This window comes from Nitrospirota bacterium (assembly GCA_016212215.1).
GTDB lineage: Bacteria > Nitrospirota > 9FT-COMBO-42-15 > HDB-SIOI813 > HDB-SIOI813 > JACRGV01.
This window is the reverse complement of record JACRGV010000080.1, coordinates 1-47,132: the sequence shown is the minus strand read 5'-3', so window position 1 is coordinate 47,132 and position 47,132 is coordinate 1. Positions and strand designations below refer to the sequence as shown.

38 protein-coding genes, 2 tRNA genes and 3 pseudogenes are annotated in these 47,132 nt (G+C 42.2%); 30 read left to right on the top strand and 13 right to left on the bottom strand.

Annotated features, from left to right (window positions below):
• Nucleotides 1-214: 214 nt before the first annotated feature.
• On the top strand, nt 215-391 hold the full coding sequence (locus tag HZA08_07300; protein ID MBI5193229.1) for a hypothetical protein: 177 nt from the start codon (nt 215-217) through the stop codon (nt 389-391).
• A 52-nt stretch (nt 392-443) separates the two neighbouring features.
• Here the strand turns inward: HZA08_07300 and HZA08_07295 are convergent, their stop codons facing one another.
• The 3 genes from HZA08_07295 to HZA08_07285 form a co-directional block, all read right to left on the bottom strand.
• Nucleotides 444-785 carry a hypothetical protein gene (locus HZA08_07295; GenBank protein ID MBI5193228.1) on the bottom strand — a complete coding sequence of 114 codons (342 nt, stop codon included), beginning with the start codon at nt 783-785 and terminating at the stop codon, nt 444-446.
• Complete coding sequence (locus tag HZA08_07290) at nt 772-1,047, bottom strand: hypothetical protein (protein ID MBI5193227.1); 276 nt, start codon at nt 1,045-1,047, stop codon at nt 772-774. Before HZA08_07290 ends, HZA08_07295 begins: the two co-directional genes overlap by 14 nt.
• Before the next feature lie 328 nt (nt 1,048-1,375).
• Nucleotides 1,376-1,753, bottom strand: a complete 378-nt coding sequence (locus HZA08_07285; protein MBI5193226.1) for a hypothetical protein — start codon at nt 1,751-1,753, stop codon at nt 1,376-1,378.
• Nucleotides 1,754-2,220: 467 nt separating this feature from the next.
• Here HZA08_07285 and HZA08_07280 point away from each other — a divergent pair, with 467 nt between their 5' ends.
• The 3 genes from HZA08_07280 to HZA08_07270 all read left to right on the top strand — a co-directional run bounded on the left by HZA08_07280 (nt 2,221) and on the right by HZA08_07270 (nt 5,594).
• Nucleotides 2,221-2,601 carry a clan AA aspartic protease gene (locus HZA08_07280; protein MBI5193225.1) on the top strand — a complete coding sequence of 127 codons (381 nt, stop codon included), beginning with the start codon at nt 2,221-2,223 and terminating at the stop codon, nt 2,599-2,601.
• A gap of 69 nt (nt 2,602-2,670) precedes the next feature.
• Nucleotides 2,671-4,143 carry a sodium:solute symporter gene (locus tag HZA08_07275; GenBank protein MBI5193224.1) on the top strand — a complete coding sequence of 491 codons (1,473 nt, stop codon included), beginning with the start codon at nt 2,671-2,673 and terminating at the stop codon, nt 4,141-4,143.
• A 212-nt stretch (nt 4,144-4,355) separates the two neighbouring features.
• Nucleotides 4,356-5,594 carry a U32 family peptidase gene (locus HZA08_07270; protein ID MBI5193223.1) on the top strand — a complete coding sequence of 413 codons (1,239 nt, stop codon included), beginning with the start codon at nt 4,356-4,358 and terminating at the stop codon, nt 5,592-5,594.
• Between the two features lie 44 nt (nt 5,595-5,638).
• Here HZA08_07270 and HZA08_07265 read toward each other — a convergent pair whose 3' ends face one another.
• Nucleotides 5,639-5,806, bottom strand: coding sequence for a hypothetical protein (locus tag HZA08_07265; GenBank protein MBI5193222.1), 168 nt, complete (start codon nt 5,804-5,806; stop codon nt 5,639-5,641).
• An 8-nt stretch (nt 5,807-5,814) separates the two neighbouring features.
• On the opposite strand from HZA08_07265, the gene HZA08_07260 reads away from it, so the two are divergent.
• From HZA08_07260 to HZA08_07250, 3 genes and pseudogenes are all read left to right on the top strand, one after another.
• A complete protein-coding gene (locus HZA08_07260) occupies nt 5,815-6,378 on the top strand; it encodes a YbhB/YbcL family Raf kinase inhibitor-like protein (GenBank protein MBI5193221.1) in 564 nt (187 codons plus the stop codon).
• Nucleotides 6,379-6,540: 162 nt separating this feature from the next.
• Nucleotides 6,541-7,515 carry a TIGR01212 family radical SAM protein gene (locus HZA08_07255; protein MBI5193220.1) on the top strand — a complete coding sequence of 325 codons (975 nt, stop codon included), beginning with the start codon at nt 6,541-6,543 and terminating at the stop codon, nt 7,513-7,515.
• An 805-nt stretch (nt 7,516-8,320) separates the two neighbouring features.
• A pseudogene (locus tag HZA08_07250) lies at nt 8,321-8,386 on the top strand (SEC-C domain-containing protein).
• 133 nt (nt 8,387-8,519) lie between these two features.
• Here HZA08_07250 and HZA08_07245 read toward each other — a convergent pair.
• A complete protein-coding gene (locus tag HZA08_07245) occupies nt 8,520-9,428 on the bottom strand; it encodes a hypothetical protein (GenBank protein MBI5193219.1) in 909 nt (302 codons plus the stop codon).
• A 342-nt stretch (nt 9,429-9,770) separates the two neighbouring features.
• Here HZA08_07245 and HZA08_07240 point away from each other — a divergent pair, with 342 nt between their 5' ends.
• The 14 genes and pseudogenes from HZA08_07240 to HZA08_07175 all read left to right on the top strand — a co-directional run bounded on the left by HZA08_07240 (nt 9,771) and on the right by HZA08_07175 (nt 29,200).
• Nucleotides 9,771-10,403 carry a DUF98 domain-containing protein gene (locus HZA08_07240; protein ID MBI5193218.1) on the top strand — a complete coding sequence of 211 codons (633 nt, stop codon included), beginning with the start codon at nt 9,771-9,773 and terminating at the stop codon, nt 10,401-10,403.
• A 2-nt stretch (nt 10,404-10,405) separates the two neighbouring features.
• Nucleotides 10,406-11,263, top strand: coding sequence for a 4-hydroxybenzoate octaprenyltransferase (gene ubiA / locus HZA08_07235; protein ID MBI5193217.1), 858 nt, complete (start codon nt 10,406-10,408; stop codon nt 11,261-11,263).
• A 10-nt stretch (nt 11,264-11,273) separates the two neighbouring features.
• A complete protein-coding gene (locus HZA08_07230; protein MBI5193216.1) occupies nt 11,274-12,728 on the top strand; it encodes a UbiD family decarboxylase in 1,455 nt (484 codons plus the stop codon).
• 686 nt (nt 12,729-13,414) lie between these two features.
• Nucleotides 13,415-15,484, top strand: a pseudogene (locus tag HZA08_07225) (glycine--tRNA ligase subunit beta).
• Nucleotides 15,485-15,811: 327 nt separating this feature from the next.
• On the top strand, nt 15,812-17,266 hold the full coding sequence (locus tag HZA08_07220) for a putative DNA binding domain-containing protein (protein MBI5193215.1): 1,455 nt from the start codon (nt 15,812-15,814) through the stop codon (nt 17,264-17,266).
• A 74-nt stretch (nt 17,267-17,340) separates the two neighbouring features.
• Nucleotides 17,341-20,886 (top strand): ATP-dependent helicase, encoded by a 3,546-nt coding sequence (locus HZA08_07215; protein MBI5193214.1) that lies wholly within the window; start codon nt 17,341-17,343, stop codon nt 20,884-20,886.
• Nucleotides 20,887-21,016: 130 nt separating this feature from the next.
• Nucleotides 21,017-24,742 (top strand): Eco57I restriction-modification methylase domain-containing protein, encoded by a 3,726-nt coding sequence (locus HZA08_07210; protein ID MBI5193213.1) that lies wholly within the window; start codon nt 21,017-21,019, stop codon nt 24,740-24,742.
• Entirely contained in the window at nt 24,742-25,152 is a 411-nt protein-coding gene (locus HZA08_07205; GenBank protein MBI5193212.1) for an EVE domain-containing protein, read from the top strand. Before HZA08_07210 ends, HZA08_07205 begins: the two co-directional genes overlap by 1 nt.
• A 128-nt stretch (nt 25,153-25,280) precedes the next feature.
• On the top strand, nt 25,281-25,583 hold the full coding sequence (locus HZA08_07200) for a hypothetical protein (protein MBI5193211.1): 303 nt from the start codon (nt 25,281-25,283) through the stop codon (nt 25,581-25,583).
• Nucleotides 25,584-25,806: 223 nt separating this feature from the next.
• On the top strand, nt 25,807-26,229 hold the full coding sequence (locus tag HZA08_07195) for a nucleotidyltransferase domain-containing protein (protein ID MBI5193210.1): 423 nt from the start codon (nt 25,807-25,809) through the stop codon (nt 26,227-26,229).
• Entirely contained in the window at nt 26,226-26,651 is a 426-nt protein-coding gene (locus HZA08_07190; GenBank protein MBI5193209.1) for a DUF86 domain-containing protein, read from the top strand. The genes HZA08_07195 and HZA08_07190 overlap by 4 nt, the downstream gene beginning before the upstream one ends.
• 670 nt (nt 26,652-27,321) lie before the next feature.
• Nucleotides 27,322-27,615, top strand: a complete 294-nt coding sequence (locus HZA08_07185) for a helix-turn-helix transcriptional regulator (GenBank protein MBI5193208.1) — start codon at nt 27,322-27,324, stop codon at nt 27,613-27,615.
• 121 nt (nt 27,616-27,736) lie between these two features.
• Complete coding sequence (locus tag HZA08_07180; protein ID MBI5193207.1) at nt 27,737-28,942, top strand: MFS transporter; 1,206 nt, start codon at nt 27,737-27,739, stop codon at nt 28,940-28,942.
• Between the two features lie 40 nt (nt 28,943-28,982).
• Nucleotides 28,983-29,200, top strand: a pseudogene (locus tag HZA08_07175) (hypothetical protein).
• A 12-nt stretch (nt 29,201-29,212) separates the two neighbouring features.
• Here the strand turns inward: HZA08_07175 and HZA08_07170 are convergent.
• Nucleotides 29,213-29,304 (bottom strand) — tRNA-Ser (locus tag HZA08_07170).
• Nucleotides 29,305-29,676: 372 nt separating this feature from the next.
• Here HZA08_07170 and HZA08_07165 point away from each other — a divergent pair.
• From HZA08_07165 to HZA08_07150, 4 genes are read left to right on the top strand one after another with little or no spacing between them, the layout of a single operon-like run.
• The gene (locus HZA08_07165) at nt 29,677-30,165 is read left to right on the top strand and encodes a prepilin-type N-terminal cleavage/methylation domain-containing protein (GenBank protein ID MBI5193206.1); all 489 of its coding nucleotides are present in this window, start codon (nt 29,677-29,679) and stop codon (nt 30,163-30,165) included.
• Complete coding sequence (locus tag HZA08_07160; protein MBI5193205.1) at nt 30,156-30,524, top strand: prepilin-type N-terminal cleavage/methylation domain-containing protein; 369 nt, start codon at nt 30,156-30,158, stop codon at nt 30,522-30,524. The genes HZA08_07165 and HZA08_07160 overlap by 10 nt, the downstream gene beginning before the upstream one ends.
• Before the next feature lie 4 nt (nt 30,525-30,528).
• On the top strand, nt 30,529-31,302 hold the full coding sequence (locus tag HZA08_07155) for a prepilin-type N-terminal cleavage/methylation domain-containing protein (GenBank protein MBI5193204.1): 774 nt from the start codon (nt 30,529-30,531) through the stop codon (nt 31,300-31,302).
• Complete coding sequence (locus HZA08_07150) at nt 31,238-31,777, top strand: hypothetical protein (protein ID MBI5193203.1); 540 nt, start codon at nt 31,238-31,240, stop codon at nt 31,775-31,777. Before HZA08_07155 ends, HZA08_07150 begins: the two co-directional genes overlap by 65 nt.
• Nucleotides 31,778-32,594: 817 nt before the next feature.
• On the opposite strand, the gene HZA08_07145 is transcribed toward HZA08_07150, so the two are convergent.
• Entirely contained in the window at nt 32,595-33,752 is a 1,158-nt protein-coding gene (locus HZA08_07145) for a putative DNA binding domain-containing protein (GenBank protein MBI5193202.1), read from the bottom strand.
• A 334-nt stretch (nt 33,753-34,086) separates the two neighbouring features.
• On the opposite strand from HZA08_07145, the gene HZA08_07140 reads away from it, so the two are divergent.
• Nucleotides 34,087-37,302, top strand: a complete 3,216-nt coding sequence (locus tag HZA08_07140) for a hypothetical protein (protein ID MBI5193201.1) — start codon at nt 34,087-34,089, stop codon at nt 37,300-37,302.
• A 41-nt stretch (nt 37,303-37,343) separates the two neighbouring features.
• Here the strand turns inward: HZA08_07140 and der are convergent, their stop codons facing one another.
• From der to HZA08_07125, 3 genes are all read right to left on the bottom strand, one after another.
• Nucleotides 37,344-38,666 carry a ribosome biogenesis GTPase Der gene (gene der, locus HZA08_07135; protein MBI5193200.1) on the bottom strand — a complete coding sequence of 441 codons (1,323 nt, stop codon included), beginning with the start codon at nt 38,664-38,666 and terminating at the stop codon, nt 37,344-37,346.
• Nucleotides 38,667-38,765: 99 nt separating this feature from the next.
• Nucleotides 38,766-39,968 carry a DUF401 family protein gene (locus tag HZA08_07130; protein MBI5193199.1) on the bottom strand — a complete coding sequence of 401 codons (1,203 nt, stop codon included), beginning with the start codon at nt 39,966-39,968 and terminating at the stop codon, nt 38,766-38,768.
• A 53-nt stretch (nt 39,969-40,021) separates the two neighbouring features.
• Nucleotides 40,022-40,096: transfer RNA gene (locus tag HZA08_07125), tRNA-Val, on the bottom strand.
• A 313-nt stretch (nt 40,097-40,409) separates the two neighbouring features.
• Between HZA08_07125 and HZA08_07120 the strand changes: the two genes are divergently transcribed.
• The 3 genes from HZA08_07120 to HZA08_07110 all read left to right on the top strand — a co-directional run bounded on the left by HZA08_07120 (nt 40,410) and on the right by HZA08_07110 (nt 41,688).
• A complete protein-coding gene (locus tag HZA08_07120; GenBank protein MBI5193198.1) occupies nt 40,410-40,670 on the top strand; it encodes a hypothetical protein in 261 nt (86 codons plus the stop codon).
• A 364-nt stretch (nt 40,671-41,034) separates the two neighbouring features.
• The gene (locus tag HZA08_07115) at nt 41,035-41,538 is read left to right on the top strand and encodes a winged helix-turn-helix domain-containing protein (protein MBI5193197.1); all 504 of its coding nucleotides are present in this window, start codon (nt 41,035-41,037) and stop codon (nt 41,536-41,538) included.
• Nucleotides 41,539-41,544: 6 nt separating this feature from the next.
• Nucleotides 41,545-41,688 carry a hypothetical protein gene (locus HZA08_07110; protein ID MBI5193196.1) on the top strand — a complete coding sequence of 48 codons (144 nt, stop codon included), beginning with the start codon at nt 41,545-41,547 and terminating at the stop codon, nt 41,686-41,688.
• A 219-nt stretch (nt 41,689-41,907) separates the two neighbouring features.
• On the opposite strand, the gene HZA08_07105 is transcribed toward HZA08_07110, so the two are convergent.
• Both HZA08_07105 and rlmN read right to left on the bottom strand, forming a co-directional pair.
• Nucleotides 41,908-42,777 carry a UDP-3-O-acyl-N-acetylglucosamine deacetylase gene (locus HZA08_07105; protein MBI5193195.1) on the bottom strand — a complete coding sequence of 290 codons (870 nt, stop codon included), beginning with the start codon at nt 42,775-42,777 and terminating at the stop codon, nt 41,908-41,910.
• Between the two features lie 166 nt (nt 42,778-42,943).
• Nucleotides 42,944-43,975, bottom strand: a complete 1,032-nt coding sequence (rlmN, locus tag HZA08_07100) for a 23S rRNA (adenine(2503)-C(2))-methyltransferase RlmN (protein MBI5193194.1) — start codon at nt 43,973-43,975, stop codon at nt 42,944-42,946.
• A 51-nt stretch (nt 43,976-44,026) separates the two neighbouring features.
• Here rlmN and HZA08_07095 point away from each other — a divergent pair, with 51 nt between their 5' ends.
• Nucleotides 44,027-46,393, top strand: coding sequence for a transglycosylase SLT domain-containing protein (locus HZA08_07095; protein ID MBI5193193.1), 2,367 nt, complete (start codon nt 44,027-44,029; stop codon nt 46,391-46,393).
• Between the two features lie 55 nt (nt 46,394-46,448).
• Here HZA08_07095 and HZA08_07090 read toward each other — a convergent pair whose 3' ends face one another.
• Complete coding sequence (locus HZA08_07090; GenBank protein ID MBI5193192.1) at nt 46,449-46,793, bottom strand: hypothetical protein; 345 nt, start codon at nt 46,791-46,793, stop codon at nt 46,449-46,451.
• Between the last annotated feature and the right edge of the window lie 339 nt (nt 46,794-47,132).

Here is a 47,132-nt window from a genome sequence, read left to right as displayed (position 1 = left end):
GAAGTACGCCCTGAAAATGCTTGGATTGCTTAAAAAGTGTAATTTAACGATCTAATTTGTACGATAGATGATTTTTAAATTGCAAAATCCAATTTTGTGCCGGTTTTACCAGATGTCACGGAGACTTTTGCAAGAGCCTCATATATATATATCAAATAAACAGGTCAACTGAATTTCAACTAAAAAAGGGATTGACTCGTTTAGCTCTATGGTTATGAGTCCCGATGAAGTTGCAAAGATAGGATATAGGGCTTTAATTAAAGGGAAAAATGTTGTAGTTGCCGGACTCTATAACAAATTACTGGTGTTTTCACTAAGATTTACACCAAGATGGCTGATATTAAAAATAGGCAAAATACTCATGATCCCAAAGTCAGGCGCTATCGGCTAAAGCTTAAGACCATATATTGCCCGACAGGACGGGGGGCATATTAAAATTTTATTTACCCTAATAGTCCCATCTTTTTAAGATGCTCAAGACACTTCTCTATAAAGTCTTCAATTTTTATCTCCTTTATATCAATATGAAGGACTGGATTTTCAAAGGGATGTTCATGATAAAAACCACCTTCCTTATCTATTCCATAAATTCTCTCTTCCTCAATAACGAGAGCCATATTTAACTTTTCTTTTTTGGTATTTGAATAAATCTGTATAAAAACTTCATGAGAAAATCCAATTCTTGAAATCAACGTAGTATCAGTAAAATCTAAATATAAAATCTTTAACCCATACCTGATAGCAACATCCTGCAGATTCTTGATTATATCTTTAATTTCCATCATCAGATTCTTTAATTTTATTTATTTTTTCCTGCAAATACCTGATGCCGTCAACTGCATGTTCCCAATCCATTGCATCCTTCTCTACTTCCCATGAAAAGCCTTTTTCCTTCACCATCTCTCTTTCTTCAAATTCTTTAAAACTCATGACATATTTCTTCTTTAACCGTTCATCAGTAAGTTTGTATAAGACAAGCCTTCTCTCATATTCACTTAATACCGCCTCCTTGATTTCATTTTCAGGGATTAAATCAAGCAATTTCATTTAAAATCACCTCCTGTTATGATTCTTTATGATTTCCTGCTAAGTATATAGCATTAAATTCTTGTTTTTCCTTCTCCAGTTTCCATTTAACAATGGCTTGTGCATCTTATATTATATAGGAAAATCAAAAAACTGAGCCTCATGCTACTCTACAAAATCTAAGTCGTCAAGGAGATTTTTAGGGTTTTCGGTGTCTTTCAATGGTTGTCAGCGGTGGGCATGTGTGAAATTTCCATATTTTGAACTGCCTAGTCGATTTTTCCACCGGGAACGGGGGTGAACACTCTGTTTTTGGGCACACCGGTCGGGCAGTACTTTTGAGGATTTTTCAATTGGCATACCCGGTATCGTGTGAGTAAGACTCCGCAGAGGGGGTGGAATCCCAAAAGACGGTGTCAGGGATATTGGCTGTTGGGATTTGCACCCTTAAAGGAGGAGGTCTGATGGTCTCCTCCTCAATATGCTTTAGTATGCTTTTTGTAGTCTGGTAGTCTGTAATAAACGCAATAGCCCGCATGTTACCACCACATTTAATACATTGGAGCGGGTTGACTTCCCGATTTATTTTAACGATGCGATGGATCACGCGGGCCCATGTTGAGCTTGCCCTGCCGGTACCTTTTGTCTCTTGTATCCCGATACCCTGATTACCCCTGTTTTCTTTTCTCTCTTTTCCCCGATGCGAGCTGCTATAGATAAAAGACAACTATACTTTAGCAAGGTTTACAAGACGAGATACTTGGCGAGGTACTGTTTTAAAGCAGGCAAATCAAAATTTCAATACTGCTCTAAACATTTTCATATTATCACATCTGAGCATTGACTATTCACCAAAATAATAGTAATTTAGGTTAGTTGATTCATCCAAAGTTATGATTATTAATCGAACTATCCAAAAGAGTGTAGAAAATTCCTTATTTAAAGGGAAAATTGTTGTTATTTACGGTGCCGGACAAGTTAGAGCAGGCGTTTATTATATTCCGGCTTAATCCTTTCAGCAGAAATCTTAGAAACGAAAGGTTGAATTAATTAATAAGGATAATTATCAAAAATTTGTGTTCTGATTTTTCAGTCATGTTGATAATTGGGGAGAGGCAGGTTATTTAGCATTAATGAAGGCTAACATCTCGGTAATAAATGGTATTAGTCCCCATTTTTAATAGGAGATAATTTATGGGATACGTTCATGCGGAGATAAAGTTGAAAAATCCCCGGTTACCGAAACTCAAAATAATTACAGTTACAGCAATGGTTGATACCGGAGCATTGACTTTATGTATACCGGATCATATTGCACTTCAACTCAAGTTAGAGACTAACAGCCGGCGTGAGGTAACAACTGCAGATGGTAGAAAACAAATGGTTCCTTATGTCGGTCCAATTGAAGTACTTTTTGAAAACAGAAATTGTTTTGTTGGGGCATTAGTTTCAGGTGATGAAGTTCTTCTCGGTGCTGTTCCGATGGAGGATATGGATTTAATTGTATCTCCATGCCATAGAAAATTAATAGTTAATCCGGATAGTCCAAATTTTCCACATGCATTAGTAAAATGAATTCAATGCAATAACGACTTCAATCTAACTCTAAGCCCGGCAAAATTATTGTCATAAGGATATTCATTATTGCATCGAATAGATATTGCTATACTTCTTATTTATAATGTGGGGATTGTCATATTCGGATGCTGGTTTGTACGGCGTAACAAGTCGAGTGAGCATTTCATGTCAGCGGGGCGGTCGCTTCCGGGCTGGGCAGTGGGTTTGTCCATTTTCGGTTCTTATGTCAGCAGTATCAGCTTCCTTGCAAACCCCGGAAAATCTTATTCAGACAACTGGAATCCCTTTGTCTTTGCCTTGTCGCTGCCGATTGCGGCATGGTTGTCGGTTAGATACTTTGTGCCTTTCTATCGTAAATCAGATGCAATCTCCGCATATCATCACCTTGAGACCCGCTTCGGAGGCTGGGCACGAACTTATGCAGTCATCTGTTTCCTGCTCATCCAGCTTACGAGGCTTGGAACGATTCTATATCTTCTCTCACTTGCTATTCAGCCTGTATTAGGCTGGGATTTAAAGACCCTTATAATTGTCATAGGCGGTCTTGTTATTATATATCCGATGCTTGGCGGTACAGAGGGTGTAATATGGACAGGGACATTGCAAAGTCTCATACTCGTAATAGGACCATTGGTTTGCATAGGGGTTCTCCTTGTTAATATGCCGCAAGGGCCGTCTCAGATTTTCAATATTGCCGCCGGATACAACAAGTTTAGTCTGGGAAGTTACAACCTGACGTCCAGTATATCTGAGTCAACATTCTGGGTTGTTCTGGCTTATGGGTTTATCACTAATCTGCAAAACTTCGGTATTGACCAGGCCTACGTGCAGCGCTATATCACAGCCAAATCCGACCGGGCAGCAAGGCAAAGCGTCTGGATGGGGGCGCTTCTATACATACCGATAGGGGCAATGTTTTTTTTCATAGGTACTGCCCTCTTCGCCTTTTATAAGACTCAACACGATATTCTCCCTGCCGGAATAAAACCGGATGCCGTGTTCCCGCATTTCATTATGACACAGTTGCCGGTAGGACTCACAGGCCTGGTGCTGGCGGCAATTTGTGCTGCAGCAATGGACTCCAACCTCAACTGTAGCGCAACACTTTTTCATTGTGATATTTACGAACGATATTTTAGGAAATCAAAAAGCGAACGTGAATCACTCTGGGTACTAAGGCTTTCTACTCTCTCATTCGGCATACTCAGTATCATCGCTGCACTGGCAATGATCAGCGTAAAGAATGCCCTTGATGTATGGTGGAAATACGCAGGCATATTCAGCGGCGGCATGGTGGGATTGTTCCTCCTCGGTTTGATTTCACGCAGGGCAAACAATACCGGCGCCAAAGCAGGTACAGCTATCGGCATCCTTTCGATACTTTGGATGACCTTTTCGCCTAAGTGGAACGGTCTACCGGCCTGGCTTCACAGCCCCTTCCACGACCTGCTAATTATAGTCATAGGAACGATACTTATCCTCGTTGTCGGCCTCGTCGTAAGCTCCTTTTGCAGTGCAGGCAAAAAGAGACACACATGAGCAGGAGTTCATAGGGCAATGAGAACCCCACCCTCACCCTAACCCTCTCCCTGAGGGAGAGGGGGCTACGTTTATTCCCTCCCCTTCAAGGGGAGGGGTAGGGTGGGGATGGGTTTTATTTTCGGATGAACCCACATGAACCAGGGTTCACAAAGGGCCATGAAAATCAGCGGGACAAGAAAGTCCCGCTGTTATGATACTTTGCCCACATTATGAATATAACAACTAAGAAACCGGAACTTCTTGCCCCTGCCGGCAATTTTGAAAAGCTGAAGACTGCTGTGCACTATGGCGCTGATGCTGTTTATCTGGGTGACGGCCGTTTCAGCCTTCGTGCTATGACCGGAAACTTCGACGCTGCCGGCATCCAAGACGCCGTTGCCTACTGCCGTGAACGCGGGGTTAAGGTTTATGTCACTGCCAATATATTTCCTCATAACAATGACATACAGGCCCTTCGCGGGCATATCGGGCTTCTGGGAGAAATCAAACCCGATGCTGTCGTGGTGTCGGACCACGGCCTTGTATCAATCATTAAAGAAAATGCACCCGGCATCCCTTTTCACATCAGCACTCAGGCAAACATTACAAATTATATGAGTGCCCGTTTCTGGCAGGATTTGGGGGCATCAGGCATTGTACTTGCAAGGGAGCTTTCCCTGAAAGAGGTGCGGGAGATAAGGGAAAAGGTATCGCTGGAGCTGGAGGCCTTTGTGCATGGCTCTTTATGTATATCCTATTCCGGTAGGTGTTACCTGAGCAGTTTCATGGCAGACCGTAGTGCGAATAGTGGAGAGTGTACCAACTCATGCCGCTGGAATTATTATCTTGTAGAGGAAAAGCGGCCCGGTGAGTATTTCCCTATTATGGAGGACGACAGGGGGACTTATGTTATGAGTTCCCGCGACCTGTGCACCATTGACCATGTGCCTGAATTGGTAGAGGCAGGCATTGACAGTTTCAAGATCGAGGGCCGCATGAAAGGGATCAATTACGTAGGCGGCGTAGTCAAGGCATACCGTGAGGCCATTGATGACTGTTTCAGCAACAGGGTCGGATTTGAATTACACCGCGCCCGCTGGGCAAGGGAGCTCGCCATGGTCAGCAGCCGTGGCTACACTAATGGGATGTATTTCAGCGAACCCGATGCAGCGGACTATAACATTGATAAATCCTCATATCGCATGAGCCACGACATTGTGGGAATCGTAAAAGAGATTCACAATGGTTATGCGACAATCCTGCTGAAAAGTAAGGTTTCAGTAGGTGATTCAATAGAATTTCTCAGCAGAGGCATTGATGACGGCCGTGCTATGGTTAGCGAGATGTTAGATGAAAATGGAGTCCCTAAATTAATCGGTAAAAATACGGAGATTATCCGTATGTCAGTCCCTTCTTACGTAAGCCCCAATGACATTATTCGCAGAGAGAAGGGCAGGAGCACTGAATGAATACCTATGTCAGCAATTCTCGGTGAAATATCGGGCAAATGCTCTTACAGCGGGGTTAGAAAACCCCGCCTATCGCGATAGGCGGGACATTCTTGTCCCGTATTAGCAATGGAGATATGATTCACAGAGAATTGCTGTACCCAGGCAACAGCGGTTGCATAATCATATTTTATAGGATTATAATAGAGAATCGGGCGGGTATTTTTTGGCAAGGATTTTTATGAATAAACGTTATATTATCTTATTATTATGTGTGACTCTTGGTGTACTCGCCATATTTACAAATTCCGGTTTACCGGCACAGAAAGGAGGGGGGCAAATGATTTTCACGTTGAAGAGTGATGCTTTCAAAGAGGGAGGCACGATACCCAAACCTTATACATGTGATGGGGCCGACAAATCGCCCGGGCTTACATGGGATGGAGTACCTGAAGGTATCGGAAGTTTTACGCTGATTATGGATGACCCGGATGCACCGGTTGGGACATTCAATCACTGGATATTATATGACATCCCTGCTGAGGCAAAGGAGTTATTAGAAGGACTCTCAAAAGAACCGGCACTTTCGAATGGCGCAAAACAGGGGATCACAAGCTTCAGACGTGCCGGTTACGGCGGGCCTTGCCCTCCTAAAGGACCGGTCCACAGGTATTTCTTTACACTATACGCCCTCGATATCCCAAACCTTGGAATCGGGCCAAAGGCATCGAAAGAAGATGTCGAGGGAAGGATGAAAGGACATGTTCTGGGAAAAGCGGTTATTATGGGGAAGTATGGGAGATAAGTTAGAAGCAAGAAGTAAGAAGTAAGAAGCAAGAAGTAAGAAGTAAGAAGCAAGAAGCAAGAAGCAAGAAGTAAGAAGTAAGAAGCAAGAAGTAAGAAGCAAGAAGTAAGAGGTAAGAAGTAAGAGGTAAGAAGTAAGAAACAAAAAAGGGAAGGTAACGAGTTGGGAAAATACTACTATTCATACAGTGAATATCTGAAAAAGATATTTCCTTTTAAAGTCTATAAGATAGCACTTGATGCCGGTTTTACTTGTCCTAACAGGGATGGTACTGCCGGAACTGGTGGATGTATATATTGTGAGAACAGGAGTTTCAGTCCTAACTCAAAGGGTGAGAGGAAGGCCGTACGGGATCAGATAGAGTACGGTATAGAATTCTACAGGAATAATTTCAATGCTGAAAGATTTATTGTCTACTTTCAGGCGTACACAAATACTTATGGCCCTGTAAGCCACTTAAAAGAGCTGTATGCCGAGGCGCTCTCATTTCCTGAGGTAGTCGGTCTGTCTATCGGGACAAGGCCCGATTGCCTGCCTGATGATGTACTGGATATGTTAGCTGAGTATTCACAAAAGACTCATCTATGGGTTGAGATAGGACTTCAAAGTATGCACAATGAAACACTTGTGAGGATGCACAGGGGACATTCTTATGAACAATTTGTTGATGCAGTTTACCGCACTAAACTCAGAGGGCTGAGGGTATGTTCTCATATTATCTTAGGATTCCCCGGCGAAACACGGGAAATGATGATGCAGACTGCTGATGCTATTGGAAATTTTAAAATAGATGAATTGAAGATACATCATCTTTATGTTGCAGAAAAGACGATCCTTGAAAAGATGTACAGGGCAGGGCAGGTGCCGGTTCTTGCAATGGATGAATATATAAAGCTTGTATGCGATTTCCTTGAAAGAATTCCGTCTGATATTGCCATACAGCGTCTCACCGGAGAATTAAAAGGAGAGTTTCTCGTAGCACCGAAATGGGAGACATCAAAAAGGGTACTCATATCTTTGATAGAGAAAGAGCTTGCTTCACGCGGTTCTTATCAGGGAAAGCTATATAATAAAATAAAAAATGAAAAATCAAAAATTAAAGATACATACCCAAAAGTATCTATACTCGTTCCATGAAGTCACCTAAGCAATTACACATAATAACTCTAATATGACAGATCCTTCATCAAACCAATCATCATTCTCTTCAATATGTATAGAATATTGCAAGGGGAAATGCTGTGACCCGTGGTGGGGTATCATAGCCTATCAGGTTAGTAAAGACTGGAGACTCAGTCGAAACAGTAATTTTCTCAGTAATTTTAAAGACGAGATTTTGAAGGGGATAAGAGAGAGAGAACAAAGAGTAGTCGGAAGGTATGTAACATCTGAAAGACCTCCGAGACCGCTGTTTAAATCACCTGAACGATATAATATAATAGCAGAAAACATATCTGTAAACGGGAGTACAATCCTAATAAATCTGCGGGCTATGTATGCCTTCAGATGTCTTTTTCTTTCCTCAGATAATGTATGTACTATCCATCCGGCTATACTTGGCGGCCATGATATAAGACCTGAACACTGCGGCTATCTTGGTTCATTGGATGCAAAACCGAATGAGAAGGGATACTGCCGTATTATTTATGCTGCCGCATCTTCTAAGGGAGAGGAAAATGAGCGGGACAAGAATGTCCCGCCTATCGTTAATATAAAACTGGATAGGCGGGGTTTTCTAACCCCGCCGAAAGGATCTTCGGATGCTCTATCTAAAATTACAACTGCGATAGAAATCGAAAAGTCAGTAAGTGAAAAATACTACAGAGAAGGTTACACATCAGCAGAAATGGCAGTAGACGCACTGATTGATAAGATTAAAGTATACGTAGAAATAAACGCCCCTGCTCTTTCATCCAAGACCCTTAATGAATCGGCAAAACCCCCGGGACGCAACGACCCCTGTTCCTGCGGCAGTGGAAAGAAATACAAGAAATGTCATGGAGCGTAATAACCGGTCTTGAGCCGTGGGCTGACAAAGGACAATGAAAATCAGCGGGACAGGAATGTCCCGCCTATCCTCAATTTAGACATGGATAGGCGGGGTTTTCTTACCCCGCCGGAGGGGATTTTCGAGTGAACAACTATAGCGATAGGGAAGCTACTGTATCCATAACCGTTCTGCCGTCAACCTCCCACCCGCCTATCAGGTAAATATCATTATCAACAACAGCAACACCCATTGCAGCGCGGGGTTTATCAATCGCGGGGAGCATCCGCCATTCCTTAATATCAGGACAGTAACCGGCAGCCCTTGTATGAATTCCTTCTGTACTGTAACCGCCGAAGATATACATACATTCCTTATGCACGCAAATACCGTGCGCCGCAGCAGGCCATGGAAGAGAAAGCCATTCTTTTTTTATCCATACATTATTATTTGGGTCATAGGTGTCAATAAGGTCATATTCAGTCAGACTTTTTGCGGCAAACGCAACCCCGCCGGTAACAATAACATTGCCTTCAAGGACAGCGCCCTTCAGAGCAAATCTTGGAACTGAAAGCGGTGCTATCTCTTTCCATTCTCCGATGCCAACATCAAGTACCTCACAGAATGTGAACCCAGGGTCTTTAGAAGGGCCGCCTTCTGTAGCATCAGGGTGATGACCGCCCATAATATAAATATTATTTCCTGATACTGCTGTACCTGGATAATCATGCGGCATAAGCATATCAGGGCCTTTTTCCCATTTGTCCTGTTCAGGATCATATATCTCAACAGTCGGAAGAAATTTGAATTTGCCGTCCGGCTTCTTATAACCGCCTCCGGTTACATAGACTTTGCCGTTTACAATTTCTGCCACAGCCCCTGAACGGTGAGTCGGCATAGAAGCACCCCATGTCCATGTATTGCTCTCAGGGTCATAAATCTCAACAGTGTCAAGACTAAGGAAATTCGGCCCGCCGCCCCCAAAAACATATATCCTGCCCTTGTAAGAAACAGTTGCAGGATGAGACCGCGGTGTCTGTAATGGCTGCATAATCTTCCACATGATTGCGTATTGTATGTGAAGTTATCAGGCGGGTCAATAGGAAAATTATTTTGGTGAGCGGGACAAGAATGTCCCGCCTATCCTCATGGAAATGGATAGGCGGGGTTTTCTTACCCCGCCGGAGAGATTTTCGGATGAACTCCCATGAACCGTAGGTTCACAAATGGCAATGAAAACCCCACCCTCACCCTAACCCTCTCCCTGAGGGAGAGGGGGCTATGTTGATTCCCTCCCCTTCAAGGGGAGGGTTAGGGTGGGGATGGGGTTGATTTTCAGATGAATCGGCCAAATATTCCATTTGCCAGTTGACTTGATAAATCCCTTTGTTCTATTCTATGTGGTATGTTTTTAGAAAATTATTATTTATCACGTCTGCCGTTCAAACGCATCTCTTTTAACAAGTGGATGAATATAGAAGGTTTTATCTCATCATGTAAAGACCGGTACGTTAATCCGCTGACAAGGCTTACACTTCTATCTGACGGATCGCTTGTAAGGATACTGCGTGCATTATATCTGTCTGAGATTACTGTTCAGGTTGAAGACCAGCGGCTTGGAAATATGCCTGCAAAGATGGCGAAGTACCTTGATTCTACAGAGGATGCAGAGGCTACTGCCCGTGATGCATGGCTGTGCTGTAACGGGCATAACATTGTATACGCCCATTCTGTTATTGATTCATCAAACATTGAGGGTGTGATACAGAAGGGGATTGACAGAAAGAATAAGCCGATGGGCATACTCCTTGGTGAATATAATATGCCGATTATAAAAGATCAGGTTTTCATAGTGCAGATGAAGAGTGATGACCTTGCTGAACAGTTTGCAGTACATGAGAATGTTTTCTGGTCGAGGTGTTATCGTCTGCGTGGAGGCGAAGGGTTTAATGCCGCAATATTTGAGGTGTTTTCACCGGAAGTTCTGAATGGCGGTTTAGGCGGCGGTTTAAATGAAGCCTTGCACTTCGGGAAGTAATTATGGGAAAGGTAAGGGCTGTCTTTGACCTGATTCGCCTTGATAAGCAGTACGGGACACTCCTTCTGATGATGCCCACCCTCTGGTCACTGTTTCTTGCATCGAATGGTAAACCATCTTTAAAACATCTCATTATATTTATCTTAGGTTCATTCATAACCCGCAGTGCCGGATGTGTAATAAACGACATTGCTGACAGGAACTTTGACCCTTATGTTGAAAGGACAAAGGGGAGACCTCTTGCATCAGGCAGGCTGAGCGTAAAGGAGGCATTCGTGGTTCTGTCTGTATTACTGCTGATAGCACTGGCCCTTGTGCTTATGCTGAACACACTTGCTTTTCTGCTTTCTTTTGTTGCAATCGCCTTAACTGCTATATATCCATTTACCAAACGATACATTCAACTTCCACAGCTTTTCCTTGGTGCAGCCTTTGGATGGGGGGCAGTAATGGCATGGGCGGCAGTGAGGAACGAGGTATCATTACCTTCATTGCTTTTCTTTCTTGCAACTGTATTCTGGGCTACAGGATATGATACAATCTATGCCCTTGTAGATATAGAGGATGATCTAAAGATCGGGGTAAAATCAACAGCCATACTTTTTGGTAATCATGTGGATATTGCCCTTGCAGTAATATTTCTGATGACCATTGTTACACTGTCGGCAGTAGGTTTAATATCGGGAATGGGACGAATATATCTGTTCTCTGTTTTCCTTGTTTTCTTAGGCTTTCTTTATCAGGTAATCCTGATTAGAAGGGGATTGGAACGGGAAGGATTATTCCGCCTCTTCAAGTCCCATATCTGGATAGGGATAATTATTCTGATAGGAATTATTTCTGATACATTAACAGGATGAGAGGGTGGACATGCCATATAACGATTTGAGAGATTTTATCAATACGATAGATAAGAAGGGTCAGCTTGTAAGGGTAAAGACAGAGGTAGACCCTAATCTTGAGATTACAGAGATACTGGACAGACTGCTCCATAAAAGCGGTACTGCTGTACTGTTCGAGAATGTTAAAGGTCACAGTGTCCCCATAGCGGCAAATCTGTATGGGACAGTGGAACGTGTCGCCCTCGGGCTTGAGACTGATGAGGTTGGATTAGATGAGATCGGGCAATTTCTCGCGTACCTTCAACAGCCGGAACCCCCTAAAGGGATATTTGAGGCGATAAAGAAGCTCCCTTTTTTTGCAAAGCTGATGAACCTCACGCCTAAGACGGTAAGCCGTGCGGTCTGTCAGGAGGTGGTTATCAAAGGAGCGGATGTAGACCTGTCAAAGTTTCCCATTATGACATGCTGGCCTGATGATGTTGCACCACTTATAACGTGGCCGCTTGTTATAACACAGTCTCCGGATGGCGGGCCATTTAATGTCGGTGTATACAGGATGCAAGTTGTGGGGAGAGACAGGACTATAATGAGATGGCTTCAGACACGGGGCGGTGCGCAGCATTACAGGGAATGGATGAAAAAGAAAGTGCCGATGCCTGTTTCTGTTGCAATAGGGTGCGAACCTGCAACAACCATTGCCGCTGTCACTCCTGTACCTGAGAGGATCGGGGAATTTCACTTTGCCGGCCTGCTTCGTAAAGAGGCCATTGAGCTTGTCCAGTGCAAGACCATTAATTTACTGGTGCCGGCATCAAGTGAGATAGTGCTTGAGGGCGAGGTATTGCCGGGTGAGGAATTGATTGAAGGGCCTTACGCAGACCATACCGGATACTACAATACAGAGGAGTCGTTTCCTGTGTTCAGGATAAAATGTATAACCCACAGGAACAATCCAATATATCTTTCAACGATTACAGGACGCCCTCCAAAAGAAGATGCAATAATCGCCCTCGCACTTACCAGAATATTCCTGCCGCTTCTGAGAAACCAGTTCCCTGAAATAGCAGACTTTCACCTACCGATGGAGGCTGTTTCATACAGGATTGCAGTAGTGTCAATAAGGAAGGAATTTCCTGGTCATGCAAAGAGGGTGATGATGGGATTATGGGGATTCCTGAAACAATTCCTCTACACAAAATATATTATCGTTGTGGATGATGATATTGATGTCAGAAACTGGGATGACGTTATATGGGCACTCTCAACCCGCGTTGACCCAGGCAGGGATACATTTGTCATTGAGAACACACCATTCGACTACCTAGATTTTTCAACCCCACTCCCCGAACTCGGCGCCAAAATGGGCATAGACGCCACCATGAAATCCCCGCCAGAGGTAAACCGGCCATGGGGAAACAAGATAGAGATGACCACTGAGATCAAAGAACTGGTAGATAAAAAGTGGAAGTCTCTTGGGATTTAAAGCAGAGAGTTTCGGATGAACCGTCATGAGCCATGGTTCACAAAGGGCCATGAAAATCAACGGGACAAGAATGTCCCGCCTATCCTCGTAGAAATGGATAGGCGGGGTTTTCTTACCCCGCCGGAAGGGATTTTTGGATGAACCGTTATGAGCGGGGTACTCACAAAGGGAAATGAAAATAGTAAACAGTAAGCAGTGAGCAGTAAACAGGAAAGGCAGTCTTTATCTGCTAACTGCTTACCGCTTACTGCTTACTTGGGGTCATTTTTGGATGAACTCCCATGAACCGAGGGTTCACAAAGGGCCATGAAAATCAGCGGGACAGGAATGTCCCGCCTATCCTCATGGAAATGGATAGGCGGGGTTTTCCAACCCCGCCGGAGAGAATTTTCGGTTGAACTGTAAACTCCCGTTAGATGACAGTTTATTCAATGAGTTTCCTGTTCAAATTCCTTGACAGTAATTACCTCATTTACTTATAATCTCATAGCGCTGAAGGGCAGTTATGCTAATACTGCTGACTTCTGCTTCTTATAGGTGAAACGTCCATGAGCAGGGCCCTCACAAAGGGCCATGAAAATCAGCGGGAGAAGAATGTCCCGCCTATCCTCATAGAAATGGATAGGCGGGGTTTTCTTACCCCGCCGGAGAGAATTTTCGAGTGATATAAAGGAGAGTTAAAAAAAGTGTCCAATGACTTGCTTTTAGAATTAGGTACTGAAGAGATTCCGGCTAGGTTTATTCCTCCTGCTATTGCTATGATGAGGGAGTCTGCTGAGAGGTTATTTATAGAGAACAGGATTCAGTTCATGGATACTGCTGTTTATGGTACACCGAGGCGGCTTGTCCTGATTGCAAGGGGGCTGGCAGAAGTTCAGCAGGATAATACCACAGAGGTCGTTGGTCCGCCTAAGAGTGCGGCGTATGATAAAGATGGGAATCCAACGAAGGCGGCGGCTGGTTTTGCGAAGGGACAAGGTGTAGATGTCTCTGACCTCAGGATAAAGAATACAGCCAAAGGTGAGTATATATTTATTGAGAAACATGAGACAGGGAAGAAGACAAAAGATATACTCCCGAATGTTCTTGAGGATATTCTCTCCGCGATAACATTCCCTAAGGCGATGAGATGGAATAACTCAGGTGCCAGATTTGCAAGGCCGGTCAGATGGGTTTTGTCCTTATTAAACGGGGAACTCCTTCAGGTTAAGTTTGCAGGGTTGGAGGGCGGCGATATTTCTTTTGGCCATCACTTTATGAAGCCTCAACCATTTAGTGTAAAGGGGATAGATGATTATACAGAATCGCTGGAGAAGAATTTTGTAATAGCGGAACCGGCAAAGAGGCGCAGTCTTATCGAAAAGCAGATTGCAGAGATTGAAGTGGAAAAGGTGGGCAGGGTAATTCATGATGAAGAATTGCTCAATGAAACAACCTTTCTTACGGAATATCCGCTTGCTATCTGCGGAAGATTTGATGATGTTTTTTTAACTTTACCTAAAGATGTTTTGATAACAGTTATGAGGGAGCATCAGCGCTGTTTTTCTATTGAAGGGGAAGATGGTAAGCTCCTTCCATATTTCATTGGCATAAGCAATACAGTTCCAAAGGATGTCAATATAATACGGAACGGTTATGAAAGGGTAATCAGGGCAAGGCTCTCTGATGCAAAGTTCTTCTTTGATTCAGACAGCAGGAAGAGGTTGGAAGAGTATGCAGATAGGTTGAAGCAGGTTGTGTTTATGAACAAGCTTGGTACGATGTCGGATAAGGTGCATAGGCTGACGGAATTAAGTGAACAGTTATGCGGCCTGATGGAGTGGGGTGATATTAGAGATACTGCTAAAAGGGCGGCCCAATTATCCAAGGCTGACCTGATGACAGATATGGTGGGCGAGTTCCCTGAACTTCAGGGGATTATGGGATTTGAGTATGCTGTAAGGCAGGGTGAGGATCGTGATGTTGCCTCTGCAATTGCTGAACACTATCTGCCTAAGTTTGCAGGCGATGTACTTCCTGCGACACGTGCAGGAAAGATACTTGCTATAGCTGATAAGGGCGATAATATTGTCGGGTGTTTCGGCATTGGTAATATTCCTACAGGCTCTAATGACCCTCTGGCTTTGAGGCGGCAGGCATTGGGGGTACTCAATATACTTGTAAACGGCAGACACTTTGTATCACTATCCAAGGTTGTCTGGAAGTGCATAACTGTTTATGGAGACAAGCTCAGCAGTGATAAACATAACAAGATTTTGAAGGATGTACTGGAGTTTTTTAGAGAGAGGCTGAATACACTGCTTGTGACAGAAGGTTTCAGGTACGACTGTGTCAGGGCGGTACTGCAGACCGGAATTGAAGACCCTTATGATTCATATTTAAGAGTCAGGTCACTCGACAGGTTCAGACAGAGAGGGGAGTTTGAGCCGCTGATGGTGTCGTTTAAAAGGGTTATGAATATAATCCCTCCTGATTTCAGGGGTGAGGTTATAGAAGAGTTATTGAGGGAAAATGAGGAGAAGAATCTTTTTACAGCGTATCTTGATATAAGAGAAAAGGTGCTTCAGGCAGAGGTTGACATTGAATATGAAAATGCCTTCATCTTCATGTCAGGACTGAAACAGTACGTGGACCTGTTCTTTGACAAGGTACTGGTGATGGATAAGGACGAGGCATTGAAGAACAACCGCCTCGGACTTCTGAATAACCTCAAATCACTGTTTCTTACGCTGGCGGATTTTACGCAGATAGTTGTGGAGGGAACGGCAGAGGGGAAGAAGTAAGAAGTTAGAAGCAAGAGGCAAGAAGCAAGAAGCAAGAGGCAAGAGGCAAGAAGCAAGAAGCAAGAGGCAAGAAGTAAGAAGTTAGAAGCAAGAAGCAAGAAGCAAGAAGTTAGAAGATACATACCTAAGATATTCCCTCCCCCTTGACGGGGGAGGGTCAGGGTGGGGGTGAGAAAAGCATACATGTGTTCACCTGCAGTTGAATATTGACACTTCTATAAAAGACTATTGACAGCAAAATTCCATCCTGCTACTTTAACCTCAGAAGAAAATCATATTGAGAATCTGAGGAAAACCCGATTGACAAAAGATTCAAAGAGAAGAAAGGTTATTCCCTCCGGTGAATCTGAAACTGTGGAGTTCAAAAGCAGCTTTGACCGGGAAGTGATTGAGACGCTTGCTGCATTTGCCAATGCCAAGGGTGGGAAGGTCTTTGTAGGGGTATCTGATAATGGAAAAGTTGCAGGAGTCCAGCTTAACAAAGAAACGATTCAGACCTGGATAAATCAGACGAAGCAGCTCACATCCAACGCGCTTATCCCTGATGCGGAAATAATCTCTCTGAAGGGAAAGCAGGTTGTTATATTCTCGGTGCCGGAATCCCCGATAAAACCTGTTGCATGTAAGGGGAGATACTATAAACGCATCAAAAACGCCAATCATCAGCTTTCAGTTTCTGAAGTAGTCAACATGCATCTCCGCACTTTTAACTCAAGCTGGGATTTTCATGTTGACGAATACCACTCTGAAAAAGATATTTCCTTTACCAAGGTTCAGAATTTTATTGAGCGGGCCAATGCAATCAAAGAAACTCAGATTATGGACGATCCCCTTACCGTATTACAGAAATTTGAATTGATGCGGGAAGGGAAGATTACCTACGGCTGTTTTCTCCTCTTTATGGCAGGAGAGTCATTTATCAGTACCATTGAACTCGGCAGGTTTCAGACGGACATCATTATCAAAGATGGCGCCACTTTGAAAGGCGACCTCTTATCAGAGGTAGATGGCGTCATGAACTTTATTAAAAAACATATCAACAAGGCATACATTATTACCGGCAGACCACAGCGGGAAGAACGCTGGGACTATCCGCTTGACGCAATCCGGGAAATAGTTATCAATGCAATTATCCACCGGGACTATACAAGTACAGCAGACTCCGTCATAAAGGTATTCGATGATAAGATAGAGATTTTTAATCCGGGGGGATTACCGGAAGGCACCACTATTGAACAGTTATTAAAGGGCACCTATATTTCAAATGTCCGAAACAAGAAAGTGGCGGAAGTATTCAGAGCAGCCGGGCTGATAGAGAAATACGGATCAGGTATCACAAGGATACTCAAGGCATTTAAGGCATACGGCCTTCCTGATCCTGAGTTTAAAGAATTTTGCGGCGGTTTCATGGTGACGGTTTATAAGGCTGTTACTATGGCCGCCTCCGAAGTTACCCCACAAGTCGCCGAACAAGTCGGCACCAGGTTGGCACTAAGTCGGCACCAGGTTGATATACTACGTAAGTGTTTGAATGAGACTGGAATAACAGAACTCATGACCATAGCAGGGCGAACTGACCGCACCAAGTTTAGGCACCAGGTACTTAACCCTCTTATAGAGGCACGATTGATGGAAATGACCATCCCCGATAAACCTACCAGCAGCAAACAGAAGTATCGCCTGACTGATGAAGGAGGAAAAATATTGGAGAACTTACTGGTATCCTTCCCCACAAGTAAAGTTCAGGATACCTGAATTTCTGATTGACAACCTACCCTCATCCTGCTAATTTACTCACAATAAAAAACAATATCCTGTCATTGATAAATATGACGACAAGCACAAACTCATCCTCTATAAAAGACAATCATAAACATGGTTCGGTCGGACAATTTCTCATTGACAACTTGAAGCCACAGGCTGATTTATCTGTTGTCTCGGCCTACTTTACTATTTATGCGTACAACCATCTCAAGACTCAACTTGACCAGATAAACCATCTCAGATTCCTTTTTGGCGAACCAACATTCATCAAATCACTTGACCCTGCCAAGACCAATAAACGGGATTTCAAGATTGAAGATGATAAGCTCGTAATTCCCATCCAAAGTCGTTTGACTCAAAAGGCCATTGCCAGAGATTGCTCCGAATGGATCAGGCAGAAGGTGGACATCAAATCTATGGTCAAGCCGAACTTTCTTCACGGCAAGCTATACCTGATTGAAAACACTAATGGTGTGAAAGAATCTGTAATGGGAAGTTCCAACTTTACAGTAAACGGTCTTGGCATGGGAGGCAGCCCGAACATTGAATTGAATATGGTCATTCAGGACAGGAGAGATCTGTATGACCTCAAAAACTGGTTCAATGAATTGTGGGATGATAATACCGGGCTGGTTGAAGATGTAAAGGATCAGGTCCTGCAATATTTAGAAGAGTTTTATGTTGAGAATGAACCTGAATTTATTTACTTCAAAACACTCTTCCATATATTCGAAGGCTATCTTGACGAGCAAAAGAAAGGCGGGCTGCTGACTGAAAAAACAGGTTTTTTTGATAGCGAAATCTGGGATATGCTTTATGACTTTCAGAAAGATGGTGTAAAAGGCGCAATCAACAAAATCCTGAAACATAACGGATGTATCATTGCCGACAGCGTGGGGCTGGGTAAGACCTTTGAGGCATTGGCAGTCATCAGATACTTTGAATTATTGAACTCCCGTGTCCTAGTACTCTGCCCGAAGAAACTTTCAGCCAACTGGACAATTTATCAGGCCAGCCAGAACAATTCACTGAACCCATTTACAAGGGACCGTTTTAACTACACGGTCTTATATCATACAGACCTCGGCAGGATTACCGGTAAATCGGATGCCAATGGAATTGACCTGGAGAATTACAACTGGGGGGCTTATGACTTGGTAGTGATTGATGAGAGCCACAATTTCCGCGGCAACCCTATGGAGAAGACCAGAGAAGACGGTACTATCAGGATGAATCGTGCCAAATGGCTGATGGAGAAAATCATCAAATCGGGAGTTAAGACCAAAGTGCTGATGCTCTCTGCAACGCCTGTCAACAATAACCTTCGTGATCTGAGAAATCAGATATCGCTCATTACTGAAGGCAGGAATGATGCACTCTTTGAAAGCACACAAATCAGAGACATCGCCCTTTCACTAAAGAATGCCCAGACACAATTCACCCTCTGGGCTGACCACAAAAAGAACCCTGACAGGACAGTCAAACAGTTACTTGAGCGTCTTGATTCATCCTTCTTCAAACTGCTGGATGAACTCACTATTGCACGGAGCAGAAAACACATAAAGGGCTTTTACAATATTAATACTATATGGCAATTCCCTGAACGGTTAAAACCGCACTCCATTTATCCGAACATTGACATCAAAGACCGCTTCTTTACTTACGATGCATTGAACAAGAGGATACTCCAATACAAACTTTCGGTGTTCAACCCTTCTGCATACGTGAAACCGGAAATGATAAAAAAATATGAAGCATTAGCAGCCACGACTGGTGTGTTAGGGTTCAAGCAGAGCGACCGTGAGCATTTTTTGATCGGGATGATGAAGGTAAATTTTCTCAAGCGTCTGGAAAGCTCTATAGAATCGTTTGAAATCTCAATGGACAGGACCATTCGGAAGATTGAAAACCTGGAAAATAAAATCACTGCATTTCAACAGGCAAAACTTAAATCGCAGGAAGAAGAATTAGAGACACTTTCGCCTGATGAAGATGAGTTAGAAGAAATCACTGATGAATCAGAGCAATGGCAGGTAGGTAAAAAATTAAAATTTGATCTGGCAGATCTGGATCTGGATGATTGGTTAGAGAATTTACGAAAAGACAAAGAAGCGCTTATTGACCTATACAACAATGCAGTAGCAGTAACCCCCGACAGAGATGCAAAACTCAAAGACCTCAAAAAACTAATTGCCGACAAAGTGCAGCAACCGTTAAACAACGGCAACAAAAAGGTAATCGTCTTTACAGCCTTTGCTGACACAGCCCAATACCTCTACAAACACCTTAAAGACTGGGTAAATGAAGGTCTATGTTTGAACATTGCACTAATTGAAGGGACAGCCACACAGACCACCTTTGGTAAAAACGATTTCGCAAGCATCCTTACCAATTTCTCTCCTATCTCCAAGAACAGAGATAAGATGAAAGGGGGAATACTATACCCCCCTTTAGAAAAGGGGGGCTGGGGGGATTTGAAACGGGGATTCTCAAATGAAACGTCTATGAGCGGGGCGCTCACAAAGGACAATGGAAATCCCCCCCTTAACAAGGGGGGGGATGGGGGGGTATTTTCAGATGAGATTGATATATTGATTGCTACAGACTGTATCAGCGAAGGACAGAACCTGCAGGACTGTGATTTCCTCATCAATTACGACATTCACTGGAATCCCGTTCGTATAATTCAGCGTTTTGGACGTATTGACCGTTTGGGTAGTAAGAATAATAAGATACAGTTAGTAAACTTCTGGCCCACCGAAGACCTTGACAATTACATCAATCTGAAAGAGCGTGTGGAGGCCAGAATGGCGTTGGTAGATGTGACAGCCACAGGCGAAGATAACATCCTGAATGCAGAGCAGATTGAAGAACTGATTGAAGAAGACCTGAAATACCGGGATCAGCAGTTGAAGAGACTCAGGAATGAGGTGCTTGACATGGAAGATGAAAGGAATGAAAGTATTTCTCTGACTGATTTCACATTGGACGATTTCAGGATTGAGTTGATGAACTTTATAGAAAACAACCGTGAAAAATTAGAAGATGCCCCATTCGGTCTGTATGCCGTAGTACCATCGCCATCTGGAAAACATTCAGATTTCTTAGATTCAACACGGGCAGCTAATATTCCCTCCCCCTTGACGGGGGAGGGTCAGGGTGGGGGTGAGCATCGGAGATTTTCGAGTGAAAAAGAAATCATCAAACCAGGTGTTGTATATTGCCTGAAACAGAAGGGTGACACAGAGGGCAACGAAGAGATCAATCCATTGCAACCATACTTTCTTGTGTATATCCGGGATGATGGAACCGTACGTTTCAATTACATCAATGCAAAGCAAATTTTGGAGATTTATCGCCTGATGTGTCAGGGCAGGAGAGAACCTTATGAAGAACTGTGCGAACTCTTTAACAGCGAAACAAGGCAGGGTGAAGATATGGGGCAATACACCAAATTGCTCAGCCGGGCCATTCATGAAATCAACACAATATTTAAAAAGAAAAGCAATCAAAAACTGACAACAGACCGTGGAGCATTACTCATCCCAAAATCAAAACAGGTGAGCGATATGAACAATTTTGAACTGGTCACTTGGTTAGTGATAAAGTAGGATAATATGAAGAAACATACAAGTCTAATTCCCCCGAATTCGAGGGAAAACTTCATGCGCATACCGCCTACAAAGGAGAATAAAAATCCCCCCCTTAGTTTAAGGGGGGGCATGGGGGGGTTATTTTCTTGTGAAAGATTTTAAAGCAGGCATCAAACAATCCATCGAAGCATTTGCCAGTGGCAGTCTTACTGCAAATGCCTTACACCTTTTTCAAACACTTGGCTACAATACTGAAAGGCAGGCCCCTCTTGATAAACCCACCTATAATACTTTCAAGGAATCATGGATTGATATTCAATCCAAATTTAATGATAGAAATGCGATTGTGGCAGATTGGGATTATGTTGACCTTCTATTCCAGCTTTCAAAAGAAGAGGTGCTGAAACAGACTTCATTATTCAACATAAAGCGGGTTGACAATGCCGTCATAGAGTCATATCTCTTCTTCGCTATTGAACTTATCAAACCTCATTACAGCCGAACTGGCCTTAGCCGTATCACCCGCGAGGTGAACCGTCTATTTCGCATGCCTGTTATTCTGCTTTTCAAACATGGAAATTCGCTGACCGTATCCATTATTGACCGCAGGCCAAACAAGCTGGATAGCACGAAAGACGTCCTCCTGAAAAAGGTATCGCTCATCAAAGATATCAACATCACGAATCCTCATCATGCTCATGTAGAAATACTTTTACAGTTTGCCTTCCCTCAGTTACTTGCCAAATACGGCGCTATTACCACGATGGACGGCCTCTACAAGGCCTTCGTCAAGGTGCTTGACACCAAGGAATTAAACAGAGAGTTTTATACAAAGATTTCCGCCTGGTACTATTACGCTACCAACACGATAAAACTCCCCATACGACCGGAATATTATAAGGATGACAAGGAAAATGTAAAGAATTTCACCGTTAGATTGATATGCCGGATGATATTCTGCTGGTTCCTGAAGGAAAGAGGACTTATCAATCCCAGATTAATAGAACTTCATGACCATCTTGACAAATTCCTGGTACTGGTAAGGAAGACAGATAATGATTTCATCAAGGAGAATAGCTACTATCGGGGCATACTCCAGAATATCTTCCTGAGCTGCCTTAACTCTCCCATGAATCCGGTAAAAAGAAAGGCCGAATATCTTGGGAAGAAGTATCTGCCGGATAATTTTGACTACAAGCTTTTCGACGCCATACCATTTCTCAACGGCGGCCTGTTTGACAGGCTTGAGGAGGATAATTACAACGAGACCATTGAAGACGGTCCTCTCTACATACCCAATGAGCTTTTTTATGCCAATAGCCTTCAGGTAGGCACAGGCAGAAATGCAAGAGAAACTCATGGTTTGAACAAGATTCTGTCACAGTTTGTCTTCACCGTGGATGAAAGTACCCCACTTGAGGAAGAGGTTGCCCTTGACCCGGAGTTGCTTGGCCTTGTCTTTGAAAACCTCCTTGCGGAAATTGACCCGGACGAGAAGGTGGCCAAGAACGCGAGGAAGGAATCGGGCTCTTACTATACACCCCGGAAGGTAATTGACTACATGGTCAACGAGTCCCTCCTTATCTATCTCTCCAACTACTTTAAGCAGCAGGGACAGGCCGGGTTTGTGAAGAAGCTGAACGATTTGATCTACTTCGATCGGATCGAAGACCAGGATACTAAATTCAAGGTTCTGACCGTTGATGCCCTTGATTCCGTCAAGGTGCTGGACCCTGCCTGCGGTTCCGGTGCATTTCCCATGGGGATGCTCCACAGGATTGTCAGCTTATTGAAGAAAGTTGATCCTGAAAACGATTTATGGCTCGAAAGGCAGTTATCCAAAATAGAAGATAGGTTCCAGAGGGAAAACTTTGCGAAGATCCTCAAGCAACATATGGAGGACTATCCCAGGAAGCTGGGTATCATCAAGAATGCCATTTACGGAATTGACAATCAGCCGCTTGCGACACTGATCACCAAGCTGCGCTTCTTCATCTCATTGCTGATTGAGCAGAAGATTGATAAAAGCCTGCCGCAGGAAAACTATCACATCACCCCTCTTCCCAATATCGAAACAAAAGTTATTTGCGCCGATTCACTGATGGAAGTGGATGTTGGTCTTTTCAACGAATCGGTTTTCACCCACCTGCGCAACGCAAAGGAGAGCTACTACAAACCCAATTTGACACGGGAGGACAAGACCGCCATAGCCACAAATGTTGCGGATACATTGGCGACCTATTTCCCTGACTTCGCCCAACGGATTACCGGTAAAAAAATGAATGACCAGAAATCAGAGAGCATACGGAACAGGGAACTCCTGAAGAAGTGGTTCCAGCACGGGAATCTATGCGCTCCGTTCTTCAACCTTGATCTATTTTTCCCTGAATTGATCCACAAGCCTTTTGATATCGTAATCGGCAATCCACCCTATGGCGGCACCGATATTCCTGATGCTATCAAACAAAAGCTGGACTTGAGCTCCAAAGACCCCTACGGCGCCTTCATTGCACGCTTTCTGGGGAACGGACAGAATGCGACACCGCTAAAACCAGGCGGCGTCCTCTCCTTCATCGTCTCCGACACCTTTATGACCATCAAGAGCCACAAGGAACTGCGTCAGCAGATGATGCACAATTATATCCACAAAATGATCCGAGTGCATCCCGATACATTCAAGGCAACGGTCAACACCGCCATCATTGTGTGCGAGCGAAACGTTTATCCAACTAAGATACCGCTGGACAAAATGTTTATAGACCCGGGCCATCACTGCCAGATGGTTGACATGACCAACATCAGTATACATGACGAGCATGAGCGCTTCATTGAAGTTCTCACCTCTACTGAAGGCTTCAGAGAGCGGGAGAATGTTTCTAACCCTGAATACGCCATCTACTATTACCCACAGTCACTAATAATGACCAATTCCAATATTCCCTTCTTTGTGGCTTCGCCGAAGTTATTTTGCATTATGAATAATGTGATTGCACCCACCAACTATTTATCAATTGGAGATGATAAAATCCAGTGCAGACTTGTTGAAATTAATAATAAGCTTTTACAGCTTGCTACTTTGAAATATCTGTTAGTTGAAATTTGTGGGGGAATCAAATCATATGACAATAAAAAGTACATACGATCTTTATCGGGGTCAGGTGGGTATGACAAAGTAAATGGTGACTTGATTGTAAAAAGGCAACTCTCGAGTGAAGAGAAAGCTAATGGAATTATTATAAAGAATGATAAGACACCATATTATTTAGAATTTGAAAAAGGCGGTGAAACCATTAAAGATAATAACCAATTTAATAATTATTTTTATCCGACAGATTTTTATTTTCCTTGGGACAGAGCAACAGTGAGTGAATTAAGACCCAAAAATGCACTAAGAAATCAGCATAGGTATTTTTCTGATGGGGTTGGTGTAACTGCCGCTGGCATTTACTCACCTCTCTTCAGATATACTAAGTTGCAATTGTTCCAAAATGGGTTTCAGGTTATTTTCCCAAAAGATAGCATAGATAAAATTGCCTTACTCGGTATTTTATGTAGCAAACTGGTTAGATATCTTTTCAATAGCATGATCAATCACACAGTCAACTCTAATGCACAAGATATTGAAGATATTCCGATGGTTATTCTTGGTGGTAATAAATTAAACTCGATTGTTTCTGAGGTAATTGAAAGTTTAAAAATTAACCCTGAGTATAATTACGAAAAACAGCAACATGAGATAGATAGATTAGTTTATGAATTGTACGGACTGAACGCAGATGACATCGGTGAGGTAGAAAACTGGTACATACGGCGCTATCCAAAGCTGGCCAAAGCACAGAATAACAATTCACAACCCAAACATGGAAACGACTGATGCAATACTGGTTGGTTAAATCACCTTTCCGTACCCGCTCATGGGGGGATGTCCTGATGAAAGGCACCTTCAAGCTCTACGGAATCCGCAACCACCAGGCAAAAAACAATATTGCCCGGATGGCACATGGAGATGAAGCCCTCTATTATCACGGCCCGTCAGGCAAACAGATATTCGGCATCATGCAAGTTGCTAAATCGCCATTTCCCGACCCGACTACCGCCGCCACAAACTGGCTTGCCGTTGATTTTGAACCGGTCCAAACCTTTGAGCACCCAGTAACTTTGGATCAGATTAAGTTAGAACCGGACTTGCAGCATATCCCCTTGGTCAAACAGCCGAGATTGTCTGTTATGCAGCTTGAAAGAGCGGTGTTTGAGTACATTGTCAGTCTTGGGGCAAGGCATTGAAGCGACATCCCACGCCTTGAAGAGGAAACAGCCCGGCTGGGTTAAGGGTTTTATGGGCTGACAAAGGAGGAGATTGGGTTAATTTGAGGAGAAAAATAATAGAAAGAATGATTAGAGGAGGGTCTACGATGGAAATACTATTTGATTCAAATGCCACTACTCAAACGAAAATAAAAGATTCTGTTTCCCATTTTTTGTCAATCATAATCCCAATAGAATCCAACTATAAAATGCCTATTGTTATATTTCAAGATGGGGTCAAAGGGTCATATTATGTGAAATGCTCATTGTCAGCTAATGATGCAGCGAACCTATGTGATCTTAATGCGAGGCTTGATGTTATTAATAAAGAAAGTTATCGGGCAAATCGTGAACTACTAATGAAGCATGAGACGTATAAAAAGATGGGCTACAGCAGTACCAAGTCTTGAATTATAAGTTTACAACAAGAAATCCCCGCTGTTACCACCTTGTCTAAGGGAACAATTGCTGAGCAGGTGAGTGAGCCTATACAGGTATTGCATTTTTGAAGGATAGATATGAGAAGTGATAATTCAAAACCCCTCCTGCACATGTGCAACTTCCGGCTAAAACTGCTTTGGCGGCTTCAAGTTTTGGTATATTTTTTAAAATCGTATTGCTATAATATCTCTCATGAATGAGGAGGATATTCAAAAGATAGAAGGGTGCCTTAAGAAATATCACGTTGTTACTGCCTACATTTTCGGCTCCGAGGCAAAAGGTGTGGCTGGTGTGTTGAGTGACATAGATGTTGCTGTGTTTATACATACAGATATTAAGAAGGCAGACCGTTTTGATCTGAGACTCAGGCTCTCAAATGATGTGTCAGCCATAATGGGTAAAAGGGTTGACCTTGTTGTATTGAATGAGTCACCTATACAGCTTTCTTATGAAATCATCAGGCATGGGAAATTACTATTCTGCAGTGACAGACCTGCAAAAGTTGATATGGAGCTGGATATATTGTCCAGGTATCTTGACAGGAGATACTATGATAAAAGACATGCAGAGGTGGTACTTCAGAAAATGTCGTCCGGAGGGTTTGCCCGGAAATGACGTTTAAAGAGAAAGTGAGTAGGAAGTTAAATAACCTGAGAGAATATGTGGGATATCTTAATGGTTACCGGAACTCCACTATGGAAGACCTAAAGAGAGATCACACCTTGAGAGGGGCTGTTGAGAGATACATGCACCTTTCTGCCGAATGTGTAATAGATGTTGCCGAGATGATGATTTCTGAACTTGAACTCCGTAAACCGGAGGAATACAAGGAGAGTATTGATATACTTGGAGAGGCTGGAATAATACCGGATGAATTTGCGTATTCTTTCTCTCCTGTAGCAGGTTTAAGAAATATTCTTGTGCATGAGTATACTAAAATAGATTTAGAAGAAATACATCGTCACCTTCAAAAAGACCTTCCTGATTTTGAAAAATTCTCCAAATATATAGCTGATTATCTCAACAGGCTTCCCTAACGTAATCTGTATCAGAACAACAGTGACACTTTACTGCAATGCCATCCTTCCTGAATAACCTTTAATTTCCCCTTAATCCTGCATAGATATAATCTATTCATAAAGAAAATAAATAAGGTACTAAACAATAAAGAAAGAAGAAAAACGAAAGGAGGAAAAAATACAATGGAAAGAGATGAAAAGAAGGCTTTTATCGCCCACGCAGTAATTACACTGGTTTTAGCAGTTGCTATGTTAACCGGCGGACAGTTCTTACTGTAATCCCCAGTAATCCCCAGTAATCCCCAGTAATCCCCAGTAATCCAATGACCCGCTTTATGCGGTCTGCCTGAAAACCTGCTCCGTCCCTCATCATCTGAATATATAACCTGATGAGGGACATTCATTTTAACTTCCTTCTCTACTTCCATCACAGAGACCTTATAACAAGGAAGCTATATATACAAAATTATAAAAGCGTTTTATCAAAATCAAAGAAGCAATCATAGACTTTCTCATATTTAAATTAGCGGCTATGAACCGCTTTTTCCTGTTTTACACGTTCCGCATTTGCAATGGAGAAATAATTCAAATAGAATTGCCGATATTCCCAAAAATCCCCCAAAATAGTTTGACTATCTTCTTCAGGTTTGTTATATTGCCTTTCGATAACGGAAAGTGATAATTTAATATGATACGTAAATTCTTTCTCGGATTTATCAAGGTGCATATCCTGCACCACGCTTCTAAGGAACCGATCTACGGGCTTTGGATAATCAATGAACTGTCCCATCACGGATACAATCTTAGCCCTGGGACTCTTTATCCCATTTTACACACCATGGAAGAACAAGGTTTTCTTAAATCGCAACAAAAACTTGTTGAGGGTAAAATCCGCAAGTATTACCAGACTACCAGAAGGGGTGTAAAGGTGCTGGAAGAGGCGAGGCACAAAATCAAGGCACTGGTAGACGAAGTGTTGTGAACATAAAAATATAAGGAGATTCATTCAACGAATCCATCGCGGCCTGCAACTCCTGCCACTGTACGACTGGCCGACCATTTATTATTATTGCCATGCCGACAACGCCACTATTACTATGAATATGAAGCCAAAAAAAAAGAAAGTCTTCGGCACCATCCGGAATGTATTTGTCAGCGGCCTCGTTAGCTTGTTTATGGATATAAGCTCCGAGATGATCTATCCTATCGTCCCCCTTTTCCTTGCAAACACCCTTGGTGTCAGCAAATCTGCAATCGGCCTTATTGAAGGTATTGCAGAATCAACAGCAAGCATACTAAAGGTTTTATCGGGTTATCTCTCGGACAGGATGGGAAACCGTAAGTGGCTGATGGCAGTAGGTTACGGTATTTCGACTCTTACAAGACCCATCATTGCCCTTGCCACAATCTGGCAGCACGTGCTCGGTTTCAGGTTTGCCGACAGGTTTGGAAAAGGTATCCGTACAGCCCCAAGAGATGCGCTGATTGTAGAGTCTACAGAAAAGGAGTTCCTTGGAAGGGCCTTCAGCTTCCACCGTTCATTGGATACAATGGGCGCTGTAGCAGGTCCTGCCCTTGCATTTTTTCTGCTCGGAAATTTCCCTAATAACTACCGCACGGTCTTCTGGCTTTCAATCATTCCTGGAATCATAGCCGTCCTCCTGATAATCTTTTTCATCAGGGAAACAAAGAAACCAACAACAGGGCAATCCGGCAGGCCCAGACTTACACTCAAACATTTTGATTGGAGATTCAAGTTCTTTGTCCTTATTGCAGCCATATTTGCCGTAGGAAATTCGAGTGATGTATTCCTGATATTGAGGGCTGAACAGAAAGGGATTCAAGACATTATGATCCCTGTTGTATACCTTTTATTCAATCTCATATACTCCATATCTGCAATTCCTTCCGGTATTGCAGCGGACAGGTTCGGCAAGAAGAGGGTGCTGCTTATAGGATTTGTTCTCTTTGCCATCCTTTATTACGGATTTGCAGTCGCAGAGGATGCTGCAACCATTTGGATTCTTTTTGCTTTCTACGGCGTATTTATGGGGCTTACAGAGGGCATACAGAAGGCACTTCTCGCGACCATCATACCGCAGGAATTTAAGGCCACTGCCTTCGGCATCTATAACACAATAGTCGGGATAGCAATGTTCCCTGCAAGCCTTATCGGCGGATGGCTATGGGATCATATTTCCCCGTCTGCGACATTCTACTTAGGGTCTATAACAGCCGGCCTTTCTGCGTCGTTATTCATTGTATTCATTACATTGGTTAGAAAAAAAACAGTATGCACTGATTATTGAAGCTTTAGTATATTTTTAAATAAGGTAACGGAGGGAGGCTATGGCAGAGGAAAGAAGAATGTTTTCTATTGCGGAATTTATCTGCCCGTCAACTGATAAACCAGTCCGGTCAGTGGTACTCAGGAAGGGGGAGTGTTTGCACAGCTTAAAGCCGGAGAAATAGCGTTGGCCAAACCGGGGCAGGTGCATGGGGCAATGAACACCGGCTCAAAGCCTTTCGTGTTTGTCTCTGTTATTGCACCTCACTTAATTGCGTAGCTCATTGATATATGGCGGAGAGAGAGGGATTTGAACCCCCGGTGGATTTTCACCCACAACTGCTTTCGAGGCAGCCGCCTTCAACCGGACTCGGCCATCTCTCCGTGATTTGCTTCGCAACTACTTGTAGCATAATGGCTTGTTGCTACCGGCATATTAACAATTCTGAATAAGCACGTCAAACAGTTTACAGAAAAGTTTGCAGATAAGTTGACAGAAGTTCGATGTCATGGTATCCAATAAATATCTTCGCTTCATACCTTCCGGATTCAAGGTAAAAAATAAAACCCTTGAACAAAAAATCAACATCAAAACTACTTGACTAATAACTGTCAAATAACAAAGTTTATTCTTAAAAACTCACATGAGCCTTCGGCTTACAAAGGGACATGAAAATCAGCGGGACAAGAATGTCCCACCTATCCTCATAGAAATGGATAGGCGGGGTTTTCTTACCCCGCCGGAGGTAATTTCGGGTGAATAAAAAAGGTTTTACTTTTTTAGAAATTTTAATAGTGCTCGCAATCATCGGCATTTTATCTGCCCTTGCTGTATCAGATATTTCTGCATTTACGGATAGGTTATATCTTCAGTCATTTGCAAGGCAAATATCAACTGACCTGCGGGAGATGAAGATGAGGTCTGTCATTGAGCGGCAGAGTTACACTGTTAATTTTGATTCTGCCAATAATTTTTACAACATTACAGGAAGGATAATTAATCTTCCTCCGGGGATTCGATTCGGTTTTTCAGCAGGAGTGCTTGGTCCTCCTGCTAATCCTGTTGAGACACCGGAGGCAGACGGTGTTACCTTTCCTTCAAATAAAATTACCTTTCATCCGCAGGGAAGCAACAGTCTGGGGACAATATACATAACCAATGATAGAAATGAAACCCGTGCATTAAGTCTAACAATAACCGGAAGGGTGAAGATATGGAGATGGGATGGCGAGAGATGGCTTTGAACAAAAACGGCTTCACACTTCTTGAAGTACTTTTTGCACTTACGATCTTTTGTGTATGTTCACTTAGTATTGCAGAAATGCTTATTATCGGCAAAAGGTCAATCGCAAACGGAAACAATTCATTCACTGCTGTACAGGCCGCAAAGGCACAGATGGAATTGCTTAGGGGTTCTGTTTTACAGACCGGCACAGGTGATACTTGCGCTGATCTTCCGGAATCAACAATAACATGCGAATGGTCACTGAAAAAGGATGTGCCTATGCAGGGGCTTTCAACTTTGAAAGTTACTGCAACATGGAATGAAGGGGATAGTAACCGTGAGATTGTTCTTACCGCCGTTAGGTTTGATGGGGGTTAATGGAATGAGTAAAGGATATTCTCTTATCGAGCTTATGATAACAATGGCGATATTTGTGTTTGCTGTTCTAACCTTCAGTAAATTCTTTATCTCAGAACATCACTTATATGCAGTGCAGGAGGCGGATACGGAAATTCAGCAGACACTCAGGAATGTCCTAAATATTGTTAACAGGGAACTGATACAGACAGGATATGGATTGCCTGCTCAGATAAACGGGATAACCAAATTTAAAAAAGAGGAGCTTATTTTCAGGGCAAATATCAGGGATATTGCAACCTCACTTGTATCTGATGCAGTACCGGAACAAAACATCCTCAATGTAATGAACAGTACCGGAACAACTTTTAAAAAAGATGATGTAATCGTCTTATGTGATAAGGTCAATATCAATAGATGTGAGGAACATACACTTTCAGAAAATGGAACAAACAATTCTGTAATCCTGAGTTCCCCTGTTAATGAAACTTTTATTGCAGGCAGCAGGATTAACCTCATAAATACTATCTCCTACAGATATAACAGTTCAAGAAAAGAGTTCCAGAGAAAGATTGACAAGGGTACATGGGAATCTCTTGCAGAAAATATTCCTGCAGACGGGCTGACTTTTTCATATAAAGACAGATCAAACAATACGCCGGTTAACTCATCAGACATTATCAGGATTGATATTTCACTCTCTGTGGAAAGCTTTAGAAAAGACATGCACCTTAATGAAAATGGCGGCTATTGGAGGCGTAGTGCGAAGACTTCAGTCACACTTAGAAATTATCTATGACCGGAGCGGGGCAGCTATGCTGATGACCCTTATGTTCCTACTCCTGCTGACGATAATCGGGGTCTCATCCCTATATTCTGCGTATACAGAGGCGGTTTTATCAAGGAGCATTGAGGCAGATGCACGGGCATTTTACCGTGCTGATTCAGGGATAGCCGAGGGCCTTTACTGGTTTAATTATCCTGACAGATTTGGAGGTAATCCGGCGGATTTCTTTAATAAACGTATGATTGGAAACACCTCATTTTTTAATGAAGGAGGGGTAAGCCAGTACACTGGAACAAAAGATGTTCCTGATATTATATATCCCGCAGAAGATTTCAATCTCAGTGTCTATGCCCCATCTACCCCAGGTGCTATCTGTACTGTAACAAGTACCGGTATTTCAGGAAGGCTTAAAAGGACTATAACAGCCGAGCTATATGAAGAAGGTATCGGAGTAAAAATACGGCAGGGTACATGGCGGTTAGAGTAAGGGTCTGTCATAAAATAACCTATACATTTATGCATCTCATCTTCCGGTCGTCTTTGTGTGCTCCTCAATCGCAACCCCTCAGTTTAGATTCAACTACGCCTTCGGGTTTGCTCAATCGGCCGCACTCAAACCTGACTGAAATCTGAGCGCCTATATGCACAAGTTATTTCATGACAGACCCTTAGATATAAAATTGAAAAATTTAATTATTCCTTTCATTATCAAAAACCAGATGGGGTGTTAATATTCCGCTATGATAATGCCAGACATAAGCCTGAGATTGACGCATCCGGACACAAACACCTCTCTGATGGTAAAGTATCCGCCGCAGAACCTCCCTTATTAAGGGACATTTTTACTGAAATAATGGACTTGTTGTTGTAATCGTATTACACGAAATAAAATAAATAGTGCTTGCCTCACCTACACACCCCCATAAAAAACACTTATGAAAAACTCCACGTCAACTCCTGCCCCCAGGCCATATACGAGGCGTGCAACAGAAAGATAATCAGCAGGTAAAAATACCTACGTTCATCCGAAAATAACTTCCGGCGGGGTAAGAAAACCCCGCCTATCCATTTCTACGAGGATAGGCGGGACTTTCTTGTCCCGCTGATTTTCATGTCCCTTTGTGAAACCCTCGGTTCATGGGAGTTCATCCTCAATTGCTTTTACAAAACATACCTAATTCCGGCGATTGAAACCGGTTTATAGTTCTAATATAATGTCTCCCAAAATTTACAACTAAAAAGAGGGCAATGTTTCAGATAGGATAGATTAAACGCACTTTGTTCTTACAGAACGGAGGGCGTTATTACTCCGCAGGTTTTTTTCTTGGGATTGTAAGGATGAATTCAGTATCAATCAAATCGAATTTTACTTCTTTTTGAATTGCCTTTTTTACGGACTCTATAATTCTTAATACACCGCTTCCTATATCTGTTACAAGGCCCATCTTGGCAAGAAGATTGTATATTGTAGGATTTCTCAGTACATGAGCGCCGCCCATTTTCATGCTCTCTATTGTCACAGTATTAGGAAGTTTTCCCGGTGTTCGGAACTCTATCCGATCTCGGAAGATAAATATTCTGATAGGAGAACTGATGGTGTAATCGCGATGGGCAACAGCATTCACGAGTGCCTCACGTAGAGCCTCAGTAGGGATTTCAGGGAATACCTCAGGTTCAAGGTCTTTTATCCTATGTTCTTCCGTCAGATACAACCTCAGAAAATTCATGGAGTTCTCAAGTACCTGATGCATCTTTCCTGTAATTTCCTTTTTATCCATCGGAGGTACAGATATATCTTTACCGTCTATATAGGCTGCAACCACTTTTGCGTGCGGATAAAAACTCTGAGGGTTTTCTCCAAAAAACAGAAGTCCTGTAAGTGTAGGTTTTCCTCCTGACGACAGTACCCTTAAATTTCTCATATAATTCTCAGACAGCCTTTCGGTAGCCTCCAATTTTAAGTATTCCTTTACAAATGATTTGAAAAAATATCGGTCAAGGTCATCTATCGCAGCCTTATAAATTTCTGTTTCGTCATAGAATACATCTCCTGCTGACTGAAATAATCTTAGCAGTTCTTCCCTTGATGCCTGCCTGCACCGGTTTGCGCTCCTGACATAGTAAATGCCTTTTATTGTTCTGTATGGTCTCTGCTCACCCTTTGGGATATTTACAATAAGAACCATCTTGTCATCAATATTAACAGTCTCCTGTAATACGGTGATGGGCGGTTCACACCTGTTAAATGCAATATCATCTATCCTTCTTATTGTTTCATCAACATCCTCAATCCCGGTTATGTCACCATTATCGGCGACACCCAAAAATATTTTCCCCCCGTCAGTATTGGCAAAACTTGTTATCGTTTTTGCCGTCTCTTCATTATCTATAATCATCTCCTTAAATTCTGTATGATGGCCTTCACCTTTTGCTATTATTTCTTTTATTTCAGATGTCTTCATATTTTTATTGAAAATGCATTAATGAATCTTCTTTGCTGTTGTGGGTCTAACCTAACAGATACATTTTTTGATGTCAAATTAAATAAGTTTGTCAACCCAAGACCCGCCCCCTACTGTGTCAATAACGTCAATAAAAGGAATGACGTCCATGCTCAAGCCTTGAAATCGACAGGAATAATATTACTGAACCTGTTACGATTACAGTTTAATCGCAGATAAAAGTTGGGGATTATTATTCTGCTGCTGTAGGCAAGTCCGGGGGACTGTATAAACTCTGACATATTTTTGTTTCAATTCATGCTGTGGTATGATTATTGCAACATAAATATTATTGATGGTCAGAGACCAGGTTTTGACATCAAGATTACTCTTCAGAATAATAACAGGATACATCCTTATTGCAATTCTTGCGGGTTGTTCCAGTGAGTACAGCACTGTAGGCCCGTCTTTAGAGGGTGCGTCAAGCATACGCGGCGGCGATATGCAGACTATAGCCGGTCTTTCAGGGGGCTACGGGACTTCTGATGGTTTAGGTTCTGATGCCAGATTTAACACTCCCCGAGGTATTGTTGCAATCGGTAACAACCTTTATGTCGCAGATCAAAACAACCATGCCATAAGATCAATAGATACACTTACAGGAACTGTATCAACATTTGCCGGTTATCCGGGTTTTCCCGGAGTAAATGACGGTATTGGAATGTCTGCAAGATTTAACGCCCCTGAAGGAATTGAGACAGATGGGAAATATTTATATGTTGCTGATACAAAAAATCACACCATCCGGAAAATAGAAGTAAGTACAGGAAATGTTGTAACATTAGCAGGGAAATGGGGACAGAACGGTTACTCAAACGGTGCAGGTGCTGATGCAACATTTAACGGCCCTGCATCTTTAACACTTATGGGTGATCTGTTGTATGTTGCCGATACCGACAGTCATACGATAAGGAGGGTTAATAAGGACACGGGTTATACTGACACTATTGCAGGTACCCCAGGAAAGATTGGAAGCACTGATGGGACAGGTATGGAGGCGAAATTTAACTATCCTCTTGGTATAGATAATGATGGGCAGTATTTATTTATAGCTGATACATATAATCACATGATCAGGGTATTAGACCCTTCAACGGGTAATGTTTTCACATTAGCCGGTAAGGCAAATGAGCCGGACTATAAAGATGGTTCATTTGGTGCAGCAAGATTTAGTTATCCGTATGGTTTACGTGTTGTTGATGGAGAGGTTTTTGTTGCAGATTATGGTAATGATGTTATCCGGGTACTGAATTTGCAAAATTATTCCGTCGGTACATTTGTAGGCATTCCCTTTCAGTCAGGTTCAACGGATGGGTCTTATGAAGTCGCAAAATTAAACTCCCCTTCTGATGTGGATGTAATAGGTGATTATATATATATAACAGAGGTTTCTAATCATACCATCAGAAAGATAAACTGGTATACAGGAGAAGTAGTTACATTGGCAGGAAATGCTCCAAACCAGGGAACATCGGATGGGCTTGGTGATACCAGCACGTTTAATACCCCCGGCGGAATAATTAAAGAAGGGAATATACTCTATGTTGCTGATACTTATAACAGCACAATACGCATGATAAATATTATCACCGGAGAAGTCAGCACACTTTCAGGGACTCCCGGTGTTCCGGGGACAGCGGATAGCTCAGAAAGCCCTGCCCTGTTCAGTTCCCCAACTGACATTATAATTGATGAGTCTAAAGAGAATATTTATATAATAGATACGGATAATAATGTAGTAAGGAGGATGAATATAGCATCAGGCGAGGTACGAACATTTGCCGGTTATCCGGGAAGTGCAGGAACTCTTGACGGAGTCGGCAGGAATGCAAGATTTAATGCCCCTACCAGAGGGGTTAGATCCGGAGACATGCTGTATATTGCTGACACAGGGAATCATGTAATTCGGGCTGTTAATACCGTAACAGCAGAAGTTACTACTGTTGCAGGAGAGAAGGGGGAATCCGGATGGCGTAACAGAGCTGAGGGAGAAGAAAGTAATGCAAGGTTCAGCTCTCCCGGTGATATAACTACAGATGGCACCTTTCTATATGTTGCCGACACAGGTAATCACGTTATAAGGATAGTGTCACCCTTGACTGGTGCAGTTGCCACAGTAGCAGGATCACCGGGGAGCAGTGGATTACTTGACAGTAAGGATGGAGTGCCGTTATTTAATTCCCCTTCGGGTATCTTATGGGATAATGAGATACTCTACATCTCAGATACAGGAAACCATGTGATGAGGAAGATAGACCTTACTACAGGAAAGGTTTCCTTTCTTGCCGGCGATATGAGTTGTATAGAAGAGTCTACTACAACAAGCGGGTCAACTACAACAAATTTGAAGTGTACAGGTCAGCCTGCCGGAACCAGTTCCTTGGGTGATTCCTCAGACGGCACAGGTAGGACAACTTCCTTTAATGGACCTACTGCTATAAGTACAGACGGAACATACCTGTATGTTATGGATACAAAGAGCAACAGTGTTAGAAGGGTGGATAAAGTGACAGGTGAGACAAAGACACTCTACTTTACAAAAAACAAAGGTATCCCATTGAAGTCCCCTTCAGGTGGAGATATCTCAGGTAATACATTTTATGTTGCAGATAAAGGGAATCAAATTATTCGTATAGTGGAGATAGGTGATTTATTCGGGTCACCGTTAATAATTATTGCAGGTACAGTAGGGTCTCAGGGCTACAGGTACAGCGCTGGGTATTCAGCTCAATTTAACCGTCCTGTCGGGATTTCCGCTGATGGTAATGGTAATATTTATGTAGCAGACACAGGTAATCATTCAATCAGGAAGATTGTAGTAGCAACTAAAGAGGTAACGACATTGGCCGGCAGTCCTGGTATTGCCGGATTTATGGATAGCAGGTTCGGGTCTCCTTTATTTAATTTTCCAAGAGGGATATGCTTTGTTGCCGACCATTTATATGTTGCTGATTCCGGTAACCATCTTATTAGGAGGGTTAATATAATAAACGGTTATGTTGGGCTTGTAGCAGGATTAAGTGATTATGTTACTAATGTCGGGTCACCTGGGACAACTGATAGTACAGGCGCTGCTGCCGGGTTTAATGACCCACGCGGTATAACTTCTGACGGGCAGTATCTTTATGTTACTGATACAGGGAATCATACAATAAGGAAAATTCTCAGAGTAACAGGAGAGGTTAAAACCATAGCAGGTATGCCGAAAGAATCAGGATATAATGATGCTTTCGGGTTTGATGCAAGGTTTACTTATCCAAAGGGAATAACCGTTGACGGGGACCATCTTTATGTGGCAGACAGCGGGAATAATGTTATAAGAAGGGTAAACAAAAATACAGGAGAGGCATTAACCTTCTCAGGCAAAAAGGGGCAATCTTCTTTTATTCCCGGAGTTAGGGAGGTAGTAAGGTATAATAATATTGTCAGCATGACTACTGATTCGACTACTCCGTATGTGTTTTTTACGGATAGCATAGAGAATGTAGTCGGGAAGGTTACTAAAGAATAACAGTATTGTCATTTCCGAAGTTTTTAATCGGGAATCTATATTTATCTGCTTGAAAGTCTTTTTCTCACAACTATTCTAATCGGTACTCCGATGAATCCCCACTTTTCACGGATATTGTTTTCTAAAAACCTGACAACATTCGTACTCATTGCCTCCGGGTGGTTTACAAACATTACAAACTCAGGGGGCCGTACACCTGCCTGTGTTGCATAGTATAATTTCAGCGGCTTCCCACGATATGTTGCAACCGGTAAATGGTCTGCCAGGCTTCCGATAAATCTGTTAAGTTCTCCGGTTGTTATATGACGCTGGTATTCTTCCATAATCCTGTCTATCTCAGCATAAACCTTTTGAACACGTGTTCCGGTTAGTGCTGATAAGAATAATAACGGCAGGTGGTCAAGATGGCGGTGTATTGTTTTTATGTTCTTTGTATATTGCTCCATAGTGTTATGGTCTTTTTCAACAATATCCCACTTGTTGATTGCAATAATACATCCCTTTTCCGCCTCTTCTATATATCTGATAATCTTTAAATCCTGGTCCGTTAGACCCTCTACTGCATCAACAAGCACTATGGCAATATCACACCGTTCAATACTCCTGAGTGACCGTACAACGCTGTATGATTCAATCCCCTTTAGAACCTTTGCCTTTTTCCTGATACCTGCAGTATCAATGAACAGATATTCCTTTTGGTAATAAGTAACAATAGTGTCTATTGAATCCCTTGTTGTACCCGGTATTGGGCTTGTAACAAGCCGGTCTTTCCCAAGCAGTCTGTTTATCAGGGTTGACTTGCCTGCATTCGGTTTACCGACCACAGCTATCTTTGGGTATTCAGCAGCATTTTCTTCCGGTAATGCAGAGGGCAGGGATAAACATATATCATCCAGCAGTTCATCAACACATCGCCCATGTTCAGCAGATATGGGGTAGAATTTATCAATCCCGAACTTATAGAAATCTGCGACATTATCCTCTATCTTTTTATTATCAATCTTATTAAGGACATAATATACAGGCTTTTTCACCTTCCTCAGCATCTCTATAATGTCAACGTCAGAAGATGTACTCCCTTCTTTTCCGTCCATTAAGAATATTATAATATCAGCCTCTTCTATGGCTATCTTGGCCTGCCCCCTCATCTGCGTCAGTATGAGGTCTGATGTTTCAGGTTCAAGCCCGCCTGTGTCTACAAGAGTAAACTCTTTTCCAAAGTATGAAATGTGTGCATAATTCCGGTCCCTTGTTACACCGGGTATATCTTCCACAATAGCCATCCGCTTTCCCGCTATCCGGTTGAACAGAGTAGACTTCCCAACATTCGGCCTTCCTATAATTGCAATAACTGATTTTGCCATGTTCCCTAACTTTCTGTTTATGTTTATCTTACGTCTGATTTCTTACTTCTAACTTCTTGCTTCTAACCTCTTGCTTCTTGCCTCTAACTTCTTAGTTCTTCACAACACCCACTCCACAACCGCCGCCAGCATCACCAGACTGCTCGGAATCAGCATGTACCTGTATATAGTACCCTTATCAGCCCTGAAGTATTCACCTGTAAGTACAAAGCACATGTGAACCGGCGAGAACATCACACCGGCAAACCCGCTTGCAAAGGCGAATGCCATATTACCTGTATCTATAAACCCGCCGCTCATTGAAATAAGCAATGGAAAAGTAGTTCCAACAAATGCTATGGTTAAGCCTGTAAGAAATCCTACCATAAACGGCAGTATAAAAAATAGTATTATAAGCGGGAAGCCTGTACCGGATAAATAAACCGACATTCCTTTCACTGCCCCGGTGGTGCCGAGCATCTCCTTGAAGAATATAACACCTACCATTATAAAAAGTATATTCCACGATATGCTGTCTTTAAGGGTGTTAGCTATCTTCTTTAAAGGATAGCGGTGATAGATGAATAATAGGAATACAACAACGGCCATTGTCAATGCTATGTCAATGTGGAATATGGCTACTGCAAGAATAATAAATGCTATAGGAAAAAGACTTGCAATCAGCATCTTTAAATCCCTGCCGTGTCTTTTCTGCCGGGAACTCTTTTTTTCAAAAACAAGCCCTTTGAAACAGAAGATACTGCCTGTGATAATTACCATGATTGAAAATGGCAGTTGATAAAGGATTAATGTAGCCAAAGAGATATGAGTAATCGCTGAGGCCAGTATTAATCCGGGATATGTCGGGAGTATATATTCCCATATATGCCTGAACCAGTAGTTGATAAAGCCTTTTCTCTCCTGTGTTATTGTAATCTCACTGCTTGCTTCTTCAACAAGGGGCGCTGAAAAGTATGCCCCTCCAATTGACGGTACCATCCCAATAATTGCAGGCGGCGCCGCAAGCACTATCCTCGCATCCCGCACCGTCTTCTTCAGCCCTTCCATCATCTGCTTAAACGTCTCAGTCTTCCTCATGATATTTTCCATAACCATTATCAACCCCAGTGATGCAACGAGCTGAATGGTTGTGTAAGACGTTACTGTCTTAATGAAAACATCCCCTATAACTCTGACAGGCAGTAGATATGTGAGTGCAAGTAAGACTGCCCCAACAGACATGGCAATACCAAGATTAATCTTGCGCCTGATTAGAATAACTATAAGGATGAAAGAGATGAATATTTTTAAAATGTCGTACATTACAATTTAGATGCTTAGCTGCGTGGGAGAGTAACGTAACCCATTGATTTCATTGGTGGGCGATGCAGGTATCGAACCTGCGGCCTCTTCCGTGTGAAGGAAGCGCTCTACCACTGAGCTAATCGCCCGAATGATTTGTAATTATTAATACAACAACAACCTTGAACGCGTGTTTGTATAAATAACATAATGCATACATGAGGGTCAAGGGAATTTTAATGAATTTTAGTGTATGAATTGACGCAGCATGTCATTATATTGACTATAAACTAAGTTGAAGCATCTTGTAACTGGTATGTTCTCTATCGTAACTCCTTGTAAAATAAGGATTATTAAAAATAGTTCTAAAGTTTACAAACTGGTATGCCGTTTGAAATAGGTACTTCTTATCATATTAATAATATTAAGAAATTAGGGTAATAACCAGAAAAGGAGAATGTTATGAAAGAACCGGTGTATGATGTATCAAGGCAGATTTTAGAACTTGTAGAACAAAACGGCGGTATGACCCTCTTTGAATTAGAACAAAATCTTGATGTCTCCTACAATCTTATCTTTTTAGCCATAGACAATATGGTGGCAAGCAACCAGCTTAATATGAAAAAATGCGGAAGAGATTATTTTTTAACGGGAAACAATGTACTGACTCAGATTCCAGTAACAGATTCATGCATGAATGAATATCTCTGGCAGGATGTATGATGTATCAGATGTAACCCCCCCCCCCCCCCCTTTCTTATCTTCTACAATTCTTAAAGGATCCTGCAAATTAATATAATATCCTGACCCTGCAGGGTCCTTTTGTATTGGCCAGTTTTTTCAATCTTTTCTTTACAGTTCATAATAAAGCCATTTATGTATGTATTATTTCAGGCCAACTCTAATGCCTTACATTCTCCATACATTCGTATAACCCTGTGGAATTTAAGTATTTTCATCAGTAGACGAAAAGTTATGATGCAAGTAAGCATACAATCTTCATACAATGTTAAATAGAAAGAAATTGCTTGACAACAAATCTTTATTACATGTATAGTAGTGAATGTATGTTTTACAGGGAGAGTTAATGGAAGAATTATTAGAGGATATCCTTGGCGGACTGGAACAGCGTATAACAATTTATAAAAACAAACTGACAGAGCTTCTAAAAAAACGTGACCGGATAGATGATGAGATAAAGACTGCAAGGAAATATCTTGAGTTAGCAGAGACACTCTTTAAGGTTGAGAAAAACAAGGCGCGTACATCATATCCGCAGGTACTGGCAGGTGAGTTAGATAAAGAGGCAATTAAAGGTCAGGAAGATGCAAAGGATTTCTTACTAAGTACTTTCAGGTTTGCGGGATTGAGTATACCTGAGGCAGCTTTTATTTTGCTGAAGGAAGAAGGTGCATCACTTCATGCAAAGGATATATATCAACGGCTTCTTGAAGGAGGGGTGAAGATACGGAGTAAGACTCCGATAACATCCGTGTCAATTTCACTTAACAGGGACAAAAGGTTTTTGAGAATCGCACCAAATACTTACCGCCTCGCAGATCTTGAGGTGCAAAGAGAGGAAAGGAGGTGATATACATTGTCTACAGTAAAAAAGAAGGCCCCGGCTAAAAAAACAACAACTACATCAGCAACTGCAAAAAAGAAGGCTGCTACAAAGAAACCTGCTGCTGCAAAGAAACCCGTTGCTGCTGCAAAGAAACCTGCAACAAAGAAGAAGTAGTTTTTGTAGTGCCATTCTTAAATATTGGGGGCCTGTTATGTAATATAGGCCCCCTTAATTTTGACGGCTTTGTAAAAAACTCCATCTGCGGCGTTGCACTGCATCCTTCGTCATTGCGGCGTAACTACAAGTACGCCTCATTCCTCAGGATTTGTGCGCCTTCGGGTACCCACTTGTGGGTGTGTAGCTTTTTACAAAGCCGTCCGCTTACGTGAAGTCTTAAACCTTTAAATCCGGCTGATTTTGTCCTGCTTCAACCCACTTATCTTTACATGAAAGGATAGCAGAGGCGAGTCTTGTATTCAGGTTGTGGCCTGAACGGTAAGCGGTTATATGTCCAATGAATGACATGGACATCAGGGACATATCCCCGATAAGGTCGAGGACCTTATGTCTGATGAATTCATCTTTAAATCGCAGACCTTCTTTATTTAATATAGTATCATCATTCAGCACAACCACATTTTCAAGCGACCCACCCATTCCCAACCCCATCTTTTGCAGTGCTGCTACATCTTTTAGGAATCCGAAGGTGCGGGCAGGTGCAATATCTTTAACGAAGCTCTCAATTGAATAGTGATACACAAACTCCTGTTTATTCAACATTGGATGGTCGTAATCCATGATGTAAGTGATGCACGGGAATGGAGAAGGTTCTATTTTTATAAACTTATCCTTTTCTCTAATCTCTACTGTATCAAGTATCTTTATGTGAGATTTGATCTTATCCTGCTGTATTATCCCGCTTTTCAGCATTAGCTTCACATAAGGCTGTGCACTGCCGTCCATTATAGGGACTTCAGAAGAATTGAGTTCAACATACAGATTATCTATATTAAGACCGGCGGCAGCAGCAAGCAAATGTTCTACTGTCTGTACACTTGAACCGTTCCATCCAAGTGTAGATGAATAATCAGTAGCAACAACATTATCCACATGGGCTGTAATCGTAGAGTTTTTATCTGTCCTTGTAAACATTATCCCTGTGTCAGTCGGTGCAGGTGATAGTTTAAGGGAAACGGTCTTTCCTGTATGAAGGCCAATCCCCGGAAGTTCGATTGAATTTTTTATAGTACGCTGGTATCTCATTATTATCCTTTCGATAGGGAATTGAGCAATAATTGTGCCATGAATTTACTGGATGAAAATTGTAGTGTTTTCAATACGTTGGGTTAAAGGACAGCAGGTAACTGTTGCAAAAATGCAACAGTTGTATTTTGTATGTATTGTTTTTGATACGAAGATATAAGCTTATTTATTGTACTGTAACTTGTTCCCGAAGCTGGCCGCAGGCTGCAAGTATATCAGCCCCACGGCTTTTTCTTATAAATACAGAGTAGTGATTATTTACAAGAATCTCCTGAAAGTTTAGGACGGAAGATTCTGACGGTCTTTTAAACTCTGACCTTGGAAATTCGTTAAAGGGTATAAGATTAATCTTACATCGCAACCCCTTCAGCAGTTTTGCGACCCGCCTTGCGTCTTCAGGAGAGTTGTTTAAACCATCTAAAAGTACATACTCAATGCTGATCTTTTTTCTCTGTTTTAATGGAAATTCCCTGCACGTTTTAATGAGGTCATTAAGAGGATACTTTTTATTAATCGGCATTATGATATTACGCTGTTCATCTGTTGATGCGTTAAGGGATATGGCAAGGTTTACGTTCAAACCGCTTGCCCCCAGTTTTTTTATACCGGGAATTAAGCCTGATGTGGAAACTGTAATTCTCCCTGCCCCTATATTGACCCCAAGCGTGTTTGTTAATATCTCTAAAGCCTTTATCAGGTTATTAAAATTTGCAAGCGGTTCACCCATGCCCATTATCACAATGTTTGTAATCCTCTTATTTGGCGGTAGTTCTTTCCGTGCTGAAAGAAACTGATTTATTATCTCTGATGTTTTCAGGTTCCTTTCAAACCCCCCTTTTGCAGTCAAACAAAATGCACACCCCATTCCACATCCCACCTGTGTTGATATACAAATAGTCAGTCTGTCATCGTCCGGTATCAGGACACTCTCAACACTATGTCCGTCTTCTAAACCAAAAAGGAATTTCTCTGTACCGTCAATTGAAGTCTGTCTTTTAATTACCTCAAGTTTACTGACATAAGCCTTTTGAGCCAGCATCAAACGGGTCTCTTTGGACAGGTTTGTCATACCTTCAATAGAGTCCACTGCCTTTCCATAAACCCAGTGAAAAAGCTGTTTTCCCCTGTATCGCTGAAGATTAAGCCCCTCAGCCAGTTCTTCCATTTCAGATATACTAAGACTTCTAAGGTCTATCATTTTCACTCCCCTGCTGACAGCGGTTAAAGATATTGCTATAATCCTTCTTCTATGAATATCCGCTATTTTTTATTCCTGCTATTATCATTCATTTTTTTATTCTCTGCAAATTCTTATGCAGAGAATGATACTTGCACTGAACCGTATCAATGCCTTAATCATGCAATGGAGGTCTTCAAGGCTGGGAAAACTGAAGAGGCGATTCAGCTTTACAAGGATATTTCAGGCAGGTTTGAAGGCAAAGATCAGGCTGTAATCGGTATATCCTCATTTATGGCAGGAAGCCTTATGTCTCAGTCCGAATCCGAATCCATGCTGTCTGAAAGTGAGGGTTATCTTGAGAGGGCATATTCAACATATCCATTAATAAGTGATTACGCCTTATTTACACTTGCAGGGGTACATGAAAAGCAGGGTGATTATTACAAGGCTGCAGAGTTTTATCAAAAAGTGTTCACCACATTTCCCGACAGCCTTCTTAGAAAGAAATCTCTGATCAGGGCCGCTGACCTGTATCTTGCGTCAGGTGATATAGAGTATGCAAGGGGCTATTATGAAGAATACCTTGCTCTTTTTCATAAAGATAAATCAGCCCCTGATGCGGTATATGGAATAGCGATGAGTTATATAATGGAAGATAATATTCCAACGGCATTTACATACCTGAAAAAAATATGGATTGAGTACCCGGCAAGCCGTGTTGCATGGCATGCAAAGAAGGTGATGGATTGGTTGAAAAAAGAGGGATATACACCACCTGTTTCTGAATATACAGAATTTTTTAAAAGAGGGGAGAGCTTATACAAGACGGGCCTGTATGAAGATGCGGCATTGGAATTTAAGAGGTTTCTTTCGTACCGGGAAAGTTTTACCTCCGGAATGGAGAGGGATGCATATTTTAAACTGAGCATGGCTTATTACAATGCAAGAATGTTGAGTGAGGCAGAAGGTGCATTAGAATTCTTTATGAATAACTATCCTGATGATAAGAGGACAGGTGAGGTGTTGTATTCACTTGGGCGTAATTATCTCAGAGAAGATAAAGAGGCGGCGTTTGTAAAGGCAAGTAAGACATACATCAGGTCTTTCAGGGATAAAGAGAAGAGACCTGAGGTGATGTACAGGTTAGGGATGTACTATGCAGAAAAGAATGGGGCAGAGAAGAAGGATATTGATACCTCATTCAGATACCTTGACAGGATTATCAGAGAATACCCGCATAGCAGTTATGCCTTAGACAGCCGGTGGGCCAAGGGGTGGCTTCTTTATAAGGAAAAGAAATTCCCAAAGGCAATTAAAATATTTGATTCAATACTTAATAATGGTAAGGAGAATGCTGCGAATATCCCTAAAACCCTATACTGGAAGGCAAGGGTCTTTGAAACAACGGGTAACGGAGCCGGTATGGGAAATACCTTATGTCATCTTTGCAACAAGTATAAGGGGTCGTTTTATTGTTTCATTGCTGAAGGGAAGATTGATGGAAAGTGTGCGGCCGTGCAAGGAGGATTTTCAAATGAAACGTCCATGAGTGAGTCGCTCACAAAGGGCCAAGAAAATCAGCGGGACAAGAATGTCCCGCCTATCCTCGTAGAAACGGATAGGGACAGGAATGTCCCGCCTATCCTAATAGAAATGGATAGGCGGTGTTTTCCAACCCCGCCGGCGGTGTTTTCGAGTGAATCACTTCAAACATATTCTTCTACTATTGACTCCAAGATCAAACTCCTCCTCTACCTCGGCTTCAAAGATGAGGCTGTTGAAGAGGTTCGCTGGATTCAACCGGAGTTAAAAGACGAAAAAGACAAGGAGATGGCACTATTACTCTCATCACTCCTATATCAATCCGAAGAATATAATTCCGCACTCAGCGTTCTCTACACAAATTTTTCAAAAGAGAATGTATATAGTGAAAGTGAGGAGAATCCCATCCTATGGAGGTTGATGTATCCTGATGGTTATAGTACCTTTGTTAATAAATATGCGGGAGAAAATAAGTTAGACCCATTTCTCCTTTTTGCACTTATCAGGGAAGAGAGCTGGTTTAATAATGAGGCGGTTTCTCCTTCAGGGGCAATCGGCCTGATGCAGGTAATGCCAAAGACCGCATCTGCAATTAAGAACGGAGACAGCGTTGAAAGGCATACCATGTTTGACCCTGAATTTAATATCTCACTCGGTGCAAAGTTTTTTGCTGACCTCATAAAAAGGTTCAACGGAAATATTATCTATGCAATCGCAAGTTACAACGCCGGTCCTAATGCAGTCACGAAATGGATCAAAGAACGAGCCGGGTTTGAACTCGACGAGTTTATTGAGGATATTCCTTACAGAGAGACAAGGGATTATGTTAAAAAGGTATTTGCAAGCTATAGGGAATATGTCCGGATAAACATCATGTTTATCATGAACCCCTAAAAAAAGGGGATTTATTTTTCATGATATAAAAAAATAAATCCCCTTATTATGGTATTTAATAATCATCCTTTTTATCTTTCTTATCCATCATCATCTTATCTTTCATCTTCATCATCATATCATTGTTCTTAGTCATCATGTTGTCCATCTTCATCATCATGTCATCGAGTTTCTTTTTCTGCTCAGAAGTGGCCTGATGGGTAATCTCTTTCATCATACCCATCAAATCCTTCATCATGGACATCATGTTATTTATCATCTCATGATGCTCCTTCCACATCATCTGCCTGTCGCCAGACATCATCCCGCTGTCCATCTTTCCTTTGTCCTTAGCTATTGAAGGGACTGCTATAGCAGAAACAATAAGTACAGCAAAAAGTACAACGAATACTCTTTTCATGGTACTCACTTCCTTTCTGTATAAAAGTTGGTAACAACCTTCGCTTAAAGCCTCTGACTTACAATGGTGAATGAAAATAGTGAAAAGTTACTGTCCTGGGGAGCTTACTTTGTTCAGGATAACAGCCCGATTTTGCTTTGTCAATGCAGATTATATTTCAAACATTCAAATAAAGGGTCTTCGTGGAAGTGAGTGGGTAAAAATTATAGGAAAACAACCATGAGGTGGCTTGAAATAAGGTAGTGATGATATTATGCAGGCATAAGAAATCCGTCATAATTATGGAATAACAAAGTAGTTGCGGTCAATATAGGTTCCCTCCCCCTTGACGGGGGAGGG

Excerpts from the sequence above, each read along its gene's own strand:
- HZA08_07300 (MBI5193229.1), top strand. The coding sequence starts at position 215 with ATGAGTCCCGATGAAGTTGCAAAGATAGGATATAGGGCTTTAATTAAA.
- HZA08_07215 (MBI5193214.1), top strand. The coding sequence starts at position 17,341 with ATGACGACAAGCACAAACTCATCCTCTATAAAAGACAATCATAAACAT.
- HZA08_07155 (MBI5193204.1), top strand. The coding sequence starts at position 30,529 with ATGAGTAAAGGATATTCTCTTATCGAGCTTATGATAACAATGGCGATA.
- HZA08_07280 (MBI5193225.1), top strand. The coding sequence starts at position 2,221 with ATGGGATACGTTCATGCGGAGATAAAGTTGAAAAATCCCCGGTTACCG.
- HZA08_07090 (MBI5193192.1), bottom strand. The coding sequence starts at position 46,793 with ATGAAAAGAGTATTCGTTGTACTTTTTGCTGTACTTATTGTTTCTGCT.
- HZA08_07145 (MBI5193202.1), bottom strand. The coding sequence starts at position 33,752 with ATGAAGACATCTGAAATAAAAGAAATAATAGCAAAAGGTGAAGGCCAT.
- HZA08_07195 (MBI5193210.1), top strand. The coding sequence starts at position 25,807 with ATGAATGAGGAGGATATTCAAAAGATAGAAGGGTGCCTTAAGAAATAT.
- HZA08_07160 (MBI5193205.1), top strand. The coding sequence starts at position 30,156 with ATGGCTTTGAACAAAAACGGCTTCACACTTCTTGAAGTACTTTTTGCA.
- HZA08_07105 (MBI5193195.1), bottom strand. The coding sequence starts at position 42,777 with ATGAGATACCAGCGTACTATAAAAAATTCAATCGAACTTCCGGGGATT.
- der (MBI5193200.1), bottom strand. The coding sequence starts at position 38,666 with ATGGCAAAATCAGTTATTGCAATTATAGGAAGGCCGAATGTTGGGAAG.
- HZA08_07295 (MBI5193228.1), bottom strand. The coding sequence starts at position 785 with ATGATGGAAATTAAAGATATAATCAAGAATCTGCAGGATGTTGCTATC.
- HZA08_07200 (MBI5193211.1), top strand. The coding sequence starts at position 25,281 with ATGGAAATACTATTTGATTCAAATGCCACTACTCAAACGAAAATAAAA.
- HZA08_07240 (MBI5193218.1), top strand. The coding sequence starts at position 9,771 with ATGTTTTTAGAAAATTATTATTTATCACGTCTGCCGTTCAAACGCATC.
- HZA08_07190 (MBI5193209.1), top strand. The coding sequence starts at position 26,226 with ATGACGTTTAAAGAGAAAGTGAGTAGGAAGTTAAATAACCTGAGAGAA.
- HZA08_07150 (MBI5193203.1), top strand. The coding sequence starts at position 31,238 with ATGAAAATGGCGGCTATTGGAGGCGTAGTGCGAAGACTTCAGTCACAC.
- HZA08_07260 (MBI5193221.1), top strand. The coding sequence starts at position 5,815 with ATGAATAAACGTTATATTATCTTATTATTATGTGTGACTCTTGGTGTA.
- HZA08_07130 (MBI5193199.1), bottom strand. The coding sequence starts at position 39,968 with ATGTACGACATTTTAAAAATATTCATCTCTTTCATCCTTATAGTTATT.
- HZA08_07185 (MBI5193208.1), top strand. The coding sequence starts at position 27,322 with ATGATACGTAAATTCTTTCTCGGATTTATCAAGGTGCATATCCTGCAC.
- HZA08_07205 (MBI5193212.1), top strand. The coding sequence starts at position 24,742 with ATGCAATACTGGTTGGTTAAATCACCTTTCCGTACCCGCTCATGGGGG.
- ubiA (MBI5193217.1), top strand. The coding sequence starts at position 10,406 with ATGGGAAAGGTAAGGGCTGTCTTTGACCTGATTCGCCTTGATAAGCAG.
- HZA08_07180 (MBI5193207.1), top strand. The coding sequence starts at position 27,737 with ATGAAGCCAAAAAAAAAGAAAGTCTTCGGCACCATCCGGAATGTATTT.
- HZA08_07245 (MBI5193219.1), bottom strand. The coding sequence starts at position 9,428 with ATGTGGAAGATTATGCAGCCATTACAGACACCGCGGTCTCATCCTGCA.
- HZA08_07115 (MBI5193197.1), top strand. The coding sequence starts at position 41,035 with ATGGAAGAATTATTAGAGGATATCCTTGGCGGACTGGAACAGCGTATA.
- HZA08_07140 (MBI5193201.1), top strand. The coding sequence starts at position 34,087 with ATGGTCAGAGACCAGGTTTTGACATCAAGATTACTCTTCAGAATAATA.
- HZA08_07120 (MBI5193198.1), top strand. The coding sequence starts at position 40,410 with ATGAAAGAACCGGTGTATGATGTATCAAGGCAGATTTTAGAACTTGTA.
- HZA08_07290 (MBI5193227.1), bottom strand. The coding sequence starts at position 1,047 with ATGAAATTGCTTGATTTAATCCCTGAAAATGAAATCAAGGAGGCGGTA.
- HZA08_07230 (MBI5193216.1), top strand. The coding sequence starts at position 11,274 with ATGCCATATAACGATTTGAGAGATTTTATCAATACGATAGATAAGAAG.
- HZA08_07270 (MBI5193223.1), top strand. The coding sequence starts at position 4,356 with ATGAATATAACAACTAAGAAACCGGAACTTCTTGCCCCTGCCGGCAAT.
- HZA08_07095 (MBI5193193.1), top strand. The coding sequence starts at position 44,027 with ATGAATATCCGCTATTTTTTATTCCTGCTATTATCATTCATTTTTTTA.
- rlmN (MBI5193194.1), bottom strand. The coding sequence starts at position 43,975 with ATGATAGACCTTAGAAGTCTTAGTATATCTGAAATGGAAGAACTGGCT.